This is a genomic window from Bacillus pretiosus (assembly GCF_051294775.1).
Lineage (GTDB): Bacteria > Bacillota > Bacilli > Bacillales > Bacillaceae_G > Bacillus_A > Bacillus_A wiedmannii.
In genome coordinates this window covers 1-48,521 of sequence record NZ_JBPPHF010000012.1, presented here as the reverse complement: position 1 = coordinate 48,521, position 48,521 = coordinate 1, and the positions used below count along the sequence as shown (strand labels likewise).

50 protein-coding genes, 2 tRNA genes and 1 rRNA gene are annotated in these 48,521 nt (G+C 36.3%); 52 read left to right on the top strand and 1 reads right to left on the bottom strand.

Annotated features, from left to right (window positions below; translation table 11 throughout):
* Nucleotides 1–4 precede the first annotated feature (4 nt).
* From rrf to rsmI, 10 genes are all read left to right on the top strand, one after another.
* A 5S ribosomal RNA gene (rrf, locus tag ACSG5Z_RS29030) occupies nucleotides 5–120 on the top strand.
* Nucleotides 121–310: 190 nt separating this feature from the next.
* On the top strand, nucleotides 311–490 hold the full coding sequence (locus tag ACSG5Z_RS29025; RefSeq protein ID WP_000647291.1) for a sigma factor G inhibitor Gin: 180 nt from the start codon (nucleotides 311–313) through the stop codon (nucleotides 488–490).
* 72 nt (nucleotides 491–562) lie between these two features.
* Entirely contained in the window at nucleotides 563–1,984 is a 1,422-nt protein-coding gene (locus tag ACSG5Z_RS29020) for an aminotransferase class I/II-fold pyridoxal phosphate-dependent enzyme (protein ID WP_097891841.1), read from the top strand.
* A gap of 1 nt (nucleotide 1,985) precedes the next feature.
* Nucleotides 1,986–2,612 carry a dTMP kinase gene (gene tmk / locus ACSG5Z_RS29015; RefSeq protein ID WP_000677225.1) on the top strand — a complete coding sequence of 209 codons (627 nt, stop codon included), beginning with the start codon at nucleotides 1,986–1,988 and terminating at the stop codon, nucleotides 2,610–2,612.
* A gap of 35 nt (nucleotides 2,613–2,647) precedes the next feature.
* Nucleotides 2,648–3,631, top strand: a complete 984-nt coding sequence (gene holB / locus ACSG5Z_RS29010; RefSeq protein WP_046954526.1) for a DNA polymerase III subunit delta' — start codon at nucleotides 2,648–2,650, stop codon at nucleotides 3,629–3,631.
* A gap of 5 nt (nucleotides 3,632–3,636) precedes the next feature.
* On the top strand, nucleotides 3,637–4,464 hold the full coding sequence (locus tag ACSG5Z_RS29005; RefSeq protein ID WP_000272429.1) for a PSP1 domain-containing protein: 828 nt from the start codon (nucleotides 3,637–3,639) through the stop codon (nucleotides 4,462–4,464).
* Nucleotides 4,465–4,478: 14 nt separating this feature from the next.
* Nucleotides 4,479–4,832, top strand: a complete 354-nt coding sequence (gene yabA / locus ACSG5Z_RS29000; protein WP_000412057.1) for a DNA replication initiation control protein YabA — start codon at nucleotides 4,479–4,481, stop codon at nucleotides 4,830–4,832.
* A gap of 121 nt (nucleotides 4,833–4,953) precedes the next feature.
* Nucleotides 4,954–5,694, top strand: coding sequence for a tRNA1(Val) (adenine(37)-N6)-methyltransferase (locus ACSG5Z_RS28995; RefSeq protein WP_060486369.1), 741 nt, complete (start codon nucleotides 4,954–4,956; stop codon nucleotides 5,692–5,694).
* Nucleotides 5,681–5,971, top strand: a complete 291-nt coding sequence (locus ACSG5Z_RS28990; protein WP_000414343.1) for a GIY-YIG nuclease family protein — start codon at nucleotides 5,681–5,683, stop codon at nucleotides 5,969–5,971. Before ACSG5Z_RS28995 ends, ACSG5Z_RS28990 begins: the two co-directional genes overlap by 14 nt.
* Complete coding sequence (gene rsmI, locus ACSG5Z_RS28985; protein ID WP_000267812.1) at nucleotides 5,940–6,815, top strand: 16S rRNA (cytidine(1402)-2'-O)-methyltransferase; 876 nt, start codon at nucleotides 5,940–5,942, stop codon at nucleotides 6,813–6,815. Before ACSG5Z_RS28990 ends, rsmI begins: the two co-directional genes overlap by 32 nt.
* 20 nt (nucleotides 6,816–6,835) lie before the next feature.
* Here the strand turns inward: rsmI and abrB are convergent, their stop codons facing one another.
* Nucleotides 6,836–7,120 (bottom strand): transition state genes transcriptional regulator AbrB, encoded by a 285-nt coding sequence (gene abrB / locus ACSG5Z_RS28980; protein ID WP_000843039.1) that lies wholly within the window; start codon nucleotides 7,118–7,120, stop codon nucleotides 6,836–6,838.
* Nucleotides 7,121–7,640: 520 nt separating this feature from the next.
* On the opposite strand from abrB, the gene metG reads away from it, so the two are divergent.
* From metG to lysS, 42 genes are all read left to right on the top strand, one after another.
* A complete protein-coding gene (metG, locus tag ACSG5Z_RS28975) occupies nucleotides 7,641–9,623 on the top strand; it encodes a methionine--tRNA ligase (RefSeq protein ID WP_087983747.1) in 1,983 nt (660 codons plus the stop codon).
* A 165-nt stretch (nucleotides 9,624–9,788) separates the two neighbouring features.
* Nucleotides 9,789–10,556, top strand: coding sequence for a TatD family hydrolase (locus tag ACSG5Z_RS28970; protein WP_000895836.1), 768 nt, complete (start codon nucleotides 9,789–9,791; stop codon nucleotides 10,554–10,556).
* A 194-nt stretch (nucleotides 10,557–10,750) separates the two neighbouring features.
* Nucleotides 10,751–11,308 carry a ribonuclease M5 gene (gene rnmV / locus ACSG5Z_RS28965; RefSeq protein ID WP_000692830.1) on the top strand — a complete coding sequence of 186 codons (558 nt, stop codon included), beginning with the start codon at nucleotides 10,751–10,753 and terminating at the stop codon, nucleotides 11,306–11,308.
* Nucleotides 11,305–12,183, top strand: a complete 879-nt coding sequence (rsmA, locus tag ACSG5Z_RS28960; protein WP_000651555.1) for a 16S rRNA (adenine(1518)-N(6)/adenine(1519)-N(6))-dimethyltransferase RsmA — start codon at nucleotides 11,305–11,307, stop codon at nucleotides 12,181–12,183. Before rnmV ends, rsmA begins: the two co-directional genes overlap by 4 nt.
* Before the next feature lie 110 nt (nucleotides 12,184–12,293).
* A complete protein-coding gene (gene yabG, locus ACSG5Z_RS28955) occupies nucleotides 12,294–13,157 on the top strand; it encodes a sporulation peptidase YabG (RefSeq protein ID WP_001173738.1) in 864 nt (287 codons plus the stop codon).
* Between the two features lie 238 nt (nucleotides 13,158–13,395).
* Nucleotides 13,396–13,656 carry a biofilm formation stimulator Veg gene (gene veg / locus ACSG5Z_RS28950; protein ID WP_000044349.1) on the top strand — a complete coding sequence of 87 codons (261 nt, stop codon included), beginning with the start codon at nucleotides 13,396–13,398 and terminating at the stop codon, nucleotides 13,654–13,656.
* Nucleotides 13,657–13,747: 91 nt separating this feature from the next.
* Nucleotides 13,748–13,927, top strand: a complete 180-nt coding sequence (gene sspF / locus ACSG5Z_RS28945; RefSeq protein WP_001985066.1) for an acid-soluble spore protein SspF — start codon at nucleotides 13,748–13,750, stop codon at nucleotides 13,925–13,927.
* A gap of 196 nt (nucleotides 13,928–14,123) precedes the next feature.
* Nucleotides 14,124–14,993 (top strand): 4-(cytidine 5'-diphospho)-2-C-methyl-D-erythritol kinase, encoded by an 870-nt coding sequence (gene ispE / locus ACSG5Z_RS28940; RefSeq protein ID WP_000772096.1) that lies wholly within the window; start codon nucleotides 14,124–14,126, stop codon nucleotides 14,991–14,993.
* Nucleotides 14,994–15,047: 54 nt separating this feature from the next.
* Nucleotides 15,048–15,896: a pur operon repressor gene (purR, locus tag ACSG5Z_RS28935; protein ID WP_000702481.1), complete on the top strand. Its 849-nt coding sequence runs from the start codon at nucleotides 15,048–15,050 to the stop codon at nucleotides 15,894–15,896.
* A gap of 124 nt (nucleotides 15,897–16,020) precedes the next feature.
* Complete coding sequence (locus tag ACSG5Z_RS28930) at nucleotides 16,021–16,395, top strand: RidA family protein (RefSeq protein WP_000869826.1); 375 nt, start codon at nucleotides 16,021–16,023, stop codon at nucleotides 16,393–16,395.
* A gap of 152 nt (nucleotides 16,396–16,547) precedes the next feature.
* Entirely contained in the window at nucleotides 16,548–16,841 is a 294-nt protein-coding gene (gene spoVG, locus ACSG5Z_RS28925) for a septation regulator SpoVG (RefSeq protein ID WP_000454042.1), read from the top strand.
* Between the two features lie 324 nt (nucleotides 16,842–17,165).
* Nucleotides 17,166–18,545, top strand: coding sequence for a bifunctional UDP-N-acetylglucosamine diphosphorylase/glucosamine-1-phosphate N-acetyltransferase GlmU (glmU, locus tag ACSG5Z_RS28920; RefSeq protein WP_000071045.1), 1,380 nt, complete (start codon nucleotides 17,166–17,168; stop codon nucleotides 18,543–18,545).
* An 18-nt stretch (nucleotides 18,546–18,563) separates the two neighbouring features.
* Nucleotides 18,564–19,517, top strand: a complete 954-nt coding sequence (locus ACSG5Z_RS28915) for a ribose-phosphate diphosphokinase (RefSeq protein WP_000107420.1) — start codon at nucleotides 18,564–18,566, stop codon at nucleotides 19,515–19,517.
* A 72-nt stretch (nucleotides 19,518–19,589) separates the two neighbouring features.
* Nucleotides 19,590–20,150, top strand: a complete 561-nt coding sequence (pth, locus tag ACSG5Z_RS28910; RefSeq protein ID WP_080377450.1) for an aminoacyl-tRNA hydrolase — start codon at nucleotides 19,590–19,592, stop codon at nucleotides 20,148–20,150.
* 70 nt (nucleotides 20,151–20,220) lie between these two features.
* A complete protein-coding gene (locus ACSG5Z_RS28905) occupies nucleotides 20,221–20,445 on the top strand; it encodes an anti-sigma-F factor Fin family protein (protein WP_000399441.1) in 225 nt (74 codons plus the stop codon).
* A gap of 105 nt (nucleotides 20,446–20,550) precedes the next feature.
* On the top strand, nucleotides 20,551–24,081 hold the full coding sequence (gene mfd / locus ACSG5Z_RS28900) for a transcription-repair coupling factor (protein ID WP_000579706.1): 3,531 nt from the start codon (nucleotides 20,551–20,553) through the stop codon (nucleotides 24,079–24,081).
* A 136-nt stretch (nucleotides 24,082–24,217) separates the two neighbouring features.
* The gene (spoVT, locus tag ACSG5Z_RS28895) at nucleotides 24,218–24,754 is read left to right on the top strand and encodes a stage V sporulation protein T (RefSeq protein ID WP_000648313.1); all 537 of its coding nucleotides are present in this window, start codon (nucleotides 24,218–24,220) and stop codon (nucleotides 24,752–24,754) included.
* Between the two features lie 232 nt (nucleotides 24,755–24,986).
* A complete protein-coding gene (locus ACSG5Z_RS28890) occupies nucleotides 24,987–26,588 on the top strand; it encodes a putative polysaccharide biosynthesis protein (protein ID WP_435712682.1) in 1,602 nt (533 codons plus the stop codon).
* Between the two features lie 12 nt (nucleotides 26,589–26,600).
* The gene (gene yabN / locus ACSG5Z_RS28885; protein WP_429789687.1) at nucleotides 26,601–28,061 is read left to right on the top strand and encodes a bifunctional methyltransferase/pyrophosphohydrolase YabN; all 1,461 of its coding nucleotides are present in this window, start codon (nucleotides 26,601–26,603) and stop codon (nucleotides 28,059–28,061) included.
* A gap of 14 nt (nucleotides 28,062–28,075) precedes the next feature.
* A complete protein-coding gene (locus tag ACSG5Z_RS28880; RefSeq protein ID WP_001234876.1) occupies nucleotides 28,076–28,351 on the top strand; it encodes an RNA-binding S4 domain-containing protein in 276 nt (91 codons plus the stop codon).
* Nucleotides 28,352–28,409: 58 nt separating this feature from the next.
* Nucleotides 28,410–28,718: a sporulation protein YabP gene (gene yabP, locus ACSG5Z_RS28875; RefSeq protein WP_087983741.1), complete on the top strand. Its 309-nt coding sequence runs from the start codon at nucleotides 28,410–28,412 to the stop codon at nucleotides 28,716–28,718.
* Nucleotides 28,715–29,368 (top strand): spore cortex biosynthesis protein YabQ, encoded by a 654-nt coding sequence (yabQ, locus tag ACSG5Z_RS28870; protein ID WP_000059764.1) that lies wholly within the window; start codon nucleotides 28,715–28,717, stop codon nucleotides 29,366–29,368. The genes yabP and yabQ overlap by 4 nt, the downstream gene beginning before the upstream one ends.
* Nucleotides 29,365–29,724 carry a cell division protein DivIC gene (divIC, locus tag ACSG5Z_RS28865; protein WP_001208737.1) on the top strand — a complete coding sequence of 120 codons (360 nt, stop codon included), beginning with the start codon at nucleotides 29,365–29,367 and terminating at the stop codon, nucleotides 29,722–29,724. The genes yabQ and divIC overlap by 4 nt, the downstream gene beginning before the upstream one ends.
* A gap of 87 nt (nucleotides 29,725–29,811) precedes the next feature.
* Nucleotides 29,812–30,300, top strand: a complete 489-nt coding sequence (locus ACSG5Z_RS28860; protein WP_000021454.1) for a S1 domain-containing RNA-binding protein — start codon at nucleotides 29,812–29,814, stop codon at nucleotides 30,298–30,300.
* Between the two features lie 160 nt (nucleotides 30,301–30,460).
* Nucleotides 30,461–30,534, top strand: a tRNA-Met gene (locus ACSG5Z_RS28855).
* Nucleotides 30,535–30,547: 13 nt separating this feature from the next.
* A tRNA-Glu gene (locus tag ACSG5Z_RS28850) sits at nucleotides 30,548–30,619 on the top strand.
* A gap of 260 nt (nucleotides 30,620–30,879) precedes the next feature.
* On the top strand, nucleotides 30,880–33,351 hold the full coding sequence (gene spoIIE / locus ACSG5Z_RS28845; protein ID WP_137012719.1) for a stage II sporulation protein E: 2,472 nt from the start codon (nucleotides 30,880–30,882) through the stop codon (nucleotides 33,349–33,351).
* Nucleotides 33,352–33,584: 233 nt separating this feature from the next.
* The gene (gene tilS / locus ACSG5Z_RS28840; RefSeq protein ID WP_000655443.1) at nucleotides 33,585–35,015 is read left to right on the top strand and encodes a tRNA lysidine(34) synthetase TilS; all 1,431 of its coding nucleotides are present in this window, start codon (nucleotides 33,585–33,587) and stop codon (nucleotides 35,013–35,015) included.
* Nucleotides 35,012–35,554 (top strand): hypoxanthine phosphoribosyltransferase, encoded by a 543-nt coding sequence (gene hpt / locus ACSG5Z_RS28835; RefSeq protein ID WP_000981845.1) that lies wholly within the window; start codon nucleotides 35,012–35,014, stop codon nucleotides 35,552–35,554. Before tilS ends, hpt begins: the two co-directional genes overlap by 4 nt.
* An 85-nt stretch (nucleotides 35,555–35,639) precedes the next feature.
* Entirely contained in the window at nucleotides 35,640–37,541 is a 1,902-nt protein-coding gene (gene ftsH, locus ACSG5Z_RS28830; RefSeq protein WP_001079657.1) for an ATP-dependent zinc metalloprotease FtsH, read from the top strand.
* Nucleotides 37,542–37,765: 224 nt separating this feature from the next.
* Complete coding sequence (locus tag ACSG5Z_RS28825) at nucleotides 37,766–38,554, top strand: type III pantothenate kinase (RefSeq protein ID WP_000578367.1); 789 nt, start codon at nucleotides 37,766–37,768, stop codon at nucleotides 38,552–38,554.
* 6 nt (nucleotides 38,555–38,560) lie between these two features.
* Complete coding sequence (gene hslO / locus ACSG5Z_RS28820; RefSeq protein ID WP_075313525.1) at nucleotides 38,561–39,436, top strand: redox-regulated molecular chaperone HslO; 876 nt, start codon at nucleotides 38,561–38,563, stop codon at nucleotides 39,434–39,436.
* A gap of 113 nt (nucleotides 39,437–39,549) precedes the next feature.
* Nucleotides 39,550–40,473 carry a cysteine synthase A gene (cysK, locus tag ACSG5Z_RS28815; protein WP_435712681.1) on the top strand — a complete coding sequence of 308 codons (924 nt, stop codon included), beginning with the start codon at nucleotides 39,550–39,552 and terminating at the stop codon, nucleotides 40,471–40,473.
* Between the two features lie 219 nt (nucleotides 40,474–40,692).
* Nucleotides 40,693–42,090: an aminodeoxychorismate synthase component I gene (gene pabB, locus ACSG5Z_RS28810; RefSeq protein WP_137012715.1), complete on the top strand. Its 1,398-nt coding sequence runs from the start codon at nucleotides 40,693–40,695 to the stop codon at nucleotides 42,088–42,090.
* A gap of 5 nt (nucleotides 42,091–42,095) precedes the next feature.
* On the top strand, nucleotides 42,096–42,683 hold the full coding sequence (gene pabA / locus ACSG5Z_RS28805; protein ID WP_087983739.1) for an aminodeoxychorismate/anthranilate synthase component II: 588 nt from the start codon (nucleotides 42,096–42,098) through the stop codon (nucleotides 42,681–42,683).
* On the top strand, nucleotides 42,677–43,549 hold the full coding sequence (gene pabC, locus ACSG5Z_RS28800) for an aminodeoxychorismate lyase (protein ID WP_000909864.1): 873 nt from the start codon (nucleotides 42,677–42,679) through the stop codon (nucleotides 43,547–43,549). The genes pabA and pabC overlap by 7 nt, the downstream gene beginning before the upstream one ends.
* A complete protein-coding gene (gene folP / locus ACSG5Z_RS28795) occupies nucleotides 43,524–44,384 on the top strand; it encodes a dihydropteroate synthase (RefSeq protein WP_048542168.1) in 861 nt (286 codons plus the stop codon). Before pabC ends, folP begins: the two co-directional genes overlap by 26 nt.
* Nucleotides 44,385–44,747 (top strand): dihydroneopterin aldolase, encoded by a 363-nt coding sequence (folB, locus tag ACSG5Z_RS28790; RefSeq protein ID WP_000358076.1) that lies wholly within the window; start codon nucleotides 44,385–44,387, stop codon nucleotides 44,745–44,747.
* Nucleotides 44,744–45,259 carry a 2-amino-4-hydroxy-6-hydroxymethyldihydropteridine diphosphokinase gene (folK, locus tag ACSG5Z_RS28785; protein WP_262751663.1) on the top strand — a complete coding sequence of 172 codons (516 nt, stop codon included), beginning with the start codon at nucleotides 44,744–44,746 and terminating at the stop codon, nucleotides 45,257–45,259. The genes folB and folK overlap by 4 nt, the downstream gene beginning before the upstream one ends.
* Nucleotides 45,211–45,414, top strand: coding sequence for a helix-turn-helix domain-containing protein (locus tag ACSG5Z_RS28780; protein WP_262751665.1), 204 nt, complete (start codon nucleotides 45,211–45,213; stop codon nucleotides 45,412–45,414). The genes folK and ACSG5Z_RS28780 overlap by 49 nt, the downstream gene beginning before the upstream one ends.
* A 23-nt stretch (nucleotides 45,415–45,437) precedes the next feature.
* Nucleotides 45,438–46,436, top strand: a complete 999-nt coding sequence (dusB, locus tag ACSG5Z_RS28775) for a tRNA dihydrouridine synthase DusB (RefSeq protein ID WP_000912237.1) — start codon at nucleotides 45,438–45,440, stop codon at nucleotides 46,434–46,436.
* 159 nt (nucleotides 46,437–46,595) lie between these two features.
* Complete coding sequence (gene lysS / locus ACSG5Z_RS28770) at nucleotides 46,596–48,095, top strand: lysine--tRNA ligase (RefSeq protein WP_000369672.1); 1,500 nt, start codon at nucleotides 46,596–46,598, stop codon at nucleotides 48,093–48,095.
* The last annotated feature ends 426 nt before the right edge of the window (nucleotides 48,096–48,521 follow it).

Genomic DNA, 48,521 nt, shown 5'->3' with positions numbered 1-48,521 from the left:
ATAGTTTGGTGATGATGGCAGAGAGGTCACACCCGTTCCCATACCGAACACGGAAGTTAAGCTCTCTAGCGCCGATGGTAGTTGGGACCTTGTCCCTGTGAGAGTAGGACGTCGCCAAGCAACTAAAAACACAAGTCTTTTGACTTGTGTTTTTTTCTGTTTTCAAACAGTACGAAAAAAGAAGTAATGGTAATACAAACACGTTGCTCAAGGGTTAATCATATTATATAAGAGATGGATGTATATTTTTCTGTAAATTGTTAAGGAATAGAAGTATAAAATATGTCCATTTAAATAGGGAGGGAAGGTTATGAAAGCACAAAATGAAGTTTGTATTGTTTGTGAGACAGAAAGAAAAGAAGGGATATATGTTTATAATAATTTAATATGTTATGAATGTGAAAAGGATATGGTGAATACGGAGACAAATGATCCGAAGTATATATATTATTTAAAACAGCTTCGGAAATTAGAAGTATCATATTTTTAAATAGGCATATGCCTATTATTTTTTTTGTTCTGTATAATAGAGGAAGAATGAACTAATAAGGAAGAGATATAAATGAATCAAAATCGCATACCTTTATATGAGGCATTAACAGGGTTTAAAGAAAGAGAGCCGTTATCCTTTCATGTTCCAGGTCATAAAAATGGTTTAAACTTCCCTCAGGAAGCTGTAGGGGAGTTTAAAGATATACTATCTATCGATGTAACTGAGTTGTCAGGGTTAGATGATTTACATAGTCCGTTTGAATGTATAGATGAGGCACAACAGTTATTAGCTGATGTATATGGAGTGAACAAAAGTTATTTTTTAATTAATGGTTCAACGGTAGGGAACCTAGCAATGATTTTGTCTTGTTGTGGAGAACATGATATTGTTCTTGTACAAAGAAATTGTCATAAATCAATTATTAATGGTTTAAAATTAGCGGGCGCAAATCCAATTTTTTTAGATCCATGGATTGATGAAGCTTATAATGTACCAGTGGGAATTCATGATGAAATTATTAAGGAAGCAATTGAAAAATATCCAAATGCTAAAGCACTCATTTTAACGCATCCTAATTATTATGGTATGGGGATGGATCTAGAGGCAAGCATCGCTTATGCACATGCACATAAAATCCCTGTTTTAGTAGATGAAGCACATGGAGCCCATTTTTGTTTAGGGGGAGCATTTCCAAAGTCAGCATTAGCATATGGTGCAGATATTGTAGTTCATTCTGCACATAAAACATTACCCGCGATGACAATGGGGTCCTATTTACATATAAATAGTCGCTTAGTGAAAGAAGAAAAAGTTTCTACCTATTTAAGTATGCTACAATCTAGTAGTCCATCGTATCCAATTATGACTTCTCTTGATATTGCACGCTTTACAATAGCACGTATAAAAGAAAAGGGACATGATGAAATTGTCGAGTTTTTACGGGGATTTAAAGACGAATTGTGTTCTATTCCACAAATAGCTATTTTACAATATCCATTACAAGACGAGTTAAAGGTTACTGTACAGACACGTTGTCAGTTATCAGGATACGAATTACAGTCTGTATTTGAAAAGGTAGGTATATATACAGAAATGGCGGATCCATATAATGTCCTATTTATTTTGCCCTTGCAAGTAAATAAGGAGTATATGAAGGCTATAGAGATGATCCGAGAGGCATTGCAATATTATGAGGTGAAAGACAAGAAGGAATCTATTCGTTATACTTATAAAGGAGAATTTTCTCCTTTACCGTATACATATAAACAACTGGAAGGATATGAAACAAAAGTAGTATCTGTAGAAGAAGCAGTTGGGATGATAGCGGCAGAAATGGTAATTCCGTACCCACCTGGAATTCCATTGATTATGTATGGAGAAAGAATTACTTCAGAACATAAAGAGCAAATTATGTATTTAGAGCAATCAGGCGCTCGTTTTCAAGGTAACACGAAATATATGAAAGTGTATGATATAGAAAGTAGGTTTTAGAATGAAGGGATTATTTGTAACAATTGAAGGTCCAGAAGGTTCGGGTAAAACAACGTTAATTAAAAGTTTATTGCCATACTTTGAACAAAAAGAACAAAAGGTAATGGCGACGAGAGAACCAGGTGGCATTGCAATTTCAGAGGATATTAGAACAATTTTACATAAACAAGAATATACGATGATGGAGGCCCGTACAGAGGCGCTTCTGTATGCTGCTGCGCGTAGACAACATTTGGTGGAAAAGGTTATGCCGGCACTTAACGAGGACTACCTTGTATTATGTGATCGTTTTATAGATAGCTCTTTAGCGTATCAAGGATATGCAAGAGGATTAGGTATGGATAAAGTATTTGAAATAAATCGTTTCGCAACAGAGGACTGTATGCCTAGTTTAACGATTTACCTAGACATTGAACCAGAGATTGGTTTAGCTCGCATTGAAAAAGATGCAGGACGTGAAGTGAATCGATTAGATATGGAAGATATCTCTTTCCATAAACGTGTCCGTGAAGGATATTTACAAGTTGTAGAACGTTTCTCAGATCGTATTGTATTGGTAAATGCTGATCAACCAATGGAAAAACTTATAGAAGAAGTTGTTCAGATTATAGAAGATAAATTGTTATAATAGAAGGAAAGAATGAAATAAGTGAGGTATGCATTATGACGAAGACGTGGGAGCAGCTTTCTGCTATACAACCCATCGGTGTAAAAATGTTGATGAATAGCATTGCAAAAGAGCGTATATCCCACGCTTACTTGTTAGAGGGAGGGAAAGGGACTGGAAAGTTTGCAACGGCAATTCAAATGGCAAAGAGTTTCCTCTGTTCTGGGCGGAATGGGGTAGAGCCTTGTCACGTATGTACAAATTGTAAGCGAATTGATTCAGGTAACCACCCTAACTTACATATTGTAAAACCAGACGGATTATCTATTAAGAAGCAGCAAATTCATGATTTACAAGAAGAGTTTTCAAAAACAGGATTAGAAGCAAATAAAAAAGTATATATTATTGAGCACGCAGATCGTATGACAGCAAATGCAGCGAATACACTTTTAAAATTTTTAGAAGAACCAAGTAGTGATACAACAGCTATTTTACTTACTGAACAAAGTCATCAAATTTTAAATACGATTTTATCTCGCTGTCAAGTTGTTACATTTAGACCGTTACCTACGGAATCTTTAATTAGAAGATTACAGGATGAAGGTATTACGGCATCTTTATCGACACTTGCTGCGCAACTCACGAATAGTTTTGATGAAGCTTTAGCTTTATGTAGTGATGAATGGTTTGCACAAGCACGAGCTTTAGTGATAAAATTATGTGAAGCGCTCGAAAAGGATAAAGCCTCTATTTTTTTTGTACAAGAAAAATGGGGGAAACACTTTAGAGAGAAAGAACAATTACAGCAAGGTTTAGATATGTTGCTCCTTATTTATAAGGATTTATTATATGTTCAACTTGGAGAAGAAGATCGTCTTGTTTTTCATGAGCAGAAAGAGATGTTTGAATCTTTCTCCTATGCTCAGAAGCGCATTGTATCAGCTCTCTTTAATATATTAGAGGCAAAAAATAGAATCAACGCTAATGTAAATGCGCAGCTTGTGTTCGAACAGTTAGTGTTGCGGTTGCAGGAGGGATGACCGTTTTGTATGATGTAGTAGGTGTTCGCTTTAAGAAGGCCGGAAAGGTGTATTACTTCGATCCGAATCAGTTCGATATCTCTGAAAATGAGTTTGTAATTGTAGAAACAGTAAGAGGTATTGAGTACGGAAAAGTAGTTATTACCAAAAAGCAAGTTGATGAAAACGACGTTGTATTACCGCTAAAAAAGGTTATTCGTATTGCAAATGAAAATGATCGTACCATTGTTGAAGAGAACAAACATGCTGCGAAAGAAGCATATCAAGTTTGTCAGCAAAAGGTAGTAGAGCATAATCTTGATATGAAACTTGTAGATGTAGAGTATACGTTCGATCGCAATAAGATTATTTTCTACTTTACTGCGGATGGTCGGATTGATTTCCGCGAACTAGTGAAGGACTTAGCGGCAATTTTTAGGACAAGAATTGAACTAAGACAAATTGGTGTTCGTGATGAAGCGAAGATGCTTGGTGGTATTGGTCCGTGTGGTCGTATGCTTTGTTGTTCTACTTTTTTAGGAGATTTTGAACCTGTATCCATTAAGATGGCAAAGGATCAAAATTTATCATTAAATCCTGCAAAAATCTCTGGTTTATGTGGTCGCTTAATGTGTTGCTTAAAATATGAGAATGATGAATATGAGGCAGCAAAGGAACAACTTCCTGATTTAGATCAACGTATACAAACCCCGCATGGTACTGGCCGTGTTATCGGATTAAATATTTTAGAAAGATTAATTCAAGTGGAACTAGTAGACAAGGAACGGATAGTAGAATATACGTTAGATGAGTTAGTGAATAAAGGGGTCGTTTCGAGTCAAACCACAGATTAATGAGGTGGGTGCTTGTGGAGAAAAAAGATATTTTTGCATCGGTTTCTAGTATGGAAGAGCAAATTGGACATTTATACAAACAGTTGGGAGAATTAAAACAACATCTTGCAGAGTTGTTGGAAGAGAACCAACATATAAAAATGGAAAATGAAAATTTGCGACACCGCTTTGAAGAAGTGCAGATTAAGGAAAAACAAAAAACTCAAAAACGTAAAGAAGTGAAGCCGAAGACAACTGATATTGGCGAAGGCTACGATAATTTAGCAAGGCTATATCAAGAAGGTTTTCATATTTGTAATCTGCATTATGGAAGTGTACGTAAAGAGGGAGATTGTTTATTCTGCCTGTCATTTTTAAATAAAAAGTGAAATTACCTTTCCAATGATAATTGGAAAGGTAATTTTTTATACATGAGAGTAGAATGAAATATGTTTTTTTATTAGTAGAAGAAGAAATAGGGTAGGTTAAGTGTAAGAAAAGGAGTAACATATGAATTTATATGAAGATGAACGTTTAGATTACTTATTAGCGCAAGATATGAAGATTGTACAAAGCCCATCAGTATTCAATTTCTCGTTAGATGCTGTTTTACTTGCAGACTTTGCTTGGGTGCCGATTCAAAAAGGTAATGTACTTGATCTGTGTACAGGTAACGCAGTTGTCCCCCTTTTATTAAGTACAAGAACAAAGGGAAACATTACAGGTGTAGAAATTCAAGAACGTTTATATGATATGGGAATCAGAAGCGTTCAATACAATAAGTTAGAAGAAAGAATTCACTTAATACATGGGGATTTGAAAGATATGCCGGAGAAACTTGGACGTCATCAATATGATGTAGTTACATGTAATCCCCCTTATTTTCAAACACCTGCAACTTCTGAGAAAAATATGAATGAACATTTAGCGATAGCTCGTCATGAAATTATGTGTACATTAGAGGATGTTGTATCTGCAAGTAGTCAATTAGTAAAGCAAGGCGGGAAAGTAGCATTTGTACATCGTCCAGGTCGTTTGCTAGATATTGTTACATTAATGCGTAAATACAAAATTGAACCAAAGCGTGTACGATTTGTTTATCCTAAGGCAGGGAAAGAAGCGAATACATTGTTAATTGAAGGGATTAAGGATGGAAACGCAGATTTGAAAATATTGCCACCCCTTTTTGTATATGAAGAAAATAATGAATATACAAAGGAGATTCGTTCAATTTTATATGGAGAAGAATAAGCATTGTTTTTATGTAGTAGAGTGCTCTGACGGAAGTTATTATGCAGGATATACAAATCATATAGAGAAGCGGATTCAGACCCATAATAGTGGAAAAGGGGCTAGGTATACGCGTGCTAGACTTCCTGTTGTTTTAAAATACATAGAATTTCATGAAGATAAGCGTACAGCTATGCAAGCAGAGTATTATTTTAAGCAGTTAAATAGAAAACAAAAAGAAGAATATATGCAAAAAGGAGAACGCTATGTGGCAACAAAAAAGCTTTCAACAAAATGAAAAGGGAGTTTTATATTTAGTACCAACTCCTATTGGAAATTTAGAAGATATGACATTTCGTGCAATCCGAATTTTAAAAGAAGCTGATTTAATTGCTGCTGAAGATACGAGACAAACGAAAAAACTTTGTAATTATTTCGAAATTGAAACCCCCGTTATGAGTTACCATGAGCATAATAAGGAAGTAAGTGGTAAGAAAATATTAGGGAAGTTAGACGAAGGAAAGACTGTCGCACTTGTTAGTGATGCTGGTATGCCTTGTATTTCCGATCCAGGTTACGATATTGTTGTAGAGGCTGTAGCAGAACAGTATCATGTAATCCCGCTTCCTGGGGCAAATGCAGCCCTTACAGCATTAATTGCATCAGGTCTTGAAACAAAACAATTTTATTTCTATGGATTTTTACAAAGAAATAAAAAAGAAAGAAAAATGGAGTTAGAGAAGCTTCGTTATGTACAAACTACAATGATGTTTTATGAAGCGCCCCATCGTTTAGATGATACTTTAATCTCGATGCAAGAAGTGTTGGGAAATAGAGAAATTGTATTATGTCGAGAGTTAACGAAAAAATTTGAGGAATTTATTCGTGGAACAGTTGAGGAAGCAATTGAGTGGACGAAACAAAATGAAGTTCGTGGCGAGTTTTGTATTTTAGTAGCTGGTTCAACGGAAGAACCTACCCCAGAAGAACAATGGTGGGAATCTATTTCGGTATATGATCATATTGAACATTATATAAACGAAAAAGGTATGAATTCAAAAGAGGCAATAAAAACAGTCGCTAAAGATCGAGATTTGTCGAAACGCGATGTATATCAAATCTATCATGTCGATAAAAAATAAGCTTCTCATAATTGAGAAGCTTATTTTGCTGTTTCGATATAATCTTGAAGTTCGTTTAAGATTCGCTCAGCGCCTTCTTTGCTTAAGATGATTTTACCTTCAGCTAGAGATAGGTTACCATCAGATACTTCACCAGTTACTTGGCAAGTCATGTTTGGCTTATATTTTTTTAAGATGATTTTCTCGTCATCAACGTAGATTTCAAGAGCATCCTTTTCTGCAATACCTAAAGTACGGCGTAATTCGATTGGAATTACCACACGACCTAATTCATCAACTTTACGAACGATACCAGTAGATTTCATAATTCTTTTCCTCCTAAAGAAATAGTTTATAAGTTTCGAGTCTATTTTCTAGATTCGTCATTTTTCGACAAAATACCCTATGGACATATGATACCAATCATTTACATTTCCGTCAATTCTTTAATTCTATATTTTTTAAAAAGATTTATAGATTTCTTACTTCTTATATATAATAGAATGAGAGTAATTTCTACTATTATTTAACTTTATTTTCAGAAAAATTTATAGATTGTAAGTAAGGACTGTATATTTTCTTGAAATATGAGCAATAGATGATAAAGATATTAAGTATTAACTCGTTTTTATCCCGCTATTTGCCAAGCAGTAAGATTCTAAATTTAAAATTGGGGTGGAGCAAAGAAGTTAAGTTGGAGTCGGATTGCTCGTAAAAGCCTGATTGGTGCGGGCTAATAATCCGCAGGAGTGAACACCCCCACACAGATTAAAGTTTCACTTTATATATAAGTTTTTGATATACTATTTATAAATACATATGAGGTTATCCGGGAGGTCCAAAACAATGACAGAGGAAAATAAGTCCTTTTATATTACTACCCCAATTTATTATCCAAGTGGAAAATTACACATTGGACATGCTTATACAACAGTAGCAGGAGATGCGATGGCACGATATAAGCGTATGCAAGGATACAATGTTCATTATTTAACAGGAACTGATGAGCATGGACAGAAGATCCAAAAGAAAGCAGAAGAATTAAATGTTACACCACAAGCATATGTGGATAACATTGTTGCAGGAATTAAAGAACTTTGGGAGAAAATGGATATCTCTTATGATGATTTTATTCGTACAACTGAAGATCGTCATAAAGATGTTGTTGAAAAAATCTTCAAGCAACTAGTAGATCAAGGTGATATTTATCTTGATGAATATGAAGGTTGGTATTCTGTACAAGATGAGACATTCTATACAGAGCATCAATTAGTAGATCCAATTATGGAAGGTGAAAAAGTAGTTGGAGGAAAAAGCCCAGATAGTGGTCATGATGTAGAACTTGTTCGTGAAGAATCGTATTTCTTTAGAATGGGTAAATATGTCGACAGACTATTAAAATTCTATGAAGATAATCCACATTTCATTCAGCCAGAGTCTCGTAAGAATGAGATGATTAATAACTTCATTAAACCAGGCCTAGAAGATTTAGCTGTTTCTCGTACTTCATTTGACTGGGGAGTTCGTGTTCCAGGTAACCCGAAACACGTTATTTACGTATGGGTTGACGCATTATCTAACTACATTACAGCATTAGGTTATGGAACAGAAAATGAAGAGATGTATAAGAAATTCTGGCCAGCTGATGTACATTTAGTTGGAAAAGAAATCGTTCGTTTCCATACAATTTATTGGCCAATCATTTTAATGGCATTAGATTTACCTCTTCCGAAAAAAATCTTTGCTCATGGTTGGATTTTAATGAAGGATGGAAAGATGAGTAAGTCAAAAGGAAACGTAGTAGATCCAGTTACTTTAATCGATCGTTACGGATTAGATGCATTACGTTATTACTTACTTCGTGAAGTTCCATTCGGATCTGATGGCGTATTCACACCAGAAGGATTTGTGGAGCGCATTAATTTCGATTTAGCAAATGACTTAGGTAACTTATTAAATCGTACAGTAGCTATGATTGATAAGTACTTTAACGGAGAAATCCCTGCATTTAAAGAAAATGTAACGGAATTCGATGAAACGTTAGTAACGTTTGCAAAAGATACATTGAAAAAAGTAGAAGAGGCAATGGAGAATATGGAATTCTCTGTAGCGCTAAGCTCAATTTGGCAATTGGTTAGCCGTGCAAATAAATATATTGATGAAACACAACCGTGGGTATTAGCGAAAGATGAGAATGATCGTGAAAAATTAGCTTCTGTAATGGCTCACTTAGCAGAGGTGCTTCGTCAAACAGGTATTATGCTTATGCCGTTCCTAACAGTAGCACCAGGTAAGATGTTTGCTCAGCTTGGACTTACTGAAGAGGCACATAAATCTTGGGAAAGCCTATCTACAATTGGCTGTATTCCAGCTGGAACAAAAGTAGAAAAAGGAAACCCGATTTTCCCGCGTTTAGAAATGGAAGTAGAAGTAGGGTACATTAAAGAACAAATGAAAAGCTCTGCTCCTAAAGTAGAAGAGAAAAAAGAAGAAGAACCGAAAGCAGAAGAAATTACAATTGATGATTTCTTTAAAGTAGAATTACGCGTAGCTGAAGTACTATCAGCTGAACCTGTGAAAAAAGCAGATAAGTTGTTAAAAATTCAGCTGGATTTAGGTACAGAAAAGCGTCAAGTTGTTTCAGGAATTGCAAAATTCTATTCGCCGGAAGACCTAAAAGGTAAAAAGGTTATTTGTGTAACAAACTTAAAACCTGTAAAATTGCGCGGTGAATTATCACAAGGTATGATTTTAGCGGGTGAAGAGAATGGCGTATTGTCATTAGCATCAATCGACCAAAATCTACCAAATGGTACAAAAATCAAGTAATTAAGACAAGAAAAGAGATGTTTCACGTGTAACATGTGTGAAGCGTCTTTTTTCTTTTTACACTCTCTATTTTTGCATTAAAATTATAGTATTGTTATCGTTAAGTTATTAAAGAGCTTATTTTTTAGAATAAACTTGATTTCAATATAAAAGGAGTTATGTATTATGTTGTTTGATACACATTCACATTTGAATGCAGAGCAATTTGAAGAAGATTTGCAAGAGGTTATTGCACGAATGAAAGAAGCGGGAGTTACCTATACAGTTGTTGTTGGTTTTGATGAAGTAACGATAAAAAAGGCGATTGAATTAGCTGAAACTTATGATTTTATTTACGCTGCGGTTGGATGGCATCCAGTTGATGCAATTGACATGACAGAAGAACATCTAGCTTGGTTAGAAGAACTTGCTTCTCATCCTAAAGTCGTTGCACTTGGAGAGATGGGATTAGATTATCATTGGGATAAGTCTCCAAAAGAAATACAGAAGGAAGTATTCCGTAAACAAATTGCATTAGCCAAAAAAGTGAAATTGCCGATTATTATACATAACCGCGATGCAACTCAAGATATTGTTGATATTCTAGAAGAGGAGAATGCAGCTGAAGTGGGAGGCATTATGCATTGCTTTAGCGGCAGCGTAGAAGTAGCAGAGCGATGTGTTGATATGAACTTTTTAATTTCATTAGGCGGACCAGTTACATTTAAAAATGCTAAGAAGCCGAAAGAAGTTGCTGTGGAGATTCCATTAGAGAAATTGTTAATAGAGACAGATTGTCCATATTTAACACCACATCCATTTCGAGGAAAACGAAATGAACCGAGTTATGTAAAACTCGTAGCAGAAGAAATTGCGAATTTAAAAGGAATTTCTTATGAGGAAGTAGCAGAAATAACAACAAAAAATGCAAAAGCTTTATTTGGTGTTGAATAAAAAGGAGTGGGAGAACCCATTCTTTTTTATTTTTGTGAAAAAATAAGGGCGAATGAGGAAGTGTTACAATAAGGAGAGAGAACAAAGTTTTGGACATTCTATTTTTTAAAATGTAAGAATGGGGAAAATAATAATGGAAAAGTCGTCATTTTTTTGTTTTACTAAGTAGAGACGAAACGAGTGTGGAGGCAAGCATGAAAATTAAAGAGATTATCGTTGTAGAAGGTAAAGATGATACAGTTGCGATTAAGCGTGCTGTTGATGCGGATACAATTGAAACGAACGGTTCAGCAATCGGTGATCATGTTATTGAGCAAGTTAAATTAGCGCTGCAAAAACGGGGCGTTATTATTTTCACAGATCCGGATTATCCTGGAGAGCGTATTCGAAAAATTATTTCTGATAAGGTGCCTGGATGTAAACATGCTTTTTTACCGAAGGAAGAAGCACTTGCCAAAAGGAAAAAGGGTGTCGGGATTGAACATGCTTCTAATGAATCAATTCGCCGTGCTTTAGAGAATATACATGAAGAAATGGAAGCTTACACAAGTGAAATTAGTTGGAGCGATTTAGTCGATGCAGGCTTAGTGGGCGGAGAAATGGCAAAGAGTCGCAGAGAAAGAATGGGTAAGCTATTAAAGATTGGTTATACAAACGCAAAACAGTTACATAAACGTTTACAAATGTTTCAAGTTTCAAAAGAATCTTTTGCAGAAGCTTATAAGCAAGTCATACAGGAGGAAAGAAAATGAAGGATATCGCAACGCCAAATCGTACGAAAGACATTGTTGAAAAGTATGGATTTTCATTCAAAAAAAGTTTAGGACAAAATTTTTTAATTGATACGAATGTATTAAATCGTATTGTCGATCACGCTGAAATTGGTTCAGAAAGTGGTGCAATTGAAATTGGACCAGGTATCGGTGCGTTAACAGAACAATTAGCGAAGCGTGCTAAAAAAGTAGTAGCTTTTGAAATTGATCAGAGGTTATTACCGATTTTAGATGAGACGTTAGCTCCATATAGCAACGTTACAGTTATAAATAAAGACGTACTAAAGGCAGATGTACATGAGGTGTTTAGTGAGCAATTTGAGGAAGGGCAAGATGTAATGGTAGTAGCGAACTTACCGTACTATATTACAACGCCAATTTTATTTAAATTGTTGGAAGAGAAATTACCGGTTCGTGGATTTGTTGTTATGATGCAAAAAGAAGTTGGAGATCGTTTAGCTGCTAAACCTGGAACGAAAGAGTATGGTTCTTTATCCATTGCTATTCAGTATTATACAGAGGTGGAAACAGTTATGACTGTACCACGTACAGTGTTTGTGCCACAACCAAATGTTGATTCTGCGATTATTCGTCTCCTAAAGCGCCCGAAACCAGTTGTAGAAGTAACAGATGAGACATTCTTCTTTGAAGTAGTACGAGCAAGTTTTGCACAGCGTCGTAAAACTTTAATGAATAATTTATCAAATAATTTAAATGGTTTCCCGAAAGATAAAGAGCTGTTGGATCGAATTTTAACAGAAGTGGGAATTGATCCAAAACGAAGAGGCGAAACGCTATCTATCGAGGAGTTTGCAACATTAAGTAATGCATTAGTTCTTCATAAATTGTCATAAGAATAGAAAAGGGACAGTTCAACTTGAACTGTCCCTTTTGTCACCTTTCCTCTCCTACATTCATACTTTAAAAACAGGTAAGATGGCCTAACGAGTTTGGAGGTAGGAGAATGGCTTTACATGTTGGAGAATTAGTGGAACGATATTCTCATAATAGGGATATCCTTTTTCGTATTATAGAAATAAAAGGCGAGATAGCTATATTATTTGGAGAGGAAATTAGACTGGTGGCAGATGCGCCACTTGAAGATTTAATTAGTATAGATCAACGAGAGCATAAAAAAAGAGCGAAGCGTGAGAAAGAAACGATGGAGCGTACGTATCGTTTGTTTCAACAAGATTATGTATTAATGAAACAAAGGCATGAACACACTTCAACGGGTGGATATACAAGTGAGGTGAATTATTTTCAAATGCCAGGACGTGTATTGCATATAGATGGGGACCCGTTATATTTGCGCAAGTGCTTAGACTTATATAATAAAATTGGTGTTCCTGTACAAGGTATTCATTGTAAAGAAACAGAGATGCATGAAAAGGTAGTAGATTTAATAGATCATTTTCGTCCAGACATTTTAGTTATTACGGGGCACGATGCATATACAAAATCAAAAGGGGTAAAGGGAGATTTAGCAGCATATAGACATTCAAGGCATTTTGTACAGGCTGTTCGAGAAGTGAGAAAAAAATATCCATCATTGGATCAACTCGTTATTTTTGCTGGGGCATGCCAATCACACTTTGAAGCATTAATTCGAGCGGGTGCTAACTTTGCTAGTTCACCATCTAGAATTAATATTCACGCACTAGATCCTGTATATGTGGTTGGTAAAATTAGTTTTACGTCATTTATGGAAAGAGTAAATGTATGGGATGTTGTACGTAATACGATTACCGGCGAAAAGGGACTTGGCGGGATTGAGACGAGGGGGATTTTACGAACTGGATTACCCTTTCAACATTATGAAGAATAAGCAAGGTACATATGTATCTTGCTTTTTTGTATGGGAAGGATTTAAATCAGCTTGGATAAAAAGAGACAAGAACGCGCAGACTACATAATGATACTTTTACAATATAGTATTTCTTCTATCTATTTGAACGCATGATGCTTTTATAATGATATTGTCTGTGAGTTGCGGTTAATAATTGGGATAGATATATCGTGTTTTAAGTGTTCAATCTAAATTACAGCGAGGTGTAACGAAGTATATGTCAAAACGTTTAGATGAAATTAAAAGCGAATTAGATCACCATCTTGGACAGAGACTGATGTTAAAGGCAAATAGTGGGAGAAGAAAAACAGTAGAACAATCAGGTGTACTTGCAGAAACGTACCGTTCTGTTTTTGTTGTACAATTGGATCAGCAAGAAGATGCGTTGCAACGTGTATCATATAGCTATGCGGATGTTTTAACAGAGACAGTAGAGTTAACGTTTTATGGTGAACCTCATAATGAAGTGATTTTATAATTCATGTATCGTTACATATATTCCCACAAATGAAAAGCTATATTATTTTGCATACTAATTATACCGTAGCAAAATAAGGAGGGACTCTGCATTGAGTAGACGAAGAGGTGTCATGTCAAATCAATTTAAAGAAGAGCTTGCAAAAGAGCTAGGCTTTTATGATGTTGTTCAGAAAGAAGGCTGGGGCGGAATTCGTGCGAAAGATGCTGGTAACATGGTGAAACGTGCTATAGAAATTGCAGAACAGCAATTAATGAAACAAAACCAGTAGTTGTAAGATACTTTCTATGCTACGGTAGCCGAGGAGTGATTCCTCGGCTTTTTGTACTCGAAAAGGTGCCATCATTTTACATAAGTAGTTTCATTCTGAATGCTTTTCGTTATAATTAGGGAAGTGTCATCGTCTTACTATAAATTTATGGTAAAATAAACGATAAAAGATTGAGTACATAGAGTGGGTGAATAGATTGAAGCTACTAGTGAAAGCACCAGCAAAGATTAATCTGTCGTTAGATGTACTGGGAAAAAGACAAGACGGATATCATGAAGTGAAAATGATTATGACAACAATTGATTTAGCGGATCGTTTAGAACTAATGGAATTAGCAGAAGACCGTATTGAAATTTTATCCCATAATCGGTATGTCCCAGACGACCAAAGAAACTTAGCTTATCAAGCAGCGAAATTATTAAAAGAGAAGTTTAATGTGAAAAAAGGCGTATCTATTACTATTGAAAAAACGATTCCAGTAGCAGCTGGATTAGCAGGTGGAAGTAGTGATGCAGCAGCGACATTACGTGGCCTTAATAAATTATGGAATTTAGGGCTTACAATTGATCAGTTAGCAGAGCTTGGCGCAAAAATCGGATCAGATGTATCGTTTTGTGTATATGGTGGGACAGCAATTGCCACTGGAAGAGGAGAGCAAATTGAGCACATAAAAACTCCACCTTCTTGTTGGGTTATTTTGGCAAAACCCCATATTGGTGTATCTACTGCTGATGTGTATGGAAATTTAAAGTTAAATCGAGTTACACATCCAAATGTAGATAAAATGGTTAACGTCATAAATGCTGGGGACTACAAAGGGATTTGTGATACTGTTGGTAATGTTTTAGAAGATGTAACGTTTGCGATGCATCCTGAAGTTGCACGTATTAAGGCACAGATGAAGCGATTTGGTGCGGATGCCGTATTAATGAGTGGAAGTGGCCCAACCGTATTTGGTCTTGTGCACCATGATTCGCGAATGCATCGTATATATAACGGATTAAAAGGATTTTGTGAACAAGTATACGCAGTACGTTTATTAGGAGAGCGAGAAACGCTTGAATAAAGACGTATAATACGTTATGATTTGTTTAGAATATTCGTGATTTGAGGTGAGAGTATGAAAATTAGACGAAGTACAAGATTAGTCGATATGACGTATTACTTGTTACAAAACCCTCGTCAGCTAGTTTCTCTCACTTTTTTTGCTGAAAGGTATCAATCAGCTAAGTCTTCCATTAGTGAAGATTTAGTTATTATTAAGCAAACGTTTGAACAACAAGGGGTCGGCACATTGCAAACGGTACCAGGAGCAGCAGGAGGAGTGAAATATATACCATATATAAGTGAGGAAGAGGCAGATCTAATTATTGGTGAGCTTTGTAGCTTATTTGAAAATCCAGATCGTATTTTGCCTGGTGGTTACTTATATATGACAGATCTTTTAAGTAATCCTCGCCATATTAATGGCGCAGGTCGTTTGTTTGCTTCTGTTTTTGCTAGGCAACCAATTGATGCGGTTATGACGGTGGCAACGAAGGGGATTCCACTTGCTTATGCGGTGGCAAATTACTTAGATGTACCGGTAGTAATTGCAAGGAAAGATAATAAGGTAACAGAAGGCCCAACTGTTAGTATTAACTATGTATCAGGTTCTTCTAAGCGAATTCAAACAATGACGTTAGCAAAGCGTAGCCTTCCAGAGGGATCAAATGTTTTAATTATTGATGACTTCATGAAAGCTGGCGGGACAATTCAAGGTATGATGAGTATGTTAGAAGAGTTTAAGGCTAATGTTGTTGGTATTGGTGTATTAGTAGAATCCACGGATATTGAAGAACGACTAATTAATAATTTTGTATCATTAATTCGTCTATCAGAAGTTGATGTGAAAGAAAAAGCGATTCAAGTGGAAAAGGGAAATTATTCACTGGCACCATTTGATGAAGGGCTTGTAGAGGCTGAGTAAAAAGGTAAAGCAGATCGCTTTATCTTTTTTTTATTCTATTTATAAATTACAAAATAGATGGACAAACTGCTTTTCGTGCACTATTTTTAAAGAGTAAAAATAAATAATAAAAGGGTGAAAAAATATGAAAGTTGTTCAAACAAGCAATGCACCACAAGCAATTGGACCATATTCACAAGGGATTATTGTAAATAATATGTTTTACAGTTCAGGACAAATTCCGTTAACTGCAAGTGGAGAGCTTGTAGCAGGAGACGTGACAGTACAAACAGAGCAAGTATTTCAAAATTTACAAGCGGTATTAGAAGAAGCAGGTGCTTCATTTGATACAGTAGTAAAAACAACAGTATTCTTAAAAGATATGGATGATTTTAATGCTGTTAATGAAGTATACGGCTCTTATTTCTCTACTCATAAGCCAGCTCGTTCTTGTGTACAAGTAGCAAAATTACCGAAAGATGTTTCAATTGAAATCGAAGTAATTGCCCTAGTTAAGTAATCTTTTGTAAGCGATAACCTCCACTAATCTCTATATTCAATTACATTAAAAATTTTTATCTTAAAAATTTTTAAAAAATTAAAGGGAAAATAGAAATTTTGTGGAATTTATACAAATATATCGCTTATTTAGAAAAGGGTGGTGAACACAAGATGGAAGTGACTGACGTAAGATTACGCCGCGTAAACACAGAAGGCCGCATGAGAGCAATTGCCTCTATTACTCTAGACCATGAATTTGTTGTTCATGATATTCGTGTAATTGATGGTAATAATGGATTATTTGTAGCAATGCCAAGTAAACGTACTCCAGATGGAGAATTCCGTGACATTGCACATCCAATTAATTCTAATACACGCTCTAAAATTCAAGATGCGGTTTTAACAGAGTATCATCGTTTAGGCGAGTTAGAAGAGGTTGAGTTTGAAGAAGCGGGTGCTTCGTAAAATTCGAATGAAAAGGGCTTTTTAAAGAAATCCCTATAATTTTGCAACAAACTCCTGTAAGCATTTACAGGAGTTTGTTTTTTTTGTGTGGTTTTATCTATTTTTGTACGGAAAATTCTGAATTTATTAAAGTGAAGAGGAAAACTTCTAATTTTTTCAAAATCATTTTAAATAGTATAGCTTATTTCTTAAAAAAGATACTAAAGAGTAAAACATCGTATAAGAATTATGGTAAAATTTAATAGTTAAAATGTGTTTCTTGAAATATATGATGATTTAGGATAATATCGTTAATGGATAAATAGGTTGCGATGGAGGGTCTATATGTCAAACAGATTTGCAGTGATTCTAGCTGCAGGCAAAGGCACACGTATGAAGTCTAAGCTATACAAAGTGCTTCATCCTGTATGTGGAAAACCTATGGTACAACATGTTGTCGATCAAGTAACGCAATTAGGATTGCAGAAACTTGTAACAGTCGTAGGACATGGTGCTGAAATGGTACAAGAACAGCTAGGAAACGTAAGTGAGTTTGCATTACAAGCAGAACAACTTGGTACAGCACATGCTGTAGATCAAGCTGCAAGTGTACTTGCAAATGAAGAAGGAACAACTTTAGTTATTTGTGGTGATACGCCGCTAATAACTGCTGAAACGATGGAAGCATTGCTTCAGCAACATAAAGAAGCAGGGGCAATGGCAACGGTGCTAACAGCTTACATAGAAGAACCTGCTGGATATGGTCGTATCGTTCGTAATGAGAATGGTCATGTTGAAAAGATTGTTGAGCATAAGGATGCAAATGAGAAAGAATTAGCTATTAAAGAAATCAATACAGGTACGTATTGTTTTGATAATAAAGCTTTATTCGCCTCACTTTCTAAAGTTTCAAATGATAACGTACAAGGTGAATATTACCTGCCAGATGTTATTGAGATTTTAAAAAATGAAGGTCATATCGTATCGGCTTATCAAACAGAGCACTTCGATGAAACGTTAGGTGTTAACGACAGAGTCGCTCTATCGCAAGCGGAAATTATTATGAAAAACCGTATCAACCGTAAAAACATGGTAAATGGTGTTACAATTATTGATCCAAGTAACACGTATATTTCTGCTGATGCAATTATCGGTAGTGATACAGTTCTTCATCCAGGAACAATTATTGAGGGGAATACTGTAATTGGTTCTGATTGTGAAATTGGACCGCACACAGTAATTCGCGATAGTGAAATTGGAGATCGTACGACAATTCGACAATCTACTGTACATGATAGTAAACTTGGTACAGAAGTATCGGTTGGTCCATTTGCACATATTCGCCCAGATTCAGTTATTGGAGATGAAGTACGCGTTGGAAACTTCGTGGAAATCAAAAAAACTGTTTTTGGTAATAGAAGTAAAGCTTCACACTTAAGTTATATCGGGGATGCACAAGTTGGAGAAGACGTGAATCTTGGTTGTGGTTCAATTACGGTGAACTATGACGGTAAGAATAAATTCAAAACTGTGATTGGTAACGGGGTATTTATTGGATGTAATTCAAACCTTGTCGCTCCTGTAACAGTTGAAGATGGTGCTTATGTGGCAGCAGGCTCTACAATTACAGAGAATGTTCCATCAAAAGCATTATCTGTAGCACGTGCACGTCAAGTTAACAAAGAAGACTATGTTGATCAATTGCTGAATAAGAAAAAATCATAATGTGGAGGGTTAATCTAGATGTCGACTCAATATCTAAATTCTAATTTGAAAGTATTCTCTTTAAACTCTAATAAGGAACTTGCTGAGCAAATTGCAAAGCACATTGGAGTAGGACTAGGAAAATGTTCTGTTGATCGTTTTAGTGATGGAGAAGTTCAAATTAACATTGAAGAAAGTATCCGTGGTTGCGATGTATTCATTATTCAATCTACAAGCTTCCCAGTAAACGAACATATCATGGAATTACTTATTATGATCGATGCATTAAAACGTGCATCTGCAAAAACAATTAATATTGTTATTCCTTACTATGGTTATGCGCGTCAAGACCGTAAAGCGCGTTCTCGTGAACCAATTACATCGAAACTTGTAGCAAACTTGCTTGAAACAGCAGGTGCAACTCGTGTAATCACTCTAGATTTACATGCTCCACAAATTCAAGGGTTCTTTGATATCCCAATCGACCACTTAATGGGTGTACCGATTCTTTCAGATTACTTTGAAACAAAAGGTCTTAAAGATATCGTAATCGTGTCACCAGACCACGGTGGGGTAACTCGTGCTAGAAAAATGGCAGATCGCCTAAAAGCACCAATCGCTATTATTGATAAGCGTCGTCCTCGTCCGAACGTATCAGAGGTAATGAACATTATCGGTAATATTGAAGGTAAAACAGCAATTTTAATTGATGACATCATTGATACAGCTGGTACAATTACATTAGCAGCAAACGCTCTTGTTGAGAACGGTGCTTCTGAAGTATATGCTTGCTGTACACACCCAGTATTATCTGGTCCAGCAATTGAGCGTATCCAAAACTCAAATATTAAAGAGTTAGTTGTAACGAACTCTATCGTATTACCAGAAGAGAAGAAAATCGACAAAGTACATGAACTTTCAGTTGCTCCACTAATCGGAGAAGCAATCATTCGTGTATACGAAGAAGAATCTGTAAGTGTATTATTCAATTAATTGGATAGAATGAGACGTAACCAAGATTGGTTACGTCTTTTCGTATCGAAAAAAGAAAGTAGTGGTACAAGAATGAAATTGATAGTAGGACTTGGGAACCCAGGTAGAGAATATGAATTAACAAGGCATAATATTGGATTTATGGCGATTGATGAACTTGCAAAGCGTTGGAATATTTCTTTGAATGAACAAAAATTTAAAGGAGTATTTGGTGCAGGATTTGTTAATGGAGAAAAAGTAATCTTATTAAAGCCACTTACATATATGAATTTATCTGGGGAAAGTATTCGACCACTCATGGATTACTATAAAATTGATGTTGAGGACTTCGTTGTTCTGTACGATGATTTAGACATCCCTGTAGGTAAATTACGCCTTCGTATGAAAGGTAGTGCTGGTGGACATAATGGTGTGAAATCAACAATTTCACATTTAGGAACACAAGAGTTTCAACGTATCCGCATGGGAATTGATCGTCCGAAAAATGGCATGAAGGTAGTAGATTACGTATTAGGACGTTTTACATCGGAAGAAATTCCTGATGTGAGTCATTCTATTGAAAAAGCAGCGGATGCATGTGAAGAATGGTTAAATAAACCTTTTCTTCAAATCATGAATACCTTCAATAGTTAAGGGTATGATTGGGAATATTTTGTCTTGTTTTTACCCATACTAGTAGTAATTGGATTTTTAGGAGGCTAGTATGGAAGGGTATTATTATTGCAGACATTGCGGGAGTAATGTAGGCTCCGTTACTGCAGAAAAAGTGTATAGCGACGTTTTATTTCAACTAACAGAGCAAGAAGTAGTAGAGATGATTCATTTTCATGAGAATGGAAATATATATATAAAAACGATTTGTGAATCGTGTCAAGAAACGCTCGCATCTTATCCTGAGTATTATGAATATGAAAAATTTCTGCAATAAAATGTTGTCGCTTTGGCATGTCCAAAGCATTTTTCTGTTTTCTTTTTCCAAAATATTTGCATAAAATATAGTGGCTTGCTCTTTATGTTGAGAGGGGTTTTGAAAATGATAGGTTTATTAGAGCAATTTTATAAAAATGAAGAGATCCAATCGGTTATTAATGGACTAGAAGATGGTTTAAAAGAACAACTTGTATCAGGTATGGCAACCTCTTCTCGTTCGTTATTAATGGCGGCCTTATATAAAAAAACAAAAAAATCACAACTTATTGTGACGCATAATTTATATCAAGCACAAAAAGTGCATGAAGATTTAGTGGCGTTACTTGGTGAAAAAGATGTGTGGTTATACCCAGTAAATGAATTGATAGCATCAGAAATTGGTGTTGCAAGCCCAGAATTGAAGGCGCAACGTATTGAAGTATTGAATCGTTTAGCGGCAGGAGAGAACGGGATTATTGTAGCGCCAGTTGCAGGACTACGCAGATTTTTACCAATGAAAGAGTTGTGGAAGCAAAGGCAAATCGAAATCAATCTAGGGCAAGAGATTGATTTAGATACATTCTTGCATACTTTACATCATATTGGTTATGAGCGTAAGTCGATGGTAGAAGCTCCTGGGGAATTCAGTTTGCGCGGGGGAATATTAGATATTTACCCATTAACTGAAGAGTTACCATTTCGTATTGAATTTTTCGATACAGAAGTTGATTCTATTCGATTATTTGATGTGGATGAACAGCGCTCTCAAGATAAAAAAGAAAGTGTTAGATTTGGTCCAGCAACAGAGTTTTTATTTTCACAGGAAGAATTGAAGTCGGGAATTGAGCATCTTGAGGAAGGCTTGACTAAGACGATGCAAAAACTTTCCGATGATAAATTGAAGACTACAGTGCTTGAAACGGTAAGTCATGAAATTGAGATGTTAAAAAACGGGCAAAGTATAGAACAGATGTTTAAATATTTATCTATTTTCTATAAAGAACCTGCTAGTCTGATAGATTATTTACCTGAAGATGGTATTGTGGTTTTGGATGAGATTTCTCGTATTCAAGAAACGGCATCACATCTTGAAACGGAAGAGGCGGAATGGTATATATCACTTCTTGGTGAGGGAACAATTATTCAAGATTTATCTTTCTCACACTCGTTTGAGGAATTTCTTCATCATAAAAAAAGAAGTTTTGTATATTTAACGTTATTCTTACGTCATATAGCACATACACATCCGCAAAATATTGTGAATGTGACATGTAAAACAATGCAAGATTTCCATGGGCAGATGCAGTTGTTGAAAACTGAAATTGATAGATGGAACGAAGGGCATTTTACGACTGTTGTGCTCGGCACAGATGATGAACGTGTAAAAAAACTACAACATATTTTAAGTGATTATGATATTGAGGCAGATATCGTAGAGGGCACAGATATATTATTGCCTGGAAGGTTGCAAATTGCTGTAGGTGATTTACATGCAGGATTTGAAATGCCGATGCAAAAGCTTGTTGTTATTACTGAAAAAGAGCTTTTTCATAAAAAAGTTAAAAAATCACAACGTAAGCAGAAGTTATCTAATGCTGAACGTATTAAAAGTTATTCGGAATTAAAAGTTGGAGATTATGTAGTTCATGTAAATCATGGTATAGGTAAATTCTTAGGTATCGAGACACTAGAGATTAATGGTGTTCATAAAGATTACTTGAATATTAAATATCAAGGTAATGATAAGTTATACGTTCCAATTGAACAAATTGACCAAGTGCAGAAATATGTAGGATCTGAAGGTAAGGATCCTAAAGTTTATAAATTGGGCGGAAATGATTGGAAAAAGGTCAAAACGAAAGTTGAAAAATCTGTACAAGACATTGCGGATGACCTAATTAAACTATATGCTGAGCGCGAAGCTTCAAAAGGTTATGCATATACACCAGATACGGCAGAACAACAAGAATTTGAATCTTCTTTCCCATATCAAGAGACAGAGGATCAATTACGTTCTATTGACGAGATTAAGAAAGATATGGAACGTGGACGTCCGATGGATAGGCTTCTTTGTGGTGATGTAGGATATGGAAAGACGGAAGTAGCTATCCGTGCGGCATTTAAGGCAATTATGGATGAAAAACAAGTTGCAATTTTAGTGCCGACAACGATCCTTGCACAACAACACTATGAAACAATTCGAGAGCGTTTTCAAGATTATCCAATCAATATAGGATTATTAAGTAGATTCCGTACGAGAAAACAGCAAAATGAAACAATTAAAGGCTTAAAAGATGGTACGGTAGATATCGTAATCGGAACGCATCGTATTTTATCTAAAGACGTTACTTATAAAGATTTAGGTCTTCTTATTATTGATGAAGAACAAAGGTTTGGTGTAACGCATAAAGAAAAAATTAAACAATTAAAAGCAAATGTTGACGTGTTAACATTAACGGCAACTCCGATTCCGCGTACACTCCATATGTCTATGCTTGGTGTGCGTGACTTATCTGTTATTGAGACACCACCAGAAAATCGTTTCCCAGTCCAAACGTATGTAGTAGAGTATAATCCAGCGTTAATGCGAGAAGCGATAGAACGAGAGCTTGCAAGAGGTGGGCAAATTTACTTCCTATATAATCGTGTGGAGGATATCGAAAGAAAAGCAGATGAAATTTCGATGTTAGTTCCAGACGCGCGTGTAACGTATGCACATGGGAAAATGAACGAAGGTGAATTAGAGTCTGTTATGCTATCGTTTTTAGAAGGGCAGCATGATGTTCTTGTAAGTACAACAATTATTGAGACGGGTGTAGATATTCCGAATGTAAATACGTTAATTGTATTTGATGCAGATCGTATGGGATTATCGCAGCTGTATCAGCTTCGTGGTCGTGTTGGACGTTCTAATCGTGTTGCATATGCATACTTTGCATACAAACGAGATAAAGTGTTATCAGAAGTTGCAGAGAAGCGTCTGCAAGCCATTAAAGAGTTCACAGAGCTTGGGTCAGGTTTCAAAATTGCGATGAGAGACTTATCCATTCGTGGTGCAGGTAACTTGTTAGGAGCCGAACAGCATGGATTTATTGATTCTGTCGGATTTGATCTATATTCTCAAATGTTAAAAGATGCAATTGAACAGCGTAGAGGAACAGATGGGGTTGAAAATACAGTTAATGTTGAAATTGATTTAGAAGTAGATGCATATTTACCAGATGCTTATATTTCAGATAGTAAACAAAAGATTATGATGTATAAACAGTTTAGAGGTGTTTCTGCAATTGAGGATATTGAAGAGTTGCAGGAAGAGATGATAGATAGATTTGGTGATTACCCGCAAGAGGTTGGTTACTTATTGCAAATTGCAAATATTAAAGTATTGGCAATGAAAGAACAAATCGAGTTAATTAAGCAAAATAAATTTGAAGTGACAATTCTGTTCTCAGAACAAGCAAGTCAAAATATTGATGGCGGAAAATTATTCATGCTTGGAAATAGTTTTGGACGTATGATTGGTCTAGGAATGGAAGGATCGCAATTGAAAATCGTTATGAAAACAAATGGTTTAGAGACATCGAAGTGGTTAACAATTGCTGAAAATTTATTAAAAGGCCTACCAGATGTAAAAAAAGAAGTCATAAATGCCTAATATAAGATAAAAAAATACAATTCGGCGTGCATAGAAGAACTAATGTGTAAAATACTATGTCTAACAGTTGGTGATTTTTACATGAACAGGTAAATTCACCACTTTGATCATCAGTAGAAAGTGAGGCAGCATTAGAATGAAAGCAACTGGAATCGTACGTCGAATTGATGATTTAGGTAGGGTAGTAATCCCGAAGGAAATTCGTAGAACTTTACGTATTCGAGAAGGAGACCCACTAGAAATATTTGTTGATCGCGATGGAGAAGTGATTTTGAAAAAATATTCTCCAATTAGTGAACTAGGTAATTTTGCAAAGGAATATACGGAAGCTTTATACGATAGTTTAGGACATAATGTGCTTGTATGCGATCGTGATTCTATTATCGCAGTAGCAGGCGTATCTAAAAAAGAATACTTAAATAAAAGTGTTGGCGATTTAATTGAGAAGACAATGGAAGAGCGTAAGTCTGTAATTATGACAGATGAAAGCGAAATTTCAATTATTGATGGAGTAACAGAAAAAGTGAGTTCCTATACAATTGGCCCGATTGTTGCGAATGGGGATCCAATTGGAGCTGTTGTTATCTTCTCTAAAGAGGATATTATAAGTGAAGTAGAGCATAAGTCAGTAAATACAGCTGCAAGCTTTTTAGCGAAACAAATGGAGCAGTAAGGCTATATCGAATTTTAGAAGTAGCAATCTTTCCTAATTATGATATTTCTTTTTGAGAAATCAAATATTTGGAGATATATGTATATTGAATGAAGGTAGCGCTTTGCTACCTTTTTTCGTTGAACATTTCTAGCGTTGCACGAACGTATTATTACTCGTGTAGGCAAGGAAGCTTGTCCTTTTCTTTATGATATAATACGAGGGGTGAGAATAGAAAAAGGAGTTTTCTTGTATGGAATCGAAGAAGTATCAAGCCTTTTGGCGTGGGGCTATTATATTAACAATCGCAAGTTTTGTTACAAAGGTATTAAGCGCTTTTTACCGTATTCCATATCAAAATATAGCGGGTGATATTGGTTTTTATATTTACCAACAAATTTATCCGTTTTATGGATTTTGTTTAATTTTAGCTACTTATGGGTTCCCCATTATAATTTCAAAAATGGTTGCGGAACGATTAGAGCGAGGGAAACAACAAGAAGCAGAAGAAATTATCTGTGTATCTTTTTGGTTTTTATTAGGAATTGGTTTCGTAGGCTTTTTTACATTGTTTTTTGGTGCCGAAACAATTGCAGCAGCCATGGGTGATATACACTTAGATAAGTTATTACGTGTTATTTCATTTTCATTCATATTGATGCCGTTTTTATCTGTAGCAAGAGGATATTTTCAGGGGTTCAATAATATGATGCCAACAGCTGTTTCGCAAGTGATAGAACAAACAATTCGTGTTTCTATTATTGTATTTTTATCTCTATTCCTAATTGCTCGCGGATTTGATTTATATACAGTCGGTGCAGGTGCTATGTTAGGTTCAATCGCAGGCGGACTAATTGGGATTATCGTACTTGTACTTTATATGCGTCATGACTTTCGTTCTATATTTTTCAAGAGGGTAAAGAGAATTAAGGGAAAAAAGAGGATCATTAAAATTCTGTTTTGGCAGGGATTGGCGATTTGTGTTAGTAACTTAGTACTTATTTTTATACAAATGGCTGATTCCATTTCCTTCTATTCCTTACTTATTGGGGCAGGAGAGCAAGCTGAAAGTGCAAAGGTATTAAAAGGTGTTTACGACAGAAGTATCCCGCTTATGCAATTAGGTACTGTCGTGACAACTTCTTTCTCATTGTCACTTATTCCAATTATTACAGCGGCGAAGGAAAGAGGAGATCTTTCCTTTATTCGAGAAAAGGTAAAGTTAGCAATGAAAATAACATTTGTTATTGGATTTGCAGCTGCCATTGGATTAACTTGTATTATTCAGCCTACGAATATTATGTTGTTTGAAAATAGTGATGGGTCAGATGTTTTATCCATTTTATCTTTATCTATTTTATTTAGTTCATTGTCGATTACAACTGCTTCTATTTTGCAAGGGTTAGGACAAACATTAAAACCAGCAATATTCGTTATATTTGGGGGTTGTTTAAAGTTAGCTTTAAATTATACATTAATGCCGTATTTTGGTGTGAAGGGAGCTGCAATTGCAACACTAGTTGCGTTAATTGTAATTTCTGTGCTAAATAGTGCATTACTTATGCAAGCTGTATCCGAATCGCTTATCGATAAGCGTAATATGTTAGGTGTAGTTATTAGTGGTATCGGTATGGGGTTTGTATTAATAATATTTATACGTTTGATGCAAATGTCTGGATTAGTAATTGATACGAGGCATAGAGGAATTGCAACACTTGAGGCATTGTTAGGTGTAGCTATCGGTGGATTAACATATGTGTTTTTAATTTTAAAATTACGTGTATTTACAAAAGCGGAAATAGGAACCGTTATGAAAAAAGAGAAAAAAGAAGGTTCATTGAAGAAGAGTGGATAGAGGTGGCAGGTTGTGAGTGGAATCATTACTATTTTAGGATTAGGTGCTGGTGAGTTAGATCAGTTAACGATGGGTGTATATCGAAAAATAAAAGAAGCAGATCACATGTTTGTTAGAACGAAGGAACATCCCGTTATAGAAGAGTTGGAGAAAGAAGGTATACAATATACAGCCTTTGACAGTGTATATGAAGCGCATGATACATTTGAAATTGTATATGAAACAATCGCCAATACATTGTTAGAACAAGCTGAAGGCACAGAAATCATCTATGCCGTGCCAGGGCATCCGCTTGTAGCGGAAAGAACGGTTCAGCTACTGTTGGAAAAAGGTGAAGTAGCGAATGTTGAAGTGCGCATTGAAGGTGGACAAAGTTTCCTTGATCCTATGTTTGCGAGTCTAAAGATTGATCCGATTGAAGGATTCCAATTAATTGACGCCACATCATTTGAAAGAGGACAATTAGAATTACGTCAACATTTAATCTTTTGCCAAGTATATGACGCATTCGTTGCATCTGATGTGAAATTAACATTAATGGAGATGCTATCAGATGATTATGAAGTGTATATCGTAACAGCTGCAGGGACTTCATTTGAACAAGTTAAAAAGGTGCCGTTGTACATGTTAGATCATGAAACAGAGTTGAATAATTTAACGAGTGTATATGTACCACCAGTTAAAGAACGTGCGTCCTTGTATCAACAGTTTGATGTGCTTAGAGAAATTATTGCAGACCTTCGTGGACCGAATGGTTGTCCGTGGGATAAAAAGCAAACACATCAATCTTTAAAGAAGTATTTAATTGAGGAAGCTTATGAAGTGTTGGAAGCAATTGATGAAGAGGATGATGATCACTTAGTAGAAGAACTGGGTGATATATTATTACAAGTTATGTTGCATGCTCAAATCGGGGAGGATGAAGGTTGGTTCTCTATAGATGATATTATTCGAACTTTATCTGAGAAAATGGTTCGCCGCCACCCGCATGTATTTGGGAATACGGATGTAAATAATGCCGATGAAGTAATTACCAATTGGGAAGAAATTAAAAAACAAGAAAAAGGATTCGTGAAAGAATCTGTTTTAAATGGGGTTCCAAAAAGTTTGCCACAGTTACTACGCGCCTATGAAATCCAGAAAAAAGCTGGTAAAGTTGGTTTCGATTGGGTTGATGTACAACCGGTGATAGAGAAAGCCTTAGAAGAATGGCAAGAGTTCCAACAAGAAGTTACAAATATGGATGAGGCGAAAATGTTAGGTGAATTTGGCGATTTACTATTTGCGTTTGTGAATATAGCTCGTCATTATAAAATAGATCCCGAAGAGGCGTTACGTTCAACGAATGAGAAATTCGTCGGTCGTTTCTTATACATGGAAGCAAAGGTAGCTGAAATGAATAAAGAGATGCAAGATTTATCATTAGAGCAGTTAGACGTTTTATGGGAAGAGGCAAAACAAACAGAGCGTTAATAGGGGGATTTGATATGCGTCTAGATAAGTTTTTGAAAGTATCACGTTTAATTAAAAGAAGAACATTAGCGAAAGAAGTAGCTGATCAAGGAAGAATATCAATTAATGGTCAAGTGGCAAAAGCGAGTTCAGATGTAAAAGTAGCTGATGAATTAACAATTCGTTTTGGTCAAAAAATAGTAACTGTAAAAATAAACGAATTGAAAGAAACGACTAAAAAAGAAGATGCAGCAAATATGTATAGTTTAGTTCGCGAAGAAAAAGTAAAGGCTGAAGAAGGCTTGTTCTAAAATCAATTATCCCTTCATACATTACTATTAGCTAGTATAAATCTATGGGGGGATTTACGTGGATAATGGTTACTCACCTATGTCTTCTAATCAACAAAATGTTTCGGTAGAGCATGATGTTATTATGCGTGGCAGGCGTGTAATTGATATTACCGGTGTAAAGCAGGTAGAGAGTTTTGATAGCGAGGAGTTTTTACTTGAGACCGTAATGGGTTTTTTAACAATTCGTGGTCAAAATTTGCAAATGAAAAATTTAGATGTAGAAAAAGGTGTTGTATCGATTAAAGGGAAAGTTCATGAGATGCTGTATATTGATGAGAATCAAGGGGAGAAAACTAAAGGATTCTTTAGTAAGTTGTTTAAATGAGCCTAACAATTCAGTTGTATACGATGCTCTCAATGATCGGAATGGGTGCTTGGATTGGAGCGTCTTTAGATACATACCAACGATTTTTAAAGCGGCAAGAACGTAAACGTTGGCTTGTATTTATTCATGATATACTATTTTGGATTGTCCAAGCATTATTCGTTTTTTATGTACTGCTTCTTGTAAATGAAGCTGAACTACGTATATATGTATTTTTGGCATTATTATGTGGTTTTGCGGCATATCAAAGCTTATTGAAAGCAATATACATGAGACTGTTAAATTTTCTCATCTATATTTTTATGCAAACAACACACTTTTTTGTTCAAATTATAAAGCTACTCATGATAAAACCTGTTATTATTATAGCGCAGCTATTTATTGCATTTATATTATTCTTATTTCGTATACTGCTTTCAATTGGACATGTGTTATGGAAAATGGTGATTTGGATATTACTTTTCATATGGAAAGTTTTTTTCTGGCCTGTTCGATTTATTGCTTCGCTCATATGGAAACTTCTCCCTAATCGTGTTAAACTTTTTATAATGAAACATGTAGGGTTCCTGCAATATATAGCAAAATTGAAGGGACACATCTTCCAATTATGGGGGCGTATAAAAAAGAAGTTAGGGGGACCTCGGAAATGAGGGAACTGAGACAAAGAACAATCGAAAAACAGAGTCCAAATCCTGTTAAAGAGCATATAATACAAACGGATGAGAACAGGAAGCGACTTTATCGCCGTTTAGCGGTTTTTCTTGTCTTTGCTTTTACAATTATTGCGAGTATTAGTGTAACGTTTTATCAACAAAACAGTTCCATTAGAGCAAAAGAAGCAAAAGTTAAGGACATGAAAAAAGAACTGGATTCATTAACGAATAAAGAAAAGAGTCTAAAAGACGAAGTTCAAAAGTTGAATGATGAAGAGTACGTATTAAAGATTGCTAGAAGGGATTATTTCTTCTCTGGAAAAGGGGAGATAATTTTTCCTGTTTCTAAGTAGAGTATGTCTTATTGACACTATATTTTAGGATTATATATAATAAAGTAAAATTTGACTTTTTAACCACTAAGGAGGAGCATTTTTTTTATGTCAATCGAGGTAGGCAGCAAGTTACAGGGTAAAGTAACAGGTATTACAAATTTTGGGGCTTTTGTGGAGCTGCCAGAAGGCTTAACGGGTCTTGTTCATATTAGTGAAGTTGCTGATAATTATGTGAAAGATATTAACGATCACTTAAAAGTGGGCGACCAAGTAGAAGTAAAAGTTATTAACGTTGAAAAAGATGGTAAGATCGGTCTATCTATTAAAAAAGCGAAAGAGCGTGAAAAAACAGAAGGAGATCGTCCACGTGGTGAATACCAACGCGGTGGCGGTGGCGATCAACAACGTTCTGGACGTCCACAACGTAATCGTTCTTTCAACAGAGATAACCGTGGCGGCGGTAACGAACGAGCTCCAAAAGAAACATTCGAGCAAAAGATGGCACGTTTCTTAAAGGACAGTGAAGATCGTTTAACTTCTTTAAAGCGTAACACAGAATCTAAACGTGGTGGCCGTGGCGCACGTCGCGGATAATAAGAACGTTTAATTCTTAGCATATAGAGAGGTACCCAGGGCGATTGCTCGGGGTGCTTTTTTATATGTGAAAATATATTTTTAAAAAAGTTTTCAAGATGTGTTGACTTTAAAATATATCTGAGGTAAGATACTAATTGTCCGTTAAATAAGACGACATGGCGGTGTAGCTCAGCTGGCTAGAGCGTACGGTTCATACCCGTGAGGTCGGGGGTTCGATCCCCTCCGCCGCTATATTTAATTTAACGGCCCGTTGGTCAAGTGGTTAAGACACCGCCCTTTCACGGCGGTAACACGGGTTCGAATCCCGTACGGGTCATCCTAAAAAGATCATGCAAATTTGCATGATCTTTTTTTGTTAAATAAATTAAGACATACAACACTTCTACAAAATCACCCTATATTTTCTGAATGTTCAATTAAAATAGTGAGAATAAATTACATACCGTGTATATATGTAGAGTTATTTCGAATAAAAAGTCGAACGATTATAAAAGTGAAAACTGTTGTTTTGACAAAAATCCCAATAATCATCTTTTATAATGACAGTAATTAAACTATGCAGGTGGTGTTAAAAATATGCCTAAAGCAGGAAGGAATACTATGAATACAAGTGCATTGGCAATGAATGAGGGTCAGCTTGGAGCAGTAAAGTGGACGAGTAAGTTGCGAATGAAGTTTGAACAGGTTTTCTTTAGATGGGGATTTATTATTGTTGTTATTGGTTTTCTTTTGGGACGAGCATATATATTAACAAACATTTTACCGTTTGCACTGCCGTTTTTTGCTGCTGTTTATGTTATGAAGCGGGATAAAATGCCGCTCGCGTTCTTGGCTCTTATGGGGGGCGCACTTTCAGTTTCGATAGATAATTTATTCTTTACCTTTGCATCTATTTTTACTTTCTTCATTTATAATATCTTCTTTAGTCGGTTTACACGTAAAACTGTTGGACTTGTTCCATTCCAAGTATTTATCTCCGCATTAACCGCACATTTAGTTGTCGTATATTTCGCACAACAAACTGTCACCATGTACGATTTACTCGTTAGTACGATTGAGGCAGGGCTTAGCTTCGTATTAACTATGATATTTTTACAAAGTGTTCCGCTTTTAGTAGAACGAAAAGGTAAACAACAAGCGCTAGAGACAGAAGAAATTGTTTGTTTAATTATATTACTAGCATCTGTTTTAACAGGGACAACAGATTGGTTTGTATATGACGCTTCTATTCAACATATTTTTACTAGGTATTTAGTGCTCGTGTTTGCATTTATTGCGGGGGCTGCTACAGGATCTACAGTGGGGGTCGTCACTGGATTAATATTAAGTTTAGCCAATGTCTCCAGTTTGTCTCAACTTAGTCTACTTGCTTTTTCTGGGTTGCTTGGTGGTTTGTTAAAAGAAGGGAAGCGTTTAGGTGTTAGTTTAGGTTTATTAATTGGGACGAGCTTGATTACGCTATATGTAGACAAGCAAACAAACATTGTGACAACTTTAATTGAATCTGGTGTGGCGATTATGTTCTTCTTATTAACACCGAAACTTGTTATGGATCGTATTGCTAAATTCATGCCAGGCACACAGGAACATTCGCAAGATCAACAACAGTATTTAAGAAGGATGCGTGATGTTACAGCGAATAAAATTAATCAATTTGCCAATGTATTTGCTGCTTTATCTAATAGCTTTTCTGTATATGGATATGTGGAGGAGGAAGATAAAGAGACAGAAGCTGATTTGTTCTTAAGTACAATTACTGCAAAAACATGTCAAACATGCTTTAAAAAGGACCAATGCTGGGTAGTTAATTTCGACAAAACGTACGATTATATGAAACAAATAATGAGTGAAACGGAAGAGGGGACGTTGCAGCATAATCGGAAGTTAGTTCGTGAATGGGACAAGCATTGTGTGAGAGGGAAGAAAGTGACGGATTTAGTAGCGGGTGAATTAGATCACTTCTATGAAGGACAAAAATTACGAAAACAAATGAAAGAAAACCGTAGAATAGTAGCGGAGCAACTATTAGGTGTATCAAAAGTTATGGAGGATTTTGCTAAGGAGATCCAAAGAGAACGAGAAAATCATCAAGTGCAGGAAGAACAGATTATGCAAGCGTTTCGTGATTTTGGCGTAGAAGTAGAGCATGTTGATATATATTGTTTAGATAGAGGAAGTATTGATATTGAAATGTTGATTCCAGTTGCATCTAATGAACATGGAGAATGTGAAAAGTTAGTTGCGCCGATGCTTTCTGACATTCTAAAGGAAAATATTGTTGTTAAACATGAAGAAAAATCTTCTTATCCGAACGGCCACAGCTTAATATCATTTGGTTCGGCAAAAACGTATTCTCTTGATACTGGGTTGGCCACAGCTGCAAAAGGCGGTGGGTTTGTTTCTGGTGACTCTTATGCGATGATGGATTTAAGTGTTGGTAAATATGCGCTTGCAATTAGTGATGGTATGGGAAATGGGCAAAGAGCTCATATGGAGAGTAAAGAAACGGTAAAATTATTACAAAAAATACTTCAATCAGGCATTGATGAGGAAATAGCGATTAAATCTATCAATTCTATTCTTTCTTTAAGAACAACAGAAGAGATGTTTACGACGTTAGATTTAGCTATGGTGGATTTACGGGATGCGAGTGCGAAATTTTTAAAGATTGGATCGACGCCGAGTTTTGTTAAACGCGCGAACAATATTTTGAAAATTGAGGCAAGTAATTTGCCGATGGGCATTATTGAGGATGTTGAAGTTGATGTAGTAGGTGAACAATTAAAAACGGGCGATATCCTTATTATGATGAGCGATGGGATTTTCGAGGGAGCGCAACATGTAGAAAATCATGAACTATGGATGAAACGAAAAATTAAAGAATTACAAACCGAAGATCCGCAAGAAATTGCTGATATCATTATGGAAGAGGTGATTCGCTCTTGTGATGGTTATATAAATGATGATATGACTATCGTTGTGGCGAAAGTGAAGAAAAATATGCCGAAGTGGGCTACGATTCCAATTGTAGGAATGCAGGCACAATAAATTTTAAGTGTGATGTTTCTTTATCACTGTTTCTTTCTAAAAACCTAGGTGGATGCCTAGGTTTTTTTACTTTAAAAGATAATGTTATTACTTTTGTGAATATGTACGGATGATGTAAGATAAAAATGTAATTTTTGTATATCTTTTTTTTGCACAATGTTTGTAAAAGTTGTACCATTATAAACAAGGTAACTAACGTTGCTGTTCTTGTTTAATGAAAGGTGATTACGAAGTTGAAAGATACATTTGTTGAAAAGGTAGATGACTTTGTAAAGCAGCATGATGTATTAAAGGAACGTTCAACAATTGTTGTAGGGGTTTCTGGTGGTCCTGACTCTTTGGCTCTTCTATATTATTTGTTAGAAAAAAGAGCAGCAAAACAGTTCGAAATTGTAGTGGCACATGTGGACCATATGTTTAGAGGTGATGAATCTCATGAGGACCTACAGTTTGTGCAGGACCTTTGTAAAGGGCTGGGAGTTATTTGCGAAACGATAAGGATTAATGTGTCGCAATATCAACAGCAACACGGAATGAATGCACAGGTTGCTGCTAGAGAATGCAGATATGCATTTTTGGAAAGAATAATGAAGAAATATGATGCGAGATATGTAGCTCTTGGACATCATGGTGATGATCAAGTAGAGACGATTTTAATGCGCCTTGTACGAGGGAGTACTCCGAAAGGATATGCAGGAATTGCAGTGAAGCGTCCTTTTCATAATGGATATTTAATTAGGCCGTTACTTGGAGTAACGAAGGAAGAGATTGTTGATTACTGTAATAAGCTAAAAATAATTCCCCGTATAGATCCAAGTAATAAAAAGGAAGTATATACAAGGAATCGATTACGCAAATATGTTCTTCCTCATTTGAAAGAAGAAAATTCACAAGTGCATGAGAAATTCCAAAAATTTAGCATGCAGATGCAAGAGGATGAGGCATATTTGCAGGAATTAGCTTTTGAGAAAATGAATAAAGTAATTACAAAAAAAAGTGATAAACAAATTAGCTTATCAATTCCTGCCTTTGAATCCATGTCTATGCCTTTACAAAGAAGAGGGATTCAACTAATATTAAACTATCTTTATGAATATAAGATTCCATCTTCTCTTTCCTCTATACATATTGACAAAGTGATCGAGTTTTTTAAGCGGACACAACCTTCGGGTTCACTTGATTTCCCAGGTGATTTAAAAATTGTTCGCGCATACGAGGAGTGCAGCTTTGGATTTAAACAAGAAATTGTTTCTCCTTTTTTACAAGATTTATCAGTGCCCGGGACAATTACGCTATCGAACGGGGATAAGCTTGTAACAGAGGTGAGCGAAGACATACCAAGTAACATGAATGAAACAGTATTTGTTGCTAAGTATAATGATATATCATATCCACTTCGTATTCGTTCTAGAGAAAATGGAGATCGCATGTCAATACAAGGTATGAATGGCACAAAAAAGATAAAAACTATTTTTATCGAAGCAAAAGTACCAAGAGAAAAAAGAGAAGAATGGCCGGTCGTTTGTGATGCAAGTGGGAATATTATTTGGGTACCCTTGTTGAAGCGATCTGCATTTGCTATCTCGAAAGAGGCGGCAAAGAAGGATAAATATATGATTATTCACTACAAAAGCAAGGAGTCTTCCGGGAGGATAATGAAATGATGAATCAAGATATCGAAAAAGTATTAATTTCTGAAGAACAAATACAAGAAAAGGTGCGCGAATTAGGTGCGGTTATTGCAGAGGATTATAAAAACACAATACCTCTTGCGATTGGTGTATTAAAGGGCGCAATGCCATTCATGGCAGATTTATTAAAGAGAACAGATACATATCTTGAAATGGATTTTATGGCTGTATCTAGTTACGGTCACTCTACTGTTTCAACAGGCGAAGTGAAAATTTTAAAAGACCTTGATACTTCTGTAGAGGGTCGCGATATTTTAATCGTTGAAGATATTATTGATAGCGGTCTTACGCTAAGTTACTTAGTAGACCTATTCAAATATCGTAAAGCGAAGTCTGTAAAAATTGTTACGTTATTAGATAAGCCGACAGGCCGTAAGGTAGATTTGAAAGCGGATTATGTTGGGTTTACTGTTCCACATGAATTTGTTGTAGGGTATGGATTAGATTATAAAGAGCAGTACCGTAATCTTCCTTATGTAGGAGTATTAAAACCAAGTGTTTACTCAAATTAATTAAATGCAGGCGTCACAATTGTATAGGAAAGTTTTTCTATGTTACGATTTACTATAGTGTTTATGCCGTGAGAGGAGGTTAGGAATGAATCGTATCTTCCGTAATACCATCTTTTATTTACTGATATTCCTAGTAGTAATTGGAATCGTGAGCTATTTTAATGGTTCGACACAAAAAACGACATCAGTTAGCTACGATAAATTCATTACTAAACTAGAAAAAGGTGAAGTGCGTAATGTGCAACTTCAACCGAAAAATGGTGTATTTGAGGTAAAAGGACAATTTAACAACTCTAGCCAAGGAGAACAATTTGTTACTTATGCACCAAATACTGAGGAATTACAAAAGAAAATTAATGACAAAGCGCAAGGTGCTGAAGTTAAGTATCAACCAGCAGAAGAAACAAGTGCTTGGGTAACGTTCTTTACTTCTATCATTCCGTTCGTCATTATCTTCATTTTATTCTTCTTCTTATTAAACCAGGCTCAGGGCGGCGGTAGCCGTGTTATGAACTTCGGGAAAAGTAAGGCGAAGTTATATAATGACGAAAAGAAAAAAGTTCGTTTCCGAGATGTTGCTGGAGCGGATGAAGAGAAACAAGAGCTTGTTGAGGTAGTTGAATTCTTGAAAGATCCTCGTAAGTTCGCTGAAGTTGGTGCCCGTATTCCGAAGGGTGTTCTATTAGTAGGACCTCCAGGTACAGGTAAAACTTTACTAGCACGTGCCGTTGCAGGTGAGGCAGGCGTTCCATTCTTCTCTATCAGTGGTTCTGATTTCGTAGAGATGTTCGTCGGTGTCGGTGCATCACGTGTACGTGATTTATTCGAAAATGCAAAGAAAAATGCTCCTTGTATCATTTTCATTGATGAAATTGATGCGGTAGGACGTCAACGTGGCGCAGGTCTTGGTGGTGGCCATGATGAGCGTGAGCAAACGTTGAACCAATTACTTGTTGAAATGGATGGATTCGGTGCAAACGAAGGTATTATTATCATCGCTGCAACAAACCGTCCTGATATTCTTGATCCAGCGTTATTACGTCCAGGTCGTTTTGACCGTCAAATTACAGTAGATCGTCCAGATGTAAATGGCCGTGAAGCTGTGCTGAAAGTACATGCTCGTAATAAACCGCTTGATGATCATATCAACTTAAGAGCAATTGCAACTCGTACACCAGGGTTCTCTGGTGCGGATCTTGAAAACTTATTAAACGAAGCTGCTTTAGTGGCTGCGCGTCAAGATAAGAAGAAAATTGATATGAGTGACATTGATGAAGCAACGGATCGTGTTATTGCAGGTCCAGCTAAGAAAAGTCGTGTCATCTCTGAAAAAGAACGTAATATCGTTGCATTCCATGAAGCTGGCCATACTGTAATTGGTGTTGTCCTTGATGAAGCAGATATCGTTCATAAAGTAACAATTGTCCCTCGTGGTCAAGCTGGTGGATATGCAGTAATGCTTCCGAAAGAAGATCGTTACTTCATGACAAAACCAGAGTTACTTGATAAAATCACTGGTTTACTTGGTGGTCGAGTAGCTGAAGAGATTGTGTTTGGTGAAGCAAGTACAGGTGCTCACAACGACTTCCAACGTGCGACTGGTATTGCAAGACGTATGGTTACGGAATTCGGTATGAGTGATAAGCTTGGACCGATGCAATTCGGTAGCTCACAAGGTGGTCAAGTGTTCTTAGGAAGAGACTTCCATTCAGAACAAAACTACAGTGATGCAATTGCACATGAAATCGATGTGGAAATGCAAACTATTATAAAAGAATGTTATGCTCGCGCGAAACAAATTCTTACTGAAAAACGTGATAAGCTAGATATTATTGCGAAAACGTTACTTGAAGTAGAAACGTTAGATGCAGAGCAAATCAATCATTTATATGATTACGGCAGATTGCCAGAGCGTCCAACATCTTCAGATGATGTGAAAGTAAACATCAATATGAAGAAGGACGATGAGGAATCAGAAGATAAGTAAGAGATGAAGGAGTGACGATGGTCACTCCTTTTTTTATTTGTGGAACGAAATGAAGTAGAAAAAAATTTAAGTAAATCTGGTATTAAAAATTGAAATAGAGCGTAATCTTTTTGTAAAATGATGAGGATAGAAAAGCTGATTATATAAGTATGTGTGATATGATGTTTTTATAAGTTTTATACATACTGCACAAATATAGATTAAATAAGATAAGTGGTGAGAATATGATTTTTGTATTGGATGTAGGGAACACAAATGCTGTGCTAGGCGTGTTTGAAGAGGGGGAACTTCGTCAACATTGGCGCATGGAAACAGATCGTCATAAGACAGAAGATGAATATGGAATGCTTGTAAAGCAGTTGCTTGAGCATGAAGGTCTTTCGTTTGAAGATGTGAAAGGTATTATCGTGTCTTCAGTCGTACCACCAATTATGTTTGCATTAGAGCGCATGTGTGAAAAGTATTTTAAAATTAAACCGCTTGTAGTAGGTCCTGGAATAAAAACGGGGCTAAATATTAAATATGAAAATCCACGTGAAGTAGGCGCGGACCGAATTGTAAATGCGGTAGCAGGAATCCACTTGTATGGAAGTCCGCTTATTATTGTCGATTTCGGTACGGCTACTACATATTGTTATATTAACGAAGAAAAGCATTATATGGGTGGAGTTATTACGCCGGGAATTATGATTTCAGCAGAGGCTTTATATAGTAGAGCGGCAAAACTTCCTCGTATTGAAATTACAAAACCAAGCAGTGTTGTTGGAAAGAATACGGTAAGTGCAATGCAATCTGGTATTCTTTATGGTTATGTTGGACAAGTGGAAGGTATTGTTAAGCGTATGAAAGAGGAAGCTAAACAAGAACCGAAAGTTATTGCAACAGGTGGATTGGCGAAATTAATTTCAGAAGAATCGAATGTAATTGACGTTGTAGATCCATTTTTAACATTAAAAGGTTTGTATATGTTATACGAGCGTAATGCAAATTTACAGCATGAGAAAGGTGAATAAATGAGTATGAAAGATTATTTAGTAAAAGCGTTAGCATTTGATGGAGAAGTGCGTGCATATAGTGTGCGTACTACAAACACGGTAAGTGAGGCGCAAAGACGTCATGATACATGGAGAACAGCTTCGGCGGCACTTGGTCGTTCTTTAACTGCAGGTACAATGATGGGCGCGATGTTAAAAGGTGACCAAAAGTTAACGATTAAGGTAGAAGGTAATGGTCCGATTGGTCCTATCTTAGTAGATGCTCATGCAAATGGGGATGTACGTGGTTATGTAACGAATCCACATGTTGATTTTGAAGGAACGGAACAAGGGAAATTACGTGTATATCAAGCGGTAGGTACTGAGGGATTTGTAACAGTAATTAAAGATATTGGTATGCGTGAGCCGTTTATTGGTCAATCTCCAATTGTTTCAGGAGAATTAGGGGAAGACTTCACGTATTATTTTGCAGTTTCTGAGCAAACACCTTCTTCTGTAGGAGTTGGCGTTCTTGTAAATGGAGATGACAGCGTATTAGCGGCAGGTGGATTTATCCTTCAAATTATGCCAGGTGCACAGGAAGAAACAATTTCATTCATTGAAGATCGTTTGCAGAAGATTCCTCCTGTATCAACGTTAATTGAACAAGGGCTTTCTCCAGAAGAGTTACTGTATGCAGTTCTTGGAGAAGATAAAGTGAAAGTGTTAGAAACGATGGATGTTCAATTTAATTGCACATGCTCACGCGAACGTATTGAGAGTGTGTTAATTAGTTTAGGTAAAACAGAGTTAGAGCAAATTCGCGAAGAAGAAGAAGAGACAGAAGTTCATTGTCATTTCTGTAATGAGCGATACAAGTTCTCTAAAGAAGATATTACAAATTTAATTGAGAGTTTGTAATAAGGGAAGTGAGGGAATCCACCCTCTAAATAGATTGACAAACAGGGAATTTTCTGACAAAATCTAAATATAGATAAAACCAATAAAAATACTCGGTGTTAGGAGTGACAGGAATGCGAGTGGCACAATCAGTTTCAGAATTAATCGGGAAAACGCCGATCGTTAAGTTGAACCGCATCGTAGAATCAAACAGCGCAGATATATACTTAAAATTAGAATTTATGAATCCAGGGAGCAGTGTTAAAGATCGTATTGCATTAGCTATGATTGAAGATGCTGAAAAAAAAGGATTATTAAAAGAAGGCGATACAATCATTGAGCCAACAAGTGGTAACACAGGAATTGGTTTAGCGATGGTAGCGGCTGCTAAAGGATATAAGGCAATTTTAGTAATGCCAGAAACAATGAGTATTGAGCGTCGTAATTTATTACGTGCTTACGGTGCGGAATTAGTATTGACTCCAGGGCCTGAAGGAATGGGTGGAGCGATTCGTCAAGCGACTGAATTAGCAAAAGAGCATGGCTACTTTATACCACAACAGTTCAAAAACCAATCGAATCCAGAAATTCATCGTTTAACAACAGGGCCAGAAATTGTTGAACAAATGGGTGACCAATTAGATGCGTTTATTGCAGGTATTGGTACAGGTGGAACGATTACTGGTGCTGGTGAAGTGCTGAAGGAAGCGTATAAAGATATTAAAATTTATGCAGTAGAACCTGCGGATTCACCAGTACTATCTGGTGGGAAACCGGGTCCACATAAAATCCAAGGAATCGGTGCGGGATTCATCCCAGAGACATTGGATGTAGAGGTATATGATGAAATTATTCAAGTAAAAGCAGAGCAAGCATTTGAATATGCAAGAAGAGTGGCTAAAGAGGAAGGTATTTTAGTGGGTATCTCTTCTGGAGCAGTTATTTATGCAGCAATAGAAATTGCGAAAAAGTTAGGTAAAGGGAAAAAGGTACTTGTTATTATCCCAAGTAACGGTGAACGTTATTTAAGTACACCGCTTTATCAATTTGAGTCTTAATTATATGTGATTGAAAAAGCATCCTTGAAAAGGATGCTTTTTCTTTTTGGATTGGAAATAGGAAAAGAGTGAATGACTAGAAAACTTCATGTAAAATAAGAGGTAGTATAATTAATTTATTTTCACTAGCCTTCGAGTATAACCACTTTATATATATAACGAATGTAGTTTGAGGTGGTTAATCTAAGAGGGTGGGATAAAAGAAGACGGGGTGTTGATATGCAACGAAGAAAATCTTTAGCGCTTTCTATTCCATATCAGTTAGATTTCTTTAAGCAGTATAAATTTCTTTCTAAGGATAAACCGCAACATATTTTGTTAGAGAGTGGACGTGGCGGTCGTTATAACATTGTGGGGTTGAACCCAGTAGCGGTAATCCGAGGGAAGGGTGAAACGTTACATATAAGCGAAAGTGGTAAGGAAACAATAAAACAAGGAAACCCATTAGATTTAATGCAGGAATATATGGAGCGATGGAAAACGGACTATAATCCGGAATACCCTCCATTTCAAGGTGGTGCAATTGGTTACTTTAGTTATGATTGCATCCGTTATATTGAAAAACTTCCTTCCCATGCGGAGGATGACATTAATATACCTGATATATTCTTTTTATTATTTGATGATGTGTTTGTTTATGATCAAAAAGAAAAAGTATTATGGATTATTACACATTATGTAGATAAGCATGAAGAGGCAAAAGAGCGATTAAATGCATGGAAGATTCTTTGGGCGACAGAAGCGCCAGAAGTGAATATACCTTTTGCATGCCCTGAAGAGAAAAGTGAAACAGTTGCTTTTACAGAAGAAAGTTTTATGAAGGCAGTTGAATGTATTCAAGAATATATTGGGGCTGGTGATGTGTTCCAAGTAAACTTGTCGACAAGGCAAGAAAGAACGTTACAAACACACCCACTAGAAATCTATACAAGTCTTCGTGAGATTAATCCATCTCCATATATGGGTTACTTGGAGCTCGGGGATTTTCAAATTGTTAGTGGATCGCCAGAGTTGCTAATTAAGAAAGAGGGAACCGAAGTAAGTACAAGACCGATTGCTGGAACGAGATCTAGGGGGGCGAATGAGCAAGAGGATGAAGAATTAGCAAAAGAATTAATTGAGAATGAAAAAGAAAGAGCAGAGCACGTCATGCTTGTGGATTTAGAACGAAATGATTTAGGGCGTGTTTGTAAATATGGCACTGTAGAAGTAGATGAATTTATGGTAATTGAGAAATACTCACATGTTATGCATATTGTTTCTAATGTGCGTGGTGAGGTGGAAGAAGATAAAGATGCTTTTGATTTAGTGAAGGCTGTATTCCCTGGGGGAACAATTACTGGTGCCCCGAAAATACGTACGATGGAAATTATTGAAGAATTAGAACCTGTTCGCCGAGGGATTTACACAGGTTCAATCGGGTGGATCGGTTATTCTGGAGATACAGAATTGAATATTGTAATTAGAACACTGCTTGCTAAAGATGGAAAAGCGCATGTACAAGCAGGAGCGGGAATTGTAATTGATTCGAATCCGGAAAATGAATATAAAGAGTCGTTAAAAAAGGCGATTGCTTTATGGCGTGCAAAAGAACGTAGCGAAGAAACGGTTAGGTGAGAGAAATGATATTAATGATTGATAATTATGATTCTTTTACATTTAATTTAGTGCAGTTTCTTGGAGAACTTGGACAAGAGCTTGTTGTTAAACGTAACGATGGAGTGACTATTTCAGATATTGAGAATATGAAACCAGACTTTTTAATGATTTCGCCAGGTCCGTGTAGTCCTAATGAAGCAGGTATTAGTATGGAGGTTATTCAATACTTTGCTGGAAAGATTCCGATTTTTGGGGTTTGTCTTGGACATCAATCCATTGCACAAGTGTTTGGCGGAGAGGTTATACGTGCGGAGCGCTTAATGCATGGGAAAACGTCGCTTATGCATCATGACGGAAAGACGATTTTTTCGGATATCCCTAATCCGTTTACTGCGACACGTTATCATTCCCTTATCGTTAAGAAAGAGACGTTACCTGATTGCTTAGAGGTAACATCTTGGACAGAAGAAGGGGAAATTATGGCGCTCCGTCATACAACATTACCGATTGAAGGTGTACAGTTCCATCCAGAATCAATTATGACTTCCCACGGGAAAGAGTTGTTGCAGAATTTCATTCGTAAATACAGCCCAAGTGTGACATCGTGTTAATTTACGTAAATGGTGAGTATGTAGAAGCAAGTGAAGCGAGAATTTCTCCTTATGATCATGGTTATTTATATGGTCTTGGAGTTTTTGAGACATTTCGTATTTATAATGGTCATCCTTTCTTATTGGATGATCATTATGACCGTTTAATAGATGCGCTGGATACATTGCAAATTAAATGGACAATGACGAAAGATGAAGTACTGCTTATTTTGAAGAATTTACTCGTTAAGAATGAATTAGAGCATGCATATGTACGTTTTAATGTATCAGCGGGTATAGATGAAATTGGATTGCAAACGGAAATGTATGAAGAGCCGTCTGTTATTGTTTTTATAAAACCTTTAGCAGCCCCCGAAGATGTAGTGGAAAAAGAAGGGGTTGTTTTAAAACAAGTGCGAAATACACCAGAGGGTGCGTCTCGCTTAAAGTCTCATCATTATTTAAATAACATTTTAGGAAAACGTGAAATTGGAAATGTTGTGAACAAGGAAGGTATTTTCCTTACTGAAACAGGTTATGTTGCAGAGGGTATTGTTTCGAATCTCTTTTTCGTGAAAGGTGATATTTTGTATACACCTTCGCTAAAAACAGGGATTTTAAATGGTATCACTCGTGCGTTTATTATAAAGGTTGCTGAAGAGCTGGGCATCGAAGTAAAGGAAGGTTTCTTTACAAAAGATGAATTACTTTCAGCTGATGAAGTCTTCGTAACAAACTCGATTCAAGAAATTGTCCCGCTTTATCATATAGAGGGACGAGATTTCCCGGGTAAAGTAGGTATGGTCACAAAAAGATTTATGAGTCTTTATGAAATGCAGAGAGAGAAATTGTGGAGCAGAAATGAATTGCGAAGAGGAGATGTGTAGTTTGAAGTGGGATTATGATTTGCGCTGCGGCGAATATACATTGAACTTAAATGAAAAAACTTTAATTATGGGGATTTTAAATGTAACACCAGATTCGTTTTCTGATGGTGGGAGTTACAACGAGGTAGAGGCTGCGGTGCGCCATGCGAAAGAAATGCGAGATGAAGGTGCTCATATTATTGATATCGGCGGTGAATCTACTCGCCCGGGTTTTGCTAAAGTATCGGTGGAAGAAGAAATAAAGCGAGTTGTTCCGATGATTCAGGCAGTTGCAAAAGAAGTGGAATTGCCTATTTCTATCGACACGTATAAAGCTGAAGTTGCAAAACAAGCAATCGAAGCTGGCGCTCATATTATTAATGACGTTTGGGGAGCGAAGGCGGAACCAAAAATCGCTGAAGTTGCAGCTCATTATGATGTACCTATTATCTTGATGCATAATCGCGATAACATGAATTACCGCAATTTAATGGCTGATATGATTGCTGATTTATATGAAAGCATCAAAATTGCTAAAGATGCTGGCGTGCGAGATGAGAATATCATTTTAGACCCAGGCATCGGTTTTGCTAAAACACCTGAACAAAATTTAGAAGCGATGCGTAATTTAGAACAGTTAAACGTACTGGGTTATCCAGTCCTCTTAGGTACTTCAAGAAAGTCCTTTATTGGACATGTGTTAGATTTACCGGTAGAGGAACGTCTTGAGGGAACAGGAGCTACCGTTTGTCTCGGCATTGAAAAGGGTTGTGAGTTTGTTCGTGTTCATGATGTGAAGGAAATGGCACGTATGGCTAAGATGATGGATGCGATGATTGGTAAGGGGGTAAAGTAATTGGATAAAATTTATGTTCATGATATGGAGTTTTACGGTTATCATGGTGTATTCCCAGAGGAAAATAAATTGGGTCAGAGATTTAAAGTGGACTTAACGGTGGAGTTGGATTTGAAACAGGCAGGAGAAAGTGATGACTTAGAGCATTCTGTCAATTATGGAGAGCTTTTCGAGTTATGTAGAAAAGTTGTTGAAGATAGAACGTATAAGCTTGTAGAGAGTATCGCTGAAAATATTGCTGCAGATATATTAAAACAATATGAGAGTATTTTCCGTTGTACAATTAAAGTAATTAAACCAGATCCGCCGATACCTGGGCATTATCGTGCTGTAGCAGTGGAAATTACGAGAGAACGTCCATGAATAATATAGCTTACATTGCATTAGGTTCAAATATCGGAGAACGTTATACGTATTTAACTGAAGCGATTCAGTTTTTAAACAAAAACCCATATATCCAAGTTAACGATATTTCATCTGTATATGAAACAGAGCCAGTTGGCTATACTGACCAAAGTTGCTTTTTAAATTTAGTTATAAAAATTTCTACCAATTTATCACCGCAAGAATTATTGAAAATTACACAAAGAGTAGAGAATGATTTAGGAAGAAAAAGGGAAATTAGATGGGGTCCGAGGACCATCGACCTTGACATTTTACTATATAATCAAGAAAATATTGAAGCAGAGAATCTTATTGTTCCGCATCCGCGGATGTTCGAAAGAGCTTTTGTTATCGTTCCGTTGTTAGAGATTAATCAAGATATAAAACACAACATTTCACGTTCACAAGTAGAAGAAATGAAAAGGCGAGAGGGAGTAACGGTATGGAAGCAGAAAAATGGGGAAGACGCATTCGTGCTTTTCGAAAGCTAAAAGGTTATACACAAGAAGGTTTTGCGAAAGAGTTAGGGGTATCTGTATCTGTTTTAGGTGAAGTTGAGAGAGGGAATCGATCGCCTTCCCAAGATTTTGTAATGGAAGTTGCTAAGGCATTAAAGGTTTCAGTGGAGGAATTAATGCCGAAGTGACTATGAAGGAAGGAGTAAGTCGAGTGTTAAAGATTGCAAATATTGAGATGAAAAACCCGGTTGTATTAGCACCGATGGCGGGAGTGTGTAACTCTGCATTCCGTTTAACAGTAAAAGAATTTGGTGCAGGTTTAGTTTGTGCTGAAATGGTAAGTGATAAAGCGATATTACTTAATAACAAAAGAACATTAGATATGTTATATATTGATGAAAGAGAAAAGCCATTAAGTTTACAAATTTTTGGTGGAGAGAAAGAAACTCTTGTAGATGCTGCGAAATACGTAGATAAATATACGACAGCAGACATTATTGATATTAATATGGGTTGCCCAGTACCGAAAATCATTAAGTGTGACGCGGGAGCAAAGTGGCTTTTAGACCCAAATAAAATATATGAAATGGTAGCGGCAGTTGTAGATGCTGTTGAAAAGCCGGTTACAGTTAAGATGCGTATTGGTTGGGATGCAGATCATATTTTTGCAATTGAGAATGCAAAAGCTGTTGAGCGTGCTGGCGGACAAGCAGTAGCGGTTCATGGACGTACACGAGTACAAATGTATGAAGGGAAAGCGGATTGGGATATTATTAAACAAGTAAAGCAAGCTGTAAATATCCCGGTTATCGGAAATGGTGATGTCGAAACGCCACAAGATGCAAAGCGTATGCTTGATGAAATTGGTGTAGACGGTGTTATGATTGGTCGCGCTGCCCTTGGGGACCCGTGGATGATTTATCGTACGGTAAAGTATTTGGAAACAGGTGAATTAATGCCGGAACCGACAGTGCGTGAGAAAATTGACGTATGTATGTTGCATCTAGATCGTCTTATCGATTTAAAGAACGAAAATGTCGCTGTAAGAGAGATGAGAAAGCATGCAGCCTGGTATTTAAAGGGTGTTCGTGGTAATGCAACTGTACGTAATGGTATCAATGCTTGTAATACGCGTGAGGACCTTGCGAATGTATTAGGTGCATTTGTAGAAGAAGTAGAAGCGAAACAACAAACAATTCACGTTGGTTAATAATAGATAGGGAAGATTGACATTCTTCTATACACTTCCTATAATTACGTGAAAGAAAGAAGAACTGCCAGCTAGTTGCTGGCAGTTTTTCTAGTTGAGTAGAAAATGCTATACTGTATATATTGTAAAAATTAATAGAGCTGGAGTGATATCAATACCATGGATAACATGAACCACGAAGAATTAAACGACCAATTGCTTGTTCGTCGTGAAAAGTTACATAACTTACGTGAGCAAGGAATCGATCCGTTTGGTAAACGATTTGAACGTACAAATGCAACAAATGACTTATTAAGCTTATATGGAGAGTTCTCTAAAGAAGAATTAGAAGAGAAAGAAATCTCTGTTTCTATCGCTGGTCGTATTATGACAAAACGCGGTAAAGGAAAAGCTGGATTTGCACATATTCAAGATTTACATGGACAAGTTCAAATTTATGTTCGTAAAGATGCTGTTGGAGATGAAGAGTACGAATTATTTAAAACAGCAGATTTAGGTGATTTAGTAGGTATTGAAGGTAAAGTGTTCAAAACGAACGTTGGAGAACTTTCGGTGAAGGCAACGGGCTTTACACTATTAACGAAATCTCTTCGTCCATTACCGGATAAATATCATGGATTAAAAGATGTTGAACAACGCTACCGTCAACGTTACTTAGACTTAATCACAAGTATGGAAAGCCGTGAAACATTCGTTACTCGCAGTAAAATCATTCGTGAAATGAGAAGATACTTAGATGACAATGGTTATCTTGAAGTGGAAACGCCTATGATGCATGCAATTGCAGGTGGAGCTTCTGCGCGTCCTTTCATTACGCACCATAATGCGTTAGATATGGAATTATACATGCGTATCGCAATTGAACTTCATTTAAAACGCCTTATTGTGGGTGGATTAGAAAAAGTTTATGAAATCGGTCGTGTATTCCGTAATGAGGGTGTATCAACTCGTCATAATCCAGAGTTTACAATGATTGAATTATATGAAGCGTATGCTGATTATAAAGATATTATGAAACTAACAGAAAATATGGTTGCGCATATTGCGAAGCAAGTACTAGGTACAACAACAATCCAATATGGTGATTATGAAATTAATCTAGAACCAGAATGGACACGTCTTCATATGGTAGATGCAATCAAGGAACATTCTGGAGCAGATTTCTGGAATCCAATGAGTGTAGAAGAAGCGCGTGAACTTGCAAAAGAACATAATGTAGGTATTAAGGATACGATGGAAGTTGGTCATATTATAAACGAATTCTTCGAACAAAAAGTAGAAGATAAATTAATTCAACCAACATTTATTTACGGTCATCCGGTAGAAATTTCGCCACTTGCGAAAAAGAATGACGAAGATCCACGATTCACAGATCGTTTCGAATTATTTATCGTTGCACGTGAACATGCAAATGCATTCACTGAGCTAAATGATCCGATTGATCAAAAAGAACGCTTTGAAGCGCAATTAAAAGAGCGCGAACAAGGTAATGATGAAGCTCACATGATGGATGATGATTATATTGAAGCTCTTGAGTACGGTATGCCTCCTACAGGTGGGCTAGGAATTGGTATTGATCGTCTTGTTATGTTGTTAACGAATGCACCATCTATTCGTGATGTATTATTATTCCCTGCTATGCGTCATAAACAAGACTAAGCTTTGGAGATTTCTCCAAAGCTTTTTTTATTTGAGTATGAGCTACGTAGGGATAGTAGCTCTTGATGGTGCGAGAAATTATATTTATATAGAAGAAATGTGCTGTTTTTATACTTTTTTACTAAGTTAAAAATTTTATTAGAAAAACTATTGCATTTTAATAATCAAACTGGTATATTTATATTCGTTGCCACGAAAGGTAACAAGCAAAACAAACGAAAAACAACTTATTGAAAAAAGTTGTTGACGAAAATATAACGAAATGTTATATTGATAAAGTCGCTTCTGAGCGGCAGATGAGTTCTTTGAAAACTGAACGAAACAAACAACGTGAAACGTCAATTTTTATTTTTAGATGCTAGACAAACTAACTTTATTGGAGAGTTTGATCCTGGCTCAGGATGAACGCTGGCGGCGTGCCTAATA

What these genes read in the sequence shown, in the direction of transcription:
- ACSG5Z_RS28860 (WP_000021454.1), top strand. Translation starts at nt 29,812, where the DNA reads ATGTCAATCGAGGTAGGCAGCAAGTTACAGGGTAAAGTAACAGGTATT.
- pth (WP_080377450.1), top strand. Translation starts at nt 19,590, where the DNA reads ATGAAATTGATAGTAGGACTTGGGAACCCAGGTAGAGAATATGAATTA.
- holB (WP_046954526.1), top strand. Translation starts at nt 2,648, where the DNA reads ATGACGAAGACGTGGGAGCAGCTTTCTGCTATACAACCCATCGGTGTA.
- hpt (WP_000981845.1), top strand. Translation starts at nt 35,012, where the DNA reads ATGATGAATCAAGATATCGAAAAAGTATTAATTTCTGAAGAACAAATA.
- rnmV (WP_000692830.1), top strand. Translation starts at nt 10,751, where the DNA reads ATGAAAATTAAAGAGATTATCGTTGTAGAAGGTAAAGATGATACAGTT.
- glmU (WP_000071045.1), top strand. Translation starts at nt 17,166, where the DNA reads ATGTCAAACAGATTTGCAGTGATTCTAGCTGCAGGCAAAGGCACACGT.
- ACSG5Z_RS28880 (WP_001234876.1), top strand. Translation starts at nt 28,076, where the DNA reads ATGCGTCTAGATAAGTTTTTGAAAGTATCACGTTTAATTAAAAGAAGA.
- ACSG5Z_RS28890 (WP_435712682.1), top strand. Translation starts at nt 24,987, where the DNA reads ATGGAATCGAAGAAGTATCAAGCCTTTTGGCGTGGGGCTATTATATTA.
- folK (WP_262751663.1), top strand. Translation starts at nt 44,744, where the DNA reads ATGAATAATATAGCTTACATTGCATTAGGTTCAAATATCGGAGAACGT.
- tmk (WP_000677225.1), top strand. Translation starts at nt 1,986, where the DNA reads ATGAAGGGATTATTTGTAACAATTGAAGGTCCAGAAGGTTCGGGTAAA.
- divIC (WP_001208737.1), top strand. Translation starts at nt 29,365, where the DNA reads ATGAGGGAACTGAGACAAAGAACAATCGAAAAACAGAGTCCAAATCCT.
- pabB (WP_137012715.1), top strand. Translation starts at nt 40,693, where the DNA reads ATGCAACGAAGAAAATCTTTAGCGCTTTCTATTCCATATCAGTTAGAT.
- ACSG5Z_RS28825 (WP_000578367.1), top strand. Translation starts at nt 37,766, where the DNA reads ATGATTTTTGTATTGGATGTAGGGAACACAAATGCTGTGCTAGGCGTG.
- ACSG5Z_RS29025 (WP_000647291.1), top strand. Translation starts at nt 311, where the DNA reads ATGAAAGCACAAAATGAAGTTTGTATTGTTTGTGAGACAGAAAGAAAA.
- ACSG5Z_RS28995 (WP_060486369.1), top strand. Translation starts at nt 4,954, where the DNA reads ATGAATTTATATGAAGATGAACGTTTAGATTACTTATTAGCGCAAGAT.
- mfd (WP_000579706.1), top strand. Translation starts at nt 20,551, where the DNA reads ATGATAGGTTTATTAGAGCAATTTTATAAAAATGAAGAGATCCAATCG.
- pabA (WP_087983739.1), top strand. Translation starts at nt 42,096, where the DNA reads ATGATATTAATGATTGATAATTATGATTCTTTTACATTTAATTTAGTG.
- ACSG5Z_RS28905 (WP_000399441.1), top strand. Translation starts at nt 20,221, where the DNA reads ATGGAAGGGTATTATTATTGCAGACATTGCGGGAGTAATGTAGGCTCC.
- ACSG5Z_RS28915 (WP_000107420.1), top strand. Translation starts at nt 18,564, where the DNA reads ATGTCGACTCAATATCTAAATTCTAATTTGAAAGTATTCTCTTTAAAC.
- ftsH (WP_001079657.1), top strand. Translation starts at nt 35,640, where the DNA reads ATGAATCGTATCTTCCGTAATACCATCTTTTATTTACTGATATTCCTA.
- rsmA (WP_000651555.1), top strand. Translation starts at nt 11,305, where the DNA reads ATGAAGGATATCGCAACGCCAAATCGTACGAAAGACATTGTTGAAAAG.
- folP (WP_048542168.1), top strand. Translation starts at nt 43,524, where the DNA reads ATGAATTGCGAAGAGGAGATGTGTAGTTTGAAGTGGGATTATGATTTG.
- ACSG5Z_RS28930 (WP_000869826.1), top strand. Translation starts at nt 16,021, where the DNA reads ATGAAAGTTGTTCAAACAAGCAATGCACCACAAGCAATTGGACCATAT.
- rsmI (WP_000267812.1), top strand. Translation starts at nt 5,940, where the DNA reads ATGTGGCAACAAAAAAGCTTTCAACAAAATGAAAAGGGAGTTTTATAT.
- yabG (WP_001173738.1), top strand. Translation starts at nt 12,294, where the DNA reads ATGGCTTTACATGTTGGAGAATTAGTGGAACGATATTCTCATAATAGG.
- veg (WP_000044349.1), top strand. Translation starts at nt 13,396, where the DNA reads ATGTCAAAACGTTTAGATGAAATTAAAAGCGAATTAGATCACCATCTT.
- hslO (WP_075313525.1), top strand. Translation starts at nt 38,561, where the DNA reads ATGAAAGATTATTTAGTAAAAGCGTTAGCATTTGATGGAGAAGTGCGT.
- ACSG5Z_RS28990 (WP_000414343.1), top strand. Translation starts at nt 5,681, where the DNA reads ATGGAGAAGAATAAGCATTGTTTTTATGTAGTAGAGTGCTCTGACGGA.
- metG (WP_087983747.1), top strand. Translation starts at nt 7,641, where the DNA reads ATGACAGAGGAAAATAAGTCCTTTTATATTACTACCCCAATTTATTAT.
- ACSG5Z_RS29020 (WP_097891841.1), top strand. Translation starts at nt 563, where the DNA reads ATGAATCAAAATCGCATACCTTTATATGAGGCATTAACAGGGTTTAAA.
- yabQ (WP_000059764.1), top strand. Translation starts at nt 28,715, where the DNA reads ATGAGCCTAACAATTCAGTTGTATACGATGCTCTCAATGATCGGAATG.
- spoVT (WP_000648313.1), top strand. Translation starts at nt 24,218, where the DNA reads ATGAAAGCAACTGGAATCGTACGTCGAATTGATGATTTAGGTAGGGTA.
- spoIIE (WP_137012719.1), top strand. Translation starts at nt 30,880, where the DNA reads ATGCCTAAAGCAGGAAGGAATACTATGAATACAAGTGCATTGGCAATG.
- ACSG5Z_RS28970 (WP_000895836.1), top strand. Translation starts at nt 9,789, where the DNA reads ATGTTGTTTGATACACATTCACATTTGAATGCAGAGCAATTTGAAGAA.
- lysS (WP_000369672.1), top strand. Translation starts at nt 46,596, where the DNA reads ATGGATAACATGAACCACGAAGAATTAAACGACCAATTGCTTGTTCGT.
- spoVG (WP_000454042.1), top strand. Translation starts at nt 16,548, where the DNA reads ATGGAAGTGACTGACGTAAGATTACGCCGCGTAAACACAGAAGGCCGC.
- cysK (WP_435712681.1), top strand. Translation starts at nt 39,550, where the DNA reads ATGCGAGTGGCACAATCAGTTTCAGAATTAATCGGGAAAACGCCGATC.
- abrB (WP_000843039.1), bottom strand. Translation starts at nt 7,120, where the DNA reads ATGAAATCTACTGGTATCGTTCGTAAAGTTGATGAATTAGGTCGTGTG.
- purR (WP_000702481.1), top strand. Translation starts at nt 15,048, where the DNA reads ATGAAAATTAGACGAAGTACAAGATTAGTCGATATGACGTATTACTTG.
- ACSG5Z_RS28780 (WP_262751665.1), top strand. Translation starts at nt 45,211, where the DNA reads ATGGAAGCAGAAAAATGGGGAAGACGCATTCGTGCTTTTCGAAAGCTA.